56 protein-coding genes and 1 tRNA gene (1 of these 57 running past the window's edge) are annotated in these 55607 nt (G+C 64.5%); 28 read left to right on the top strand and 29 right to left on the bottom strand.

The features are described from left to right. Both XI03_RS19715 and XI03_RS19710 read left to right on the top strand, forming a co-directional pair. Positions 1 to 988 carry the 3' portion of an autotransporter outer membrane beta-barrel domain-containing protein gene (locus XI03_RS19715; RefSeq protein WP_271592987.1) on the top strand. It extends 1835 nt beyond the left edge of the window, so the window shows 988 of its 2823 coding nt (coding positions 1836–2823); its start codon lies off the left edge, out of view; it ends in the stop codon at positions 986 to 988. Between the two features lie 197 nt (positions 989 to 1185). Beyond that, positions 1186 to 1821: a hypothetical protein gene (locus XI03_RS19710; protein WP_028144198.1), complete on the top strand. Its 636-nt coding sequence runs from the start codon at positions 1186 to 1188 to the stop codon at positions 1819 to 1821. A gap of 38 nt (positions 1822 to 1859) precedes the next feature. Here XI03_RS19710 and XI03_RS19705 read toward each other — a convergent pair whose 3' ends face one another. Both XI03_RS19705 and XI03_RS19700 read right to left on the bottom strand, forming a co-directional pair. Beyond that, the gene (locus XI03_RS19705) at positions 1860 to 2633 is read right to left on the bottom strand and encodes an enoyl-CoA hydratase/isomerase family protein (RefSeq protein WP_271592986.1); all 774 of its coding nucleotides are present in this window, start codon (positions 2631 to 2633) and stop codon (positions 1860 to 1862) included. Between the two features lie 15 nt (positions 2634 to 2648). Then, positions 2649 to 2795, bottom strand: a complete 147-nt coding sequence (locus XI03_RS19700) for a hypothetical protein (protein ID WP_271592985.1) — start codon at positions 2793 to 2795, stop codon at positions 2649 to 2651. Between the two features lie 92 nt (positions 2796 to 2887). On the opposite strand from XI03_RS19700, the gene XI03_RS19695 reads away from it, so the two are divergent. Continuing rightward, on the top strand, positions 2888 to 3271 hold the full coding sequence (locus tag XI03_RS19695) for a bleomycin resistance protein (protein WP_028144200.1): 384 nt from the start codon (positions 2888 to 2890) through the stop codon (positions 3269 to 3271). A 77-nt stretch (positions 3272 to 3348) separates the two neighbouring features. Then, positions 3349 to 3966 carry a hypothetical protein gene (locus tag XI03_RS19690; protein ID WP_271592984.1) on the top strand — a complete coding sequence of 206 codons (618 nt, stop codon included), beginning with the start codon at positions 3349 to 3351 and terminating at the stop codon, positions 3964 to 3966. 11 nt (positions 3967 to 3977) lie between these two features. On the opposite strand, the gene XI03_RS19685 is transcribed toward XI03_RS19690, so the two are convergent. Continuing rightward, positions 3978 to 5057 (bottom strand): Acg family FMN-binding oxidoreductase, encoded by a 1080-nt coding sequence (locus XI03_RS19685; RefSeq protein ID WP_442869724.1) that lies wholly within the window; start codon positions 5055 to 5057, stop codon positions 3978 to 3980. 110 nt (positions 5058 to 5167) lie between these two features. Continuing rightward, entirely contained in the window at positions 5168 to 6079 is a 912-nt protein-coding gene (locus XI03_RS19680; protein WP_271592982.1) for a GntR family transcriptional regulator, read from the bottom strand. A gap of 89 nt (positions 6080 to 6168) precedes the next feature. Between XI03_RS19680 and XI03_RS19675 the strand changes: the two genes are divergently transcribed. Genes XI03_RS19675 through XI03_RS19655 form a run of 5 tightly spaced genes read left to right on the top strand, consistent with a single transcriptional unit; the run spans position 6169 to position 11102 of the window. Next, complete coding sequence (locus XI03_RS19675; protein ID WP_271592981.1) at positions 6169 to 7104, top strand: hydroxymethylglutaryl-CoA lyase; 936 nt, start codon at positions 6169 to 6171, stop codon at positions 7102 to 7104. Beyond that, entirely contained in the window at positions 7101 to 8315 is a 1215-nt protein-coding gene (locus XI03_RS19670) for a CaiB/BaiF CoA transferase family protein (RefSeq protein ID WP_038972678.1), read from the top strand. Before XI03_RS19675 ends, XI03_RS19670 begins: the two co-directional genes overlap by 4 nt. A 41-nt stretch (positions 8316 to 8356) precedes the next feature. Beyond that, the gene (locus tag XI03_RS19665; RefSeq protein WP_271592980.1) at positions 8357 to 9403 is read left to right on the top strand and encodes an ABC transporter substrate-binding protein; all 1047 of its coding nucleotides are present in this window, start codon (positions 8357 to 8359) and stop codon (positions 9401 to 9403) included. Next, a complete protein-coding gene (locus tag XI03_RS19660; protein ID WP_028144207.1) occupies positions 9400 to 10248 on the top strand; it encodes an ABC transporter ATP-binding protein in 849 nt (282 codons plus the stop codon). The genes XI03_RS19665 and XI03_RS19660 overlap by 4 nt, the downstream gene beginning before the upstream one ends. A gap of 2 nt (positions 10249 to 10250) precedes the next feature. Then, positions 10251 to 11102 carry an ABC transporter permease gene (locus tag XI03_RS19655; RefSeq protein WP_028144208.1) on the top strand — a complete coding sequence of 284 codons (852 nt, stop codon included), beginning with the start codon at positions 10251 to 10253 and terminating at the stop codon, positions 11100 to 11102. Between the two features lie 34 nt (positions 11103 to 11136). Here XI03_RS19655 and XI03_RS19650 read toward each other — a convergent pair whose 3' ends face one another. The 8 genes from XI03_RS19650 to XI03_RS19615 all read right to left on the bottom strand — a co-directional run bounded on the left by XI03_RS19650 (position 11137) and on the right by XI03_RS19615 (position 20376). Then, positions 11137 to 12384, bottom strand: a complete 1248-nt coding sequence (locus XI03_RS19650; RefSeq protein ID WP_271592979.1) for a class I SAM-dependent RNA methyltransferase — start codon at positions 12382 to 12384, stop codon at positions 11137 to 11139. Then, positions 12377 to 13111, bottom strand: a complete 735-nt coding sequence (locus tag XI03_RS19645; protein WP_028144210.1) for a TlyA family RNA methyltransferase — start codon at positions 13109 to 13111, stop codon at positions 12377 to 12379. The genes XI03_RS19650 and XI03_RS19645 overlap by 8 nt, the downstream gene beginning before the upstream one ends. Before the next feature lie 27 nt (positions 13112 to 13138). After that, positions 13139 to 13693: a nucleoside 2-deoxyribosyltransferase gene (locus XI03_RS19640; RefSeq protein ID WP_271592978.1), complete on the bottom strand. Its 555-nt coding sequence runs from the start codon at positions 13691 to 13693 to the stop codon at positions 13139 to 13141. A 116-nt stretch (positions 13694 to 13809) separates the two neighbouring features. Next, entirely contained in the window at positions 13810 to 15738 is a 1929-nt protein-coding gene (gene dxs, locus XI03_RS19635; protein WP_028144212.1) for a 1-deoxy-D-xylulose-5-phosphate synthase, read from the bottom strand. Positions 15739 to 16343: 605 nt separating this feature from the next. Beyond that, positions 16344 to 16595, bottom strand: a complete 252-nt coding sequence (locus XI03_RS19630) for an exodeoxyribonuclease VII small subunit (protein WP_008132970.1) — start codon at positions 16593 to 16595, stop codon at positions 16344 to 16346. A 74-nt stretch (positions 16596 to 16669) separates the two neighbouring features. Continuing rightward, a complete protein-coding gene (locus tag XI03_RS19625) occupies positions 16670 to 17599 on the bottom strand; it encodes a histone deacetylase family protein (RefSeq protein WP_028144213.1) in 930 nt (309 codons plus the stop codon). Between the two features lie 133 nt (positions 17600 to 17732). Beyond that, positions 17733 to 19388: a bifunctional metallophosphatase/5'-nucleotidase gene (locus XI03_RS19620; RefSeq protein WP_271592977.1), complete on the bottom strand. Its 1656-nt coding sequence runs from the start codon at positions 19386 to 19388 to the stop codon at positions 17733 to 17735. 229 nt (positions 19389 to 19617) lie between these two features. Then, positions 19618 to 20376, bottom strand: a complete 759-nt coding sequence (locus tag XI03_RS19615) for an enoyl-CoA hydratase-related protein (RefSeq protein WP_038950537.1) — start codon at positions 20374 to 20376, stop codon at positions 19618 to 19620. 206 nt (positions 20377 to 20582) lie between these two features. On the opposite strand from XI03_RS19615, the gene XI03_RS19610 reads away from it, so the two are divergent. After that, entirely contained in the window at positions 20583 to 21821 is a 1239-nt protein-coding gene (locus XI03_RS19610) for an MFS transporter (RefSeq protein ID WP_271592976.1), read from the top strand. Positions 21822 to 21968: 147 nt separating this feature from the next. On the opposite strand, the gene XI03_RS19605 is transcribed toward XI03_RS19610, so the two are convergent. Next, on the bottom strand, positions 21969 to 23747 hold the full coding sequence (locus XI03_RS19605) for an acyl-CoA dehydrogenase (protein WP_028144217.1): 1779 nt from the start codon (positions 23745 to 23747) through the stop codon (positions 21969 to 21971). A gap of 256 nt (positions 23748 to 24003) precedes the next feature. On the opposite strand from XI03_RS19605, the gene XI03_RS19600 reads away from it, so the two are divergent. Further along, positions 24004 to 24078 (top strand) — tRNA-Gln (locus XI03_RS19600). A gap of 189 nt (positions 24079 to 24267) precedes the next feature. On the opposite strand, the gene XI03_RS19595 is transcribed toward XI03_RS19600, so the two are convergent. From XI03_RS19595 to XI03_RS19575, 5 genes are all read right to left on the bottom strand, one after another. Next, entirely contained in the window at positions 24268 to 24675 is a 408-nt protein-coding gene (locus XI03_RS19595; protein ID WP_271592975.1) for an acyl-CoA dehydrogenase family protein, read from the bottom strand. After that, positions 24564 to 25418, bottom strand: a complete 855-nt coding sequence (locus XI03_RS19590) for an acyl-CoA dehydrogenase family protein (protein WP_271592974.1) — start codon at positions 25416 to 25418, stop codon at positions 24564 to 24566. Before XI03_RS19590 ends, XI03_RS19595 begins: the two co-directional genes overlap by 112 nt. Before the next feature lie 85 nt (positions 25419 to 25503). Then, positions 25504 to 26715, bottom strand: a complete 1212-nt coding sequence (locus XI03_RS19585) for an ABC transporter substrate-binding protein (protein ID WP_271592973.1) — start codon at positions 26713 to 26715, stop codon at positions 25504 to 25506. Between the two features lie 35 nt (positions 26716 to 26750). Next, the gene (locus XI03_RS19580) at positions 26751 to 28277 is read right to left on the bottom strand and encodes an acyl-CoA synthetase (protein ID WP_271592972.1); all 1527 of its coding nucleotides are present in this window, start codon (positions 28275 to 28277) and stop codon (positions 26751 to 26753) included. 129 nt (positions 28278 to 28406) lie between these two features. Next, a complete protein-coding gene (locus XI03_RS19575) occupies positions 28407 to 29465 on the bottom strand; it encodes an AraC family transcriptional regulator (RefSeq protein WP_271592971.1) in 1059 nt (352 codons plus the stop codon). 145 nt (positions 29466 to 29610) lie between these two features. Between XI03_RS19575 and XI03_RS19570 the strand changes: the two genes are divergently transcribed. The 3 genes from XI03_RS19570 to XI03_RS19560 all read left to right on the top strand — a co-directional run bounded on the left by XI03_RS19570 (position 29611) and on the right by XI03_RS19560 (position 32863). After that, entirely contained in the window at positions 29611 to 30600 is a 990-nt protein-coding gene (locus XI03_RS19570) for an NADPH:quinone oxidoreductase family protein (protein ID WP_271592970.1), read from the top strand. 117 nt (positions 30601 to 30717) lie between these two features. After that, the gene (locus tag XI03_RS19565) at positions 30718 to 32334 is read left to right on the top strand and encodes a linalool dehydratase/isomerase domain-containing protein (RefSeq protein WP_271592969.1); all 1617 of its coding nucleotides are present in this window, start codon (positions 30718 to 30720) and stop codon (positions 32332 to 32334) included. Further along, on the top strand, positions 32315 to 32863 hold the full coding sequence (locus XI03_RS19560) for an SCO family protein (RefSeq protein WP_271592968.1): 549 nt from the start codon (positions 32315 to 32317) through the stop codon (positions 32861 to 32863). Before XI03_RS19565 ends, XI03_RS19560 begins: the two co-directional genes overlap by 20 nt. Positions 32864 to 33239: 376 nt before the next feature. Here XI03_RS19560 and XI03_RS19555 read toward each other — a convergent pair whose 3' ends face one another. Next, complete coding sequence (locus tag XI03_RS19555; RefSeq protein WP_038946913.1) at positions 33240 to 33557, bottom strand: hypothetical protein; 318 nt, start codon at positions 33555 to 33557, stop codon at positions 33240 to 33242. A gap of 103 nt (positions 33558 to 33660) precedes the next feature. Further along, positions 33661 to 34116 carry an Hsp20 family protein gene (locus XI03_RS19550; protein WP_028143164.1) on the bottom strand — a complete coding sequence of 152 codons (456 nt, stop codon included), beginning with the start codon at positions 34114 to 34116 and terminating at the stop codon, positions 33661 to 33663. A gap of 327 nt (positions 34117 to 34443) precedes the next feature. On the opposite strand from XI03_RS19550, the gene XI03_RS19545 reads away from it, so the two are divergent. Together XI03_RS19545 and XI03_RS19540 are read left to right on the top strand one after the other, a co-directional pair. Beyond that, positions 34444 to 34668, top strand: a complete 225-nt coding sequence (locus tag XI03_RS19545; RefSeq protein ID WP_271592967.1) for a hypothetical protein — start codon at positions 34444 to 34446, stop codon at positions 34666 to 34668. Continuing rightward, on the top strand, positions 34665 to 34844 hold the full coding sequence (locus XI03_RS19540) for a hypothetical protein (RefSeq protein WP_028143162.1): 180 nt from the start codon (positions 34665 to 34667) through the stop codon (positions 34842 to 34844). Before XI03_RS19545 ends, XI03_RS19540 begins: the two co-directional genes overlap by 4 nt. Positions 34845 to 34876: 32 nt before the next feature. Here XI03_RS19540 and XI03_RS19535 read toward each other — a convergent pair whose 3' ends face one another. Next, positions 34877 to 35788, bottom strand: coding sequence for a LysR family transcriptional regulator (locus tag XI03_RS19535; RefSeq protein ID WP_271592966.1), 912 nt, complete (start codon positions 35786 to 35788; stop codon positions 34877 to 34879). Between the two features lie 113 nt (positions 35789 to 35901). On the opposite strand from XI03_RS19535, the gene XI03_RS19530 reads away from it, so the two are divergent. Both XI03_RS19530 and XI03_RS19525 read left to right on the top strand, forming a co-directional pair. Next, entirely contained in the window at positions 35902 to 36534 is a 633-nt protein-coding gene (locus tag XI03_RS19530) for a DsbA family protein (protein WP_271592965.1), read from the top strand. 43 nt (positions 36535 to 36577) lie between these two features. Then, positions 36578 to 37477, top strand: coding sequence for an MBL fold metallo-hydrolase (locus XI03_RS19525; protein ID WP_271592964.1), 900 nt, complete (start codon positions 36578 to 36580; stop codon positions 37475 to 37477). A 10-nt stretch (positions 37478 to 37487) separates the two neighbouring features. Here the strand turns inward: XI03_RS19525 and XI03_RS19520 are convergent, their stop codons facing one another. Then, positions 37488 to 37976 carry a MarR family winged helix-turn-helix transcriptional regulator gene (locus XI03_RS19520; RefSeq protein WP_038946918.1) on the bottom strand — a complete coding sequence of 163 codons (489 nt, stop codon included), beginning with the start codon at positions 37974 to 37976 and terminating at the stop codon, positions 37488 to 37490. A 123-nt stretch (positions 37977 to 38099) separates the two neighbouring features. Here XI03_RS19520 and XI03_RS19515 point away from each other — a divergent pair, with 123 nt between their 5' ends. From XI03_RS19515 to XI03_RS19495, 5 genes are all read left to right on the top strand, one after another. Then, positions 38100 to 38642 (top strand): VOC family protein, encoded by a 543-nt coding sequence (locus XI03_RS19515; RefSeq protein WP_028143158.1) that lies wholly within the window; start codon positions 38100 to 38102, stop codon positions 38640 to 38642. Positions 38643 to 38670: 28 nt separating this feature from the next. Beyond that, positions 38671 to 40308, top strand: a complete 1638-nt coding sequence (locus XI03_RS19510; protein WP_271592963.1) for an FAD-dependent oxidoreductase — start codon at positions 38671 to 38673, stop codon at positions 40306 to 40308. Further along, the gene (locus tag XI03_RS19505) at positions 40305 to 40499 is read left to right on the top strand and encodes a DUF2783 domain-containing protein (RefSeq protein ID WP_028143156.1); all 195 of its coding nucleotides are present in this window, start codon (positions 40305 to 40307) and stop codon (positions 40497 to 40499) included. Before XI03_RS19510 ends, XI03_RS19505 begins: the two co-directional genes overlap by 4 nt. Positions 40500 to 40719: 220 nt before the next feature. Beyond that, entirely contained in the window at positions 40720 to 41169 is a 450-nt protein-coding gene (locus XI03_RS19500; RefSeq protein WP_271592962.1) for an EF-hand domain-containing protein, read from the top strand. A 33-nt stretch (positions 41170 to 41202) separates the two neighbouring features. Further along, the gene (locus XI03_RS19495; protein ID WP_271592961.1) at positions 41203 to 43488 is read left to right on the top strand and encodes a heavy metal translocating P-type ATPase; all 2286 of its coding nucleotides are present in this window, start codon (positions 41203 to 41205) and stop codon (positions 43486 to 43488) included. A gap of 19 nt (positions 43489 to 43507) precedes the next feature. On the opposite strand, the gene XI03_RS19490 is transcribed toward XI03_RS19495, so the two are convergent. Beyond that, entirely contained in the window at positions 43508 to 43984 is a 477-nt protein-coding gene (locus XI03_RS19490) for a hypothetical protein (RefSeq protein WP_271592960.1), read from the bottom strand. Between the two features lie 282 nt (positions 43985 to 44266). Between XI03_RS19490 and XI03_RS19485 the strand changes: the two genes are divergently transcribed. Together XI03_RS19485 and XI03_RS19480 are read left to right on the top strand one after the other, a co-directional pair. Next, the gene (locus tag XI03_RS19485; protein WP_028143152.1) at positions 44267 to 45619 is read left to right on the top strand and encodes a ferredoxin reductase family protein; all 1353 of its coding nucleotides are present in this window, start codon (positions 44267 to 44269) and stop codon (positions 45617 to 45619) included. Positions 45620 to 45716: 97 nt separating this feature from the next. Next, positions 45717 to 46904 carry a CaiB/BaiF CoA transferase family protein gene (locus XI03_RS19480; RefSeq protein WP_271592959.1) on the top strand — a complete coding sequence of 396 codons (1188 nt, stop codon included), beginning with the start codon at positions 45717 to 45719 and terminating at the stop codon, positions 46902 to 46904. Here the strand turns inward: XI03_RS19480 and XI03_RS19475 are convergent. From XI03_RS19475 to XI03_RS19455, 5 genes are all read right to left on the bottom strand, one after another. Continuing rightward, positions 46901 to 47623: a DUF72 domain-containing protein gene (locus tag XI03_RS19475; protein WP_271592958.1), complete on the bottom strand. Its 723-nt coding sequence runs from the start codon at positions 47621 to 47623 to the stop codon at positions 46901 to 46903. The two genes, XI03_RS19480 and XI03_RS19475, sit on opposite strands and share 4 nt — an antisense overlap. A 95-nt stretch (positions 47624 to 47718) precedes the next feature. Continuing rightward, entirely contained in the window at positions 47719 to 48867 is a 1149-nt protein-coding gene (locus XI03_RS19470; RefSeq protein WP_271592957.1) for an amidohydrolase, read from the bottom strand. A 139-nt stretch (positions 48868 to 49006) separates the two neighbouring features. Next, positions 49007 to 50095: a mandelate racemase/muconate lactonizing enzyme family protein gene (locus XI03_RS19465; RefSeq protein WP_271592956.1), complete on the bottom strand. Its 1089-nt coding sequence runs from the start codon at positions 50093 to 50095 to the stop codon at positions 49007 to 49009. Between the two features lie 124 nt (positions 50096 to 50219). Further along, positions 50220 to 51425 carry a M20/M25/M40 family metallo-hydrolase gene (locus XI03_RS19460; protein WP_271592955.1) on the bottom strand — a complete coding sequence of 402 codons (1206 nt, stop codon included), beginning with the start codon at positions 51423 to 51425 and terminating at the stop codon, positions 50220 to 50222. A 33-nt stretch (positions 51426 to 51458) separates the two neighbouring features. After that, positions 51459 to 52700 (bottom strand): MFS transporter, encoded by a 1242-nt coding sequence (locus tag XI03_RS19455; protein ID WP_271592954.1) that lies wholly within the window; start codon positions 52698 to 52700, stop codon positions 51459 to 51461. 271 nt (positions 52701 to 52971) lie between these two features. Between XI03_RS19455 and XI03_RS19450 the strand changes: the two genes are divergently transcribed. From XI03_RS19450 to XI03_RS19440, 3 genes are all read left to right on the top strand, one after another. Next, positions 52972 to 54390: a TAXI family TRAP transporter solute-binding subunit gene (locus XI03_RS19450; RefSeq protein ID WP_271592953.1), complete on the top strand. Its 1419-nt coding sequence runs from the start codon at positions 52972 to 52974 to the stop codon at positions 54388 to 54390. A 252-nt stretch (positions 54391 to 54642) separates the two neighbouring features. After that, entirely contained in the window at positions 54643 to 54882 is a 240-nt protein-coding gene (locus XI03_RS19445; protein WP_049801728.1) for a DUF3606 domain-containing protein, read from the top strand. A gap of 178 nt (positions 54883 to 55060) precedes the next feature. Further along, positions 55061 to 55243 (top strand): hypothetical protein, encoded by a 183-nt coding sequence (locus tag XI03_RS19440; protein ID WP_038971801.1) that lies wholly within the window; start codon positions 55061 to 55063, stop codon positions 55241 to 55243. A gap of 156 nt (positions 55244 to 55399) precedes the next feature. On the opposite strand, the gene XI03_RS19435 is transcribed toward XI03_RS19440, so the two are convergent. Next, on the bottom strand, positions 55400 to 55607 hold a 208-nt coding region (locus XI03_RS19435; protein WP_271592952.1), incomplete at its 5' end, for an HGGxSTG domain-containing protein.

The raw sequence follows: 55607 nt of genomic DNA, 5'->3' as shown, positions 1-55607 counted from the left end.
GCTGCCGCTGGCGGAGCCGCCTCCGCCCGCTGCGAGACCGGCGATGAGCTACGCCACGGCGGTCAGACCGGCGCAGGGCGCGCGCGAGGCCTTCGCCGCGGTGATGACGCCGCAGGGGCCGACGGCCGTCTATGGCGGCGGAGTGAGCATGTGGGCGCGCGGCTTCGCCGGCGAGCGAGATCAATCGGCAACAGGCCCGCTGCTCCACACCGTCAATCGCTTCCAGGGCGGTTTCATCGGCGGAGACTGGCAGGCCAATCCGTTCTTTCGTCTCGGCGCGTTCGTCGGCGCGGGCGCCATGCGGAGCACGGAGGATCTCAATCTCAACGGCGTCAGCTCGGATGTCGCGTTCGGCGGCGCCTTCGCCCGCGGCACGTTCGGCGACACCTTCCTCGACATGATGATCCAGCTCGGCCGCTTGTCAGGACATAGCTCCCGCGTGGTCAGCAACAATCTGGCGCCGACCGGGATCGAGACTGCCCTGGGCGACTACGCCGGCTTGTACGCGATCCCCGAACTCGGTCTCGGGCGTCACATCGAGCTGGGCGAGATGGGCGGCACGACGTGGCGGCTGACCCCGGTGGGACGCATCCGCTATCTCGCCGGCAACCTCGGCGGCTACAACGAGAGCGCTTCGACGGCGAGTCTGACGGTGGGCGGACGCCGGCTGTCGGAGCTCGAGGAGCGCGCTGAGCTGAAATTATCGGGAACGATCCGTAGCGCCGACTTTGCGGTGATCACCGGGAGCCTCCGCGTTGGCGTGCTCGGCGCGCAACGGATAGGCGGTGCGGCGGTGAACGCCACGCTGCTCGGCCAGGCCATTCCGTTCGCAACGCCGGGCGCCGACACGATCTGGGGTGTTCTGGGCGGAGGCGGCTTCGAGCTCAGCCGAGGCGCGGCCAGCTTCTTCGTCTCTGGCGACTACCTGAAGGCGTCGGACTCGAGTGTGGTTTATGGCGGGCGCGGCGGGTTGAGGCTCGCCTTCTAGAACTCGGGTTGTCCGGACGATGCCCGCGCCTACCGAAGATGAGATCATTTGCCCCACCGCACCCGGCAGTTGAAATTAATCGATCGTTAACCGGCGCGTGTCCCTAATCGCGTGGTTTCTGTCCGTTTCCAGCCGGCATCCTGACATTGCTGGGGCTAACGAAAGCGGGTTTGTCAGACCTGTCTCCGAGCAGTCCAATGGCCACCGTTACATCGAGCACCAACCAGATTTCGCCCGCCAACGAGCGGCTGTATCACCAGAGTGCTCTGGTCGGCGACTGGAAGGGCAATTGGGTGGGCAACAACCAGCCCGTCGGCTTCAAGGTCGTGAACATCCGCGGCGCCCGGGCCCAGGTCGAGTACACCCATAACGGGCACACCGAGCGCGGCTTTGCCGAGGTTCAGGGCACACTTATCACTTTTGGCGGGGTCACGGTCGGCACCAAGGACGGCAAGAACATGGTGATGCTGTTCTCCTTCGGGGGCGCCGGCAAGCAGACCGCGAATCTCGAGAAGCAGGCCCCGCCGGCTTCCGACAGCCGCCTCATGGGAAGCTGGGGCGGCTATTCCAGCGCCAACGGCAAGAGCGCGAGCTTCAAGGTGCTCGCGGTCAATGGCAAGGAAGCGCAGGTCAGCGTCACCACCGACGGCGTCACGCGCCAGGGCACCGGCTACGTCTACAAGAACGTCATCATGTTCGGGCAGACGCAGATCGCGACCGATGACGGGCAGAACGGCAAGGTCATCTACCAGGTCGGCACGAAATCCTTCATGGTGCCGGTGACGAAATATCCGCCGGCCGACACGTCGTCCTCCGTCGACAGGACCGCCTGAACGCGAGGCGCCCCGAACACGCGCCGGGCCTGCTGTCCTCACCATTTCGGCGTCCGCTTCTCCACGAACGCCCTCAAGCCCTCCTGCGCCTCATCCGACGTCGCGACGATGCAGAAATCGTCCACGGCGCTTGCAATGCTGCGGCGATAGTCGAGATCGATCTGGCGCATGAAGGCCGCGCGGCCCATGCGCAGCACCGCGGCTGATTTGCCGGTGAACTGCGCAGCGAGCTTCGCGACCTCGGCCTCGAGCTCCGCATCCGCGATGACGCGATTCACCACGCCGAACTCGCGTGCTTCCATGGCGCCGAAGACCCGGCCGGTGAACAGCAGCTCGAAGGCGCGGTGTCGTCCGACGATGCGCGGCAGATGCGCGTAGTGGATCGCGGGAATGACGCCGACGTCGATCTCGGGATAGCCGAACGTCGCGCTCTCGGCTGCCAGCACCACGTCGCAGGACACCGCCATGGTCATGCCGCCGCCCCGCGCCGCACCGCCGACCGCGGCGATCGAGGGCTTTCCGAGCCCGTACTGGGCATCGTAAAGGTCGATATAGAGCGCCTGGAGGAATTCCCGGATCTCGGCGCCGGATCTGCCAAGCAGGATGTCGAGGTCGAGGCCCGCCGAAAAACGTTTTGCAATTGCGCTCGCCAGCACGACCACGCGTGCGCCGTCGTCGTCCGCAGCGCGGCGGAAGGCGGCAACAACTGCGCGGATCATCTCGAGGCTCAGCGCATTGACGGGCGAGCGGCGCAGCGTGATGCGGGCGATGTTGCCAACGCATTCGTACGCGACGGGATTGTCAGAGGTCACCGAGTTCTCCATGCTTCATTGGGGCAGCGCCTTCAACTGCCGCTCGATCTTGCGCAAGACTTCGCGGGCGGCCGCAAGGGCGCCATCGCCGATCAGCCGCCAGACATCGTCAGTCCGTTCCGTCAGATGCGGGATCGTCAGCGGCAAGAGGGCCCGCTTCATGACCAGCTTACGTTGCGGCGCGACCCGTGCAAGACCTCGAGCGCGCATGCTAGGCTGCGTGCGGGAGATTGCTCGCGACTTGGAGAGGACAGATGACCGACGAACATCCCATGATGGCCGGCTCCGCCACCGTTTTCGTCGTCTCCGACATCGCCGCGAGCCTCGCCTATTACCGCGACGTACTCGGGTTCGAGGTCACCTTCGAATATGGTGCGCCCTTGTCCTATGCCTGCCTCTGCCGCGACGTTGTCGCTCTGCATCTGCTTGCAGCGGCCAGGACGAAACGATTGCCCGGGCAGGGCGGCCTCTGCATTTTCGTCCGCGACGTCGACCAGCTCTATGCCGAATTGTCCGGCCGTGGCGCCAGGCCCATCAACCAGCCGGAGGATCGCGATTACGGCATGCGCGATTTCGACATCGTTGATGCTGATGGCAATCAGCTCACCTTCGGCATGGGTATCCCGGAACCCGGCTGAGGCGATGCCGGCGCAGGCTCGCTGGCATTCCTCATCGCCGGAGGGTATGATTTGCGAGGTTTTCGAAGGTTACTTGAATGTCCCGCCTTGCAACTTCATGCGGTCTTGCAGCCATCTTCGCCGTGCTCTGGCTCGGCGGCACCTCCGTTGATGCGCAAGTTGCACCGCTGAGGTATGTCATACCGGGCGGACCGTTTGGCTTTGGCGGCAGCGATGGCCAGAGCTCGGATCCTTACGGCAATTTTCCAAGCTTCAATGCCGGTGACGCAGGCGGGCGCACTAATTTTGCGAATGGCTTCTTCGTCGGCAACCAGCGCGGCAACCTCAATTGGAGCGGGCTCAGTCAGACCGGGCTTAGTCAGAGCGGACTTGCCGGCAATTTCAGCGCGCTCTCCTATGACAGCACGCAGTTCGGCTACACCACCAAGACAGCTGGCGGCTTGCCCGTGACGTTCTTTGCCGGCTTCGAGACGTTGAAATATGGCAATGGCATCGGCAGCTCGGTGGCGCCGCTGACGTCGGGCGCGGTACCCGGCACCAGCGCATTTGCGGGCGTCGAGTTCAAACCGACCTCCAACCTCAGTCTGTCGTTCGGCGCCGGTTTCATCCAGCAGGACTCGGGTCGCATGGACAGCGATATCAGATCGAACATGCTGCCCGGCGAGTCGCCGGTCCTGGGCGGCCTTCGGCGTTAGGATCGCAGGCGTTAGGATTGCATCACCAGCTCCGGCGGACGCCGCTGCGATTTCGGCAGGTTTGGGCCGTACCCGAAACGCATCACGATATCGGGACGCCGAGCGCCCAGTCCGATTGAGGCCGCGAATTGCGGCCTAAGCGCCGCCACCTCGACCGGCTGGTTGACGAAGGAATATTTGAGCCCGAGCGCGGTTGCCTGCAAGCCGAAGCGCTGGCAGGCGCGGCCGACCGCAATCCAGTGCGATGTGTCGCTGCGATCGGCCGCGAGCACGACGACGCCCGCAGAGCTGGCGAGCTGTTCCCGGTACTTCTTGTTTTCGCCGCGCTCCGTGAAGAAGAACTTCAGCAGCGGCCGTGCCAGCCATGACGGCAGAGACGGGTTTCCCGAGGCGGGCGAGAACAACCCGTCCATGGTCGCGAGCGCCTCCGTCTCGTTGAAGCGAATCCAGCTCACGAGCTCGCGCATGAAGGCCTTGTCGCGCATTTGCACGGAGTTGCCTTCGAGCACATAGTCGGTGACCCCGGCGATCGCGACACGCTCGGTCATCAGGATGGCCGCGACATCAGGTTCGCGGCAGGCGCTTTCGAGCTGGCGCAAGGTCTCGGTTGCGGCCGGCCTGCCGTCGAACGTCGCGCGGGTGCATTGCCTGACCGGAATCGCGGCCGCCAACGCTGATGCGGCGGGCGGCGCTTCTTCGAGCGCGATGACGATCCGGTCGCCCTCAATGACGGGATCGGCGCGCCAGCCCAGCGTGGATGCGGCGAGGATGAGGTTTTCGGCGGCGCAGCCGAGACTGACGAAGAGGTGATGATCGTCCGGATCGACGGCCGGGCAGCGGCGCGTGAAGTCCGGTGCAATCGCGATCTCGTTGCCGCGAGCGGAGAAGATCCACGGCTGGGTGTTGTGGCTGTTGGCGGCGAGGGTGGCAAAGCGCACGAGCTCGCGATCCCTCGGCACGGCCTGCAGCGGAGCCCGAGACGTCGTCACTGCCTCGTCATAGGTCATCGTTGCCCCTGCGGCAGGGAAGCCGCCGATCGCAGCCGCGGGCAACCCGAGCGCGGCCCCGATGAACTGTCGCCGGTCAACCACAAACGTCCGCTCCATGCCCTTGCACAGCACGCCTCTAGCACCAACGGGCGCCAGAACGATTGAGCGGAATCAAGATCGGATGGCGGGTCCAGGGAATCCTGGCTTGAGCATCACGACAAGCCCGCCACCAGCGGCCGTTGCAGGTGCTTGGCCATCAGTTCCGCCGCTTCGGCATAACGCCCGGTTTCCAGAATGTCGAGCAGGCGCAGATGCTCGCGCACGTGACGCCGCATGCCGTCGCGGTCGGCAAAGCTGCGATAGGCGAACAGGCGTCTGATCGAGTTCAGGCGCCTGAGCGCTTCGAGAAAAAAGGGATTGCCGGCGCCGCGGATGATGTCTTCGTGGAATTCGCAGCCGGAGTGAAAGATCTCGCCGATCGTCATCTTCTCGAGCTCGCCTTCGAAGACGCGCTGCTGGCGCTCGCGCAGACGTACGATCACTTCCTGCGGCAGGGCAAAACCCGGCTGCGCGATTGCCGCCGGCTCGATCACCGCACGAAACGCCTTGGCCTGTGCTTGAGATTCGGGACTCGAGACCGTCTCTGCGAAACGCCAGCCATAGCCCGGCAGGCGTGCGATCCAGCCCTCGGCAGCGATCCGGTCCAGCAGCCGCTGCAGCTCGGCCCGCGTGACGTCATAGCGGCGCATCAGCTCCGCCTCGGTAACGTCGGTCGGCAGCCGGCTCGCGAGCACGTCGCCTGCGACGGACGCATAAACCTGCTCGTTGCGCCTGACAGCGGCGAGCGCCGGTTGGGCTGCGCCGCTGGTGGGATTCTTGGCCAGCACAAAGCCGCGATGCGGCTCGCCGCGCGCCAACCCCGCGGCCTCCAGAGCCTTGAGGCCGAGCCGGATCGGCGCGCGTGAAAGGTCCAGCGCGTCGGCAAGCCTTTGTTCGATCAAGCGGTCGCCGGCCTTCATGCCTTCGCGCCGGGCGAACGCCATGATGAGGCCGGCGAGGTGCTCGGCGCGTTCGGAACCGTCGGTTCGGGTGCCGCGCTGTCGGGAACTGTCGGATGCAGTCATTGCAGTGCACGCAAAGTTTAGGGCTTGACAGACTGTCCCATGGATTGTTCTTTTATGCAACAATATACAATCGACCGAGGGAGAGCCCGATGGCACGCGCGCCGGATGTCCATATTTGCGAGGTCGCTCCCCGCGATGGTCTGCAGAATCTCGACATCTTCGTTCCGACCGAAGCCAAATGCGCCTTGATCGACACGATCGCTGCTGCCGGCGTGCGCGAGATCGATGCCGGCTCGTTCGTGCCGCCAAAGGTCGTGCCGCAATTCGCCGATGTCGATACGGTGATGGCGCACGCGCTCACGCACAGGTCGGCAACCATCGGTGCTCTGGTGCCGAACGTGAAGGGCGCCGAGCGTGCCATCGCCGCCGGTGTCGACGCCATCTATTTCGTCATCTCGGCGAGCGAGACGCACAACCAGGCCAATGTGCGCCGGACTGTCGATGAGCAGATCGAGGGATTTCGCGCGGTTCGCGCCGCGATCGACGCCCGGCCCGTGGGGCAGCGTCTGCAACTGATGGGCGCGATATCCACCTCCTTCGGCTGCTCGCTCGAAGGCGAGGTCAGTGAAGCGGCGGTGTGCCGGGTGGCGCGCGCCTTTGCCGAGGCCCGTGCCGACGAGATCGGGCTTGCCGACACCGTTGGTTACGCCACCCCAAAGCTGATCGGCCAGATCGTTGCAGCCGTACGACGCGAGGTCGGGCCGCAAATGACGTTGCGGCTGCATCTGCACGATACGCTCGGCGCCGGCCTTGCCAACGCCGTGGCCGGTCTCGAAGCCGGCATTCGCCGCTTCGACGCCGCCGTGTCAGGCCTCGGTGGCTGCCCCTTTGCCCCCGGTGCGCGCGGCAACATCGTCACCGAGGACCTCGTGTTCATGCTGGAGCGCATGGGCCTCTCCACTGGCATCGACCTCGACCGTCTGATGCAGACGCGCGAGATTCTCGCCCGCCATATCCCGGCAAAACACTTGACGGGGCATCTGCACGAGGCCGGCATTCCCAAAGTCCTGCGGAGCGCGGCATGACGCCGGTTGCGCGTGAGACGGCATCGGAGCTTCGCCCGCTCGCCGGCATTCGTGTCATCGAGTTCAGTCAGATGGTGATGGGGCCGAGCTGCGGCTTGATCCTCGCCGATCTCGGTGCCGACGTGATCAAGGTCGAGCCGCCCAAGGGCGACCGCACCCGCACTTTCAAGGGCCCAGCCGCCGGTTTCTTCGCCACCTACAGCCGCAACAAGCGCAGCATCGCGCTGGATACGTCGACCGCGGAAGGCCAGGACGTCGCACGCAGGCTGATCGAGAGCAGCGACGTCATGATCGAAAATTTCAGGCCGGGCTTGTTGAAGCGGATCGGCCTCGACTACGAGAGCGTCGCGGCCTTCGCGCCGCGCCTGATCTATTGCTCGCTCAAGGGGTATCTGCCTGGACCCTATGAGAACCGCCTCGCGCTCGACGAGGTGGTGCAGATGATGGGGGGCCTTGCCTACATGACCGGCCTGCCCGACCGCCCGATGCGTGCCGGGGCCTCGGTCAACGATGTCATGGGCGGCATGTTCGGCGTGATCGCGATCCAGGCTGCGCTGGCCGAGCGGCAGCGGACCGGCCGGGGGCGCTACATCCAGAGCGCGCTGTACGAGAACAACGTGTTCCTGATGGCGCAGGCCATGATGTGCGAAGTGGTCAGCGGCCAGCCGTCGATCCCGTATTCGATCAAGGACAGCCCATGGCCGGTCTACGATCTCTTCGACACCAGGGACGGCTCGAAGCTGTTCGTCACCATCGTCGGTGAAGAGCAATGGGAGGCGTTCTGCCGCGCCTTCGATCGTGAAGCCTGGCTCGTTGATCCGCGCTTTGCAACGAGCAACGACCGCGTCGATCATCGCGGCTGGCTGATCCCCGAGATCGCGAAGATCTTCAAGCAGTGGGACAAGGCCGATCTTGCCGCGCGCCTCGAGCAGCTCGATCTTCCCTATGCGCCGGTCAACAAGCCCGGCGATCTCTTCGATGATCCGCATCTCAACCAGTCCGGCGGCCTGACCGCCATTCGGCTGCCCGACGGTAACGAGGCCAAGACGCCGTTGTTGCCGATTTCCATGGACGGAAGGCGGCTGCCCAACCGCTATGATCCCCCTGGGATCGGCGAGCATAGCAGCGAGATACTGAGCGAGATCGGCATGTCTCCGGACGAGATCGACACGCTGCGACAGGCAGGGACGATCAAGGTCGCGCCGTCCTGACCGATCGGCGTATCGGACAAGAAACAAGGGAGGAGGAGCATATGAGCATTACCAGGCGCCAGGCGCTGATCGCGGGCTCCGCATTGGGCGGAGCATCGCTGTTGCCGGGACGATTGCTTGCGCAAAGCAAGCAGGTCTCGCTCGCCTTCGGACCGGTGTCGCCTGTCTACGCCATCGGCATGATTGCGGAGCTGAAGGGGTACTTCAAGGACGAGGGGCTCGATTCAAAGCTCGTCACCGGCAATGCCGGGACGTTCGGACGCCAGACGCTGGCGGCGGGGCAGGCACTGTTCGCGCACGGCGATGCCAGCCACCCGCTCCAGCTCGGCGCCCGCGGTAAGCCCTGCAAGATCCTGCTCGCCACCGAGATGGTGTGCTCCTACGCCAACATCATGGTCCGGCAGGACCTCTACGACAGCGGGATCAATTCGGTCGAGAAGCTTGCCGACTACAAGCGGCCTGACGGTGCCAAGCCGATCGTTGCCGCCACCGCCATCGGCTCCGGCACCTGGGTGTTCGGCACCTATGTGTTCGAGGCGCGCGGGCTCGGTGATAGGATGAACTGGGTCGCGGGCGGGGGACCCAACACGATGTTCCCCTCGCTCCAGACCAAGCAGTTCGACGCCATCATGGCGCCGCCGAGCTGGATCGTCGAGGTCGAAAAGAAGGGCTTTGGCAGGACGATCTACGACACGTCCAAGCCGGGCGTGTTCGAGAAGGATTTCGGCGGCGCGCTGCCCGTGCTCGTGATCTACACGCTCCAGGACACGGTCGAGCAGGACAAGGCGTTGGTGCAGGCCTATGTCAATGCGATCTACCGCGCCATGGCCTTCGTGAAAGCTGCGCCGCTCGCGGAGGTGCAGGCGCTGGTCACGCCGAAGTATTTCTCGGGCATCGACCCCGATGCGGTCAGCGCCGAGCTCGGTTTCGACAAGTCGACCTGGGCCTATGACGGTGTCATCGACAAGCCCGCGTTCGAACGCGGCGCCAAGCCCTGGTACCGCAAGGGCACGGATATTCCCGAGACCAAATACGAGGATGTCGTCGACATGAGCTTCCTCCAGGCAGCCAGGGCGAAGTACAAATGATCGCCGCGCCGGGCCAGGGTCTTGCGCTCGCGCGCGACGAGGATGAAGCGACAGCGGCACGCACCCGCATCGCCGTGCAGGGACTTGCCAAGCGCTTCAACGCGTCCGGCCACGAGTTCGTGGCAGTGGATGACGTCTCCTTCGAGGTCAAGCAGGGCGAGTTCGTCGCGCTGCTCGGCCCGTCCGGCTGCGGCAAGAGCACCATTCTCAACATGGTGGCGGGGCTGTTGCCGCGCTCGGGCGGACGTATCCTGATCGATCAGGACACCGTCGAGACCGGCAAGGTCAACCCCAGGGTCGGTTATGTCTTCCAGCGCGATACTCTGTTTCCCTGGCGAACCGTGGAGCAGAACATCGGCTATGGGCTGGAGATCGCGGGATTGCCGAAGGCCGAGCGCGCCGGGCGCGTCGCTGCGGCGGTCGAGAAGGCGGGGCTCTCGGGCTTTGCGCAGAGCTTTCCACGCATGCTGTCCGGCGGCATGCGCCAGCGCGTCGCCTTGATGCGCACGCTGATTTTGGAGCCTGAGATCCTGCTGATGGACGAGCCGTTCGGCGCGCTCGACACCCACACCAAGCTGGAGATGCACAAGACGCTGCTGGAGATCTGGGAGCGCGAGCGGCAGACCGTGCTGTTCGTCACGCACGATCTCGGCGAGGCCTTGACGCTGGCGAGCCGCATCATCCTGCTTTCGGCGCGGCCCGGGCGTCTCAAGGAAGACTTCGACGTCGCCATCCCGCGGCCGCGCGATCCCGTTTCCGTGCGCGAGAGCGCCGAATTCGGCCGTCTCTATTCTCACATCTGGCACTCCCTCGGCGAAGAATTCCGCCGCACCAGGGCCGATTGACCATGTCCAACAGCCGCACCGTAATCCTGTTCTGGCAATTGGCCATTCTCGCAGCCGTGCTCGTCATCTGGCAGTGGGGCTTTGAATGGAGCAAGGCGCTGCTGCCGAGGGCTTACGTGCCCAAAATCCTCGATCCCTATTTCGTCGCCAAGCCGTCGCTGATCTGGCAGAGCTTTCTGCGGCTCGGCTGCTTCTCTGACGCCGGCGGCTTTGCCGCCTGCATCAGGGGCAACGACAACAATCTGTGGCTCGCCACGCTCGTCACGCTGAAGAATACCTGGTGGGGCTTTCTGTTCGGCTCAGCGAGCGGCATCGCGGCCGGCCTGATTCTCGGACGTTCGGATTTCCTTGCCCGCGTGTTCGGGCCCTACATCGTGGCGCTCAACTCGATACCGCGCATTGCGCTGGTGCCGCTCGTCATCCTGATCTTCGGCCTCGGCGACCTCTCCAAGATCGCGACCGCCTGGCTCGTCGTGTTCTTCGTGGTGTTCTTCAACACGTTCGAGGGAACGCGGGCGGTCGACCGCGACCAGATCGCGGCCGCCCGTCTGCTCGGCGCCAGCGAATTCACCGTGCTGCGTACCGTCGTGATCCCGTCCGCGCTTGCCTGGGTGTTCGCTTCGCTTTTGCCGGCGGTGTCCTTCGCGCTGATCGGTGTCATCGTCGGCGAGTTCATCGGCGCCGAGCGCGGCCTCGGCAAGCTCATCATCGAAGCGGAGGCGCGCGCCAATGCCAGCGAGATGATGGTCGCGATCTTCGTCATGATGTTCGTCGGCATCCTGCTGGCGATCGCGGTGCGCTCGCTGCAGTCCTATTTGTTGCGATGGCAGCCGCAATTCGAGCCGTCAGCATAGCGGCCCGGACGAGGGTGAGCGGGCGCGTGCAACGTCACCGGCTAAACCGCGCCACCAGCTCCACATGTGGCGTGTGCCGGAACTGATCGACCGGCACTACGGCGTCGATCTTGTAACCGCCGTCGATCAGCAGCCGCGCGTCGCGGGCAAAGGTTGCGACGTTGCAGGACACCGCGACCACGACGGGTACCTTGCTCGCGGCGAGCTTCAGCGCCTGCGCCTGCGCGCCCTGGCGCGGCGGGTCGAATACCACGGCGTCGAAGTCGCGCAGCTCCGGCGGCACCAGGGGGCGGCGGAACAGATCGCGCGGCTCGGCCTTGATCGGCTTCAGGCCCGGCGTGCGCGCGGCTTTTGCCAGCGCTGCGACAGCGCCGGCGTCGTTGTCATAGGCGGTGACGCGCGCTTTTTCGGCGAGCCGCAAGGCGAACGGCCCGACGCCGCAGAAGAGGTCGAGAACCTCCTTGGCCTTGCCGATGCGTTCCGCGACGAGCGCTGCCAGCGTCTCTTCGCCCGCGACGGTCGCCTGCAGGAACGAGCCCGGCGGCAGCGTCACCTCTGCGCGGCCCATCTTTATTGTCGGCGCCAGGCGTTGCAGCACCAATTCGCCATGCCGCGTCAGCCGCGCCAGGCGGTGCTGCTCGGCGACGCGCGACAGCGCGGTGACGAGCGGCGTCGGCAGCGGGCCGGAGCCACGCACGTCGACATCGAGGCCGTTGGCGGTGGCGGTGATCTGGATGTCGAGCGGCTTGGTCACCGGCATTTTGGACGTCAGCGGCTCCGCCAGCGCCCAGGCGGCGTCGAGCGCGCCGTCGAGTGCGGGATCGAGGATCGGGCAGCGATGGATCGGGATGACGTCGTGTGAGCTCGTCGCGGAGAAACCGACCTTGAGGATGTCATGCGTGCCGAACCGGCCGTGCAGCGTGACGCGCCGGCGGCCGGCGCCATGAGCATCGATCAGCGGCGCCACCTCGCAATCGATGCCGGCCTGCGCCAGCGTCTCCACCACGATGCCGCGCTTCCAGGCGTGGTATGGCTCGGTCGACCAGTGCTGGATGGCGCAGCCGCCGCAAACGCCGAAATGCGGACAGAACGGCTCGATGCGCTCCCGGCTTGCGACGTCGACCGCGAGCAGCTTGCGGCGGTCGGGATGGTTGCCTACGACGTGATCGACCTCAACGGTCTCGCCGCCCAGCGTGTAGGGCACGTAGATCGCTTCGCCGGCGTCGAGGCAGACGCCGTCGCCGCGATGGCCGACATGGTCGATGGTGAGACGCTCAACCACGGCGCGCGCCCAGGAAGAATTCGATATTGCCGTCGCCGCCCGTGATCGGCGAGGGGAAGATCTCGATGTCGGTGCAGCCGAGCGAAGCGGCAAAGGCGGCGATGTCGTCGCAGATCTCCCGGTGCACGGCGGCGTCGCGGACGATGCCCTTCTTGTTGTGCTTCCTGTCAGCCTCGAATTGCGGCTTGATCAGCGCCAGCAGGCTCATCGGCGCTGCCGCCAGCGACAGCGCCACGGGCAGCACGGTCTTCAGGGAGATGAAGCTGACGTCGATGACGACGACATCGGGCCGTGCCGGCAGCCGTTTGCCGTCATAGCTGCGGATGTCGGTCGCCTCCATCGACACGATCTTGGGATGGTCGCGCAGCGAGGCATGCAGCTGGCTGGTGCCGACGTCAATGGCGAACACCAGGCTCGCGCCGTTCGCCAGCAGCACCTCGGTGAAGCCGCCGGTGGAGGCGCCGACGTCGAGGCAGACATGATCCTCGATCTCGATGGGATACCGCTCCAGCGCGCCGGCGAGCTTGACGCCGCCGCGGGAGACGTAGGGGTGCGCGGGCTCGGCCTGGATCACGGCGTCCTCGGCAATCGTCTCCGACGGTTTGGCGACCGGCTTGTCGTCGGCGGTGACGAGGCCCGCCTCGATCGCCGCGCGCGCCCGCGCCCGGCTCTCGAACAGGCCGCGCTCGACCAGCAATACATCTGCGCGCTTGCGGGCAGGGGACAATCGACTCTCCAGGACAGGGCTTGTCGCTTATGTAGCGATCAATCGCGCGGCCGCCATCCGGACGCAAGTCTCGAACGCGGCCAGATCGTGCCAGACGTCGATTGGCATCGCGGCCGGCGTCACCAGCGGCCAGCCGTGCAGCTCCAGGGCATGGATCATCATGAGATTGTCGACGAGGCCGAAATCCTCGACCGTCAGCCCCTGCGCATCGACCAGCCGCCCGTCCTCGGAGGTGACCTCCATGAAGCGACTGAGGCGGTCGGCATAGGCGGCGCCGTCGTTGGAATAGGCCAGGCACAATTTGCGGCGGCCGGCCATGTAGCCGAGCTCGTAGACGGTGCCGGGATCGGCGCCTGCGCCGCGGAACGGGGTGAGATTGGCGATGATGGCGTCGGCCGCATCCATCATCGCCTCGTTGCCGCAAAAGATCTGCCGCGCGGCATCGGGCGCGGTGAGGTCGATGGCGTTGTCCAGCGGATAGAGGCCGGTGAGCCCGTAGCGACCGCAGATCGCGACCTTCTGCCGTCCGATCTCGATTGCATCCGGCAGGAACACGTCGGGGCCTGCCAGATAGATTTTCATGACTGACTGCTTAGGAGAAATTCAGGCAAGCTTCGAATCGCGGCGAAACTGCGCTTCCCGACCCGCGCCTTTGGCGCGACCTCTCCCGCAAGCGGGAGAGGTGAAGAAAGCCACGATCAAGCCAGCTTGACCGTCTCGGCCTTGACGTCCTTGCCGAGCGCCTCGAACACCTTGGCGACGATGCCCTTGGCGTCGAGACCGGCGCGGCCGTACATCGCGGCCGGCGTGTCGTGGTCCTGGAACACGTCGGGCAGCACCATCGAGCGGAACTTGACCATGCCGGTGTCGAGCACACCCTGATCGGTCAGGTACTGCGCGACATGCGAGCCGAAGCCGCCGACCGAGCCTTCCTCGATCGTGATCAGGATCTCATGGTCGCGGGCAAGCTTGAGCACCAGCTCGGTATCCAGCGGCTTCATGAAGCGCGCGTCGGCGATCGTGGTCGACAGGCCGTGGGCTGCGAGCTCATCGGCCGCCTTCTCGCATTCGGCGAGGCGCGTGCCGAAGGAGAGCAGGGCGATCTTGCTGCCCTGGCGAATCACGCGGCCCTTGCCGACCTCGAGCGGAATGCCGACCTCGGGCATCTCGATGCCGCGGCCTTCGCCGCGCGGATAGCGCAGCGAGCTCGGACGGTCGTCGATCGCGACCTGGGTCGCCACCATGTGCACGAGCTCGGCTTCGTCGGCCGCCGCCATGATCACCATGTTCGGCAGGCAGCCGAGATAGGCGTTGTCGAACGAGCCGGCATGCGTGGCGCCGTCGGCGCCGACGAGGCCGGCACGGTCGATGGCGAAGCGGACGGGCAGGTTCTGGATCGCGACGTCATGCACGATCTGGTCGTAGCCGCGCTGCAGGAAGGTCGAGTAGATCGCGCAGAACGGCTTGTAGCCTTCGCTGGCAAGACCGGCGGCGAAGGTCACCGCGTGCTGCTCGGCGATGCCGACGTCGAAGGTGCGGTCGGGGAAGGCCTTGTTGAAGATGTCGACACCGGTGCCCGACGGCATCGCCGCGGTGATGGCGACGATCTTGTCGTCCTTCTGCGCTTCCTTGACGAGGCTCTGGCCGAACACGTTCTGGTAGGCCGGCGCATTCGGCTTGGCCTTGGCCTGGGTGCCGGTCGCGACGTCGAACTTGACGACGGCATGGTACTTGTCGGCGGAGGCTTCAGCCGGGCCGTAGCCCTTGCCCTTCTGCGTCACGACGTGGACCAGGATCGGGCCGGTCTCCATGTCGCGGACGTTCTTCAGGACGGGCAGCAGATGGTCGAGATTGTGGCCGTCGATCGGGCCGACATAGTAGAAGCCGAGCTCCTCGAACAGCGTGCCGCCGTCCATCATGAAGCCGCGGGAATATTCCTCGACGCGGTTGGCGCGGTTGGCGATGATCTTGGGCAGGCGCTTGTTGATCTGCTTGGCCGCATCGCGCAGCGTGCGATAGGTCTTGCCGGAGTAGAGCCGCGACAGATAGGCGCTCATGGCGCCGACCGGCGGCGCAATCGACATGTCGTTGTCGTTGAGGATCACGATCAGGCGCGAGTTCATCGCACCCGCGTTGTTCATGGCCTCATAGGCCATGCCGGCCGACATCGCGCCGTCACCGATCACGGCGATAACGTTGTTCTTGCCGCCGGAGAGGTCGCGCGCCACCGCCATGCCGAGGCCGGCGGAGATCGAGGTCGAGGAATGCGCCGCGCCGAACGGATCGTAATCGCTCTCGCTGCGCTTGGTGAAGCCGGACAGGCCGCCGCCGGTGCGCAGCGTGCGGATGCGGTCGCGCCGGCCGGTGAGGATCTTGTGCGGATAGGCCTGATGGCCGACGTCCCAGATCAGCCGGTCGCGCGGCGTGTCGAAGACGTAATGAATCGCGGTGGTGAGCTCGACCACGCCGAGGCCCGCGCCGAAGTGACCGCCGGTCACCGAGACGGCATCGATGGTCTCCTGCCGCAGCTCGTCGGCGACTTGGCGAACCTGCTCGATCTTGAGCTTGCGCAGGTCGTCCGGCGTCCGGATGGTGTCGAGAAGCGGCGTTTTACTGTATGCGTTCACGGCGATTTCCAATTTGTCAGCGCCGGAAGGTCATTCCGGTGCGCGATGGGTTTGCACAATATCGGCGCAGCGCGAGTCCTCAAACCGTCGGAGCCACCTGCATGGGGCAAGGCCCCGTCTTCAAGCTTAGGTAAGCTTAAGTGCGCTCCGGTTCAGTCTCTGTGATCCCTGTCACTTAGATCGGCTTCGTCCGTCCCAGCCAATTTCATTAGCAGTTTGAAGCGCTTGTCGTCGGAATTCTCTGCCCACGCAAGGCTTGCAAAAAGCCACACTCCGCGCAGCTTTACACCAAAGCTTGGGCCAAAGCCAACCCGCAGGACCGATTGGGGGTATGCAGATGCAACCGGCGGGCCAGAGTGGTTAACCGTGGCCCGGGACAATGGGTTCCAGCCTTGCCGGGTCCCCTGGCAGGCTTTTTCGCCTGAATGAGATCTTTTTTTGGTCCTGAAGGGCCGATTTCCGGAAGGGGCGGCATCCGATCCGCCTGCACGGAACCGCGGCGCTCAGCGGGATAGCGCCGTGCGATCGTGAAATCGATGCGGGCGGCCACGTGATGACGTTTCGGGGCTGCCATCAGAAGACTGAGCGGGCAAGTCTCGGCTTTCCTACTGCACGTCCAGCGGCGCGGTGCCGGTGGCCTGGCCGCTGGCATCGGTGGTGATCTTGTCGACGCGCGCCTCGGCTTGGCGCAGCAATTCCTCGCAGCGGCGCTTCAGCGCCTCGCCGCGCTCGTAGATCGTCACGGATTCTTCGAGCGGCACCTTGCCGTCCTCGAGCCGCTTCACGATCGTTTCGAGTTCCTCGATCGCGCGCTCGAAGGTAAGCCTGGAGACGTCGACTTGAGTATTTTCGGCCATATCCGTTTCCGATTGCCCGATTCGCTTTCCTTGCAGTGAAGGCGGGTTTTGCGGGCTTAATGTGGCGGGCGTAGTCAGGCGCCCATCAGGGCGCCGACATGCGCCGTAACAGATTCTTTCAGTCCTTGCAGGTCATAGCCGCCCTCGAGCACCGAAACAACGCGCCCCCCTGCGGACTTGTCGGCGAGATCCATCAGCTTGCGCGTCACCCAGGCATAATCCTCCGCGCGCAAATTCAGCGAAGCCAGCGGATCGCGATAATGCGCGTCGAAGCCGGCGGAGATGACGACAAGCTCGGGGCTGAATTTTTCGAGCTGCGGCAGAATCAAATTCTCGAACGCGGAGCGGAATTCCGGCCCGCCGTCCTCGGAGGCGAGCGGTGCGTTGACGATGGTGTCGTGGTCGCCGCGCTCGCCCGTGGCGCCGGTGCCCGGAAACAGCGGCATCTGGTGCGTCGAGCAGTACATCACGGTCGGGTCCGACCAGAAGATGTCCTGCGTGCCGTTGCCGTGATGCACGTCGAAATCGACGATGGCCGCGCGCTTGATGCCGTATTTGCGCTGCGCGTGGCGCGCGGCGATGGCGACGTTGTCGAAGAAGCAGAAGCCCATCGGCTTGCCGATCTCGGCGTGATGGCCGGGCGGGCGCACCGCGACGAAGGCGTTGCGATGCTCGCCCGCCATCACCGCTTCGGTCGCCGCCACCGCGCCGCCGACGCCGCGCATCACCGCTTCCCACGTGCCAGGGGACATCGAGGTGTCGCCGTCGATATAGACCTGCCCGCTGCTCGGTGCGATGTGGCGCAGCTCGGTGACGTAGTGCTCGTTATGGCACAGCGTGACGAGATCGAGATCGCCCTCCGGCGCCTGGTCGCGCACAAGGAACTGGAAGCGCTCATGCGACAGCGCTTCCTCCACCGCACGCAGGCGATCCGGCCTTTCAGGGTGTCCCGGCGGCGTGACATGGTCGAGGCAGGCCTTGTGGGAAAGGAGAAGCGTGCTCATCAGGTCGGCCTCATGGATGCGGGCTTTCGACGTCGCTTGGCGCATCCGGCGCCAAAACGCAATGCAAATCCCAATCTATGCGTTTGAACGGGAATGGCAAAGGGTCGTCCCATTCTGGCCGGTTTGATCCGGATCAATTCACCCGCAGGATGCGGCTCAGCGGCAGCGGGCCGATCGGTCCGTGCGCCCGGAAGAACGCGAACAGCGCGTCCGCGTCGTAGCCGCCATATTGCGGCGCCGTGCCTTGTTTGGCGACGGTAAAACCATCGCCGCCGACTGCGAGGTAATCGTTGAGGGTGACGCGGTAGCCGCTGGCCTGCTCGATCGGCTTGCCGTTGAGCATCATCTTGTCGGCGATCACGCGCTCGCCGAATGGCTTCGACGCATCCCAGGCATAGCTGAACCCGTTCGACACCTGGAGAATCCGCGGCCGCTTCGGGTCCAGCCATTGCTGCTCGAGCATGTCCTTGAGCTGGTTGCCGGTCAGGGTCATCGTGACGAGGCGGTTGCGGAATGGCTGGCTGGCGAAAACATCGCCGAAGGAGATCGCGCCGTTCTCCTTCGGGACGATGTCGGTGCGGATGCCGCCCGGATTGGTGAGCGCGATGACAGCGCTGCCATCCTGGGCGTCCCTGGTCGCGGCAAGCTGCGCGTCCGCGATGACGTTGCCGAGCGCGCTTTCACCGGCCTCGTTCGGCACGCGTGACAACGTCTGCGTCACCGATCCGGCCGGCCGGTTGGCGATCGGCGCCGAGAGCCTGTCATAGGCCTCGATCAGCGCGGTCTGCTCCGCGTCCTTCGCCAGCGAGGCGTTGGCGACGATGACGTTCTCGGCTTTGGCATTGACGATGTCGCGGGTTACGGGATCGAGCTTGAGATCGATCGCGGTGACCAGCGTGCCGTATTTGTCGCCGCTGGTGACGAGCCGCCCGTCGATGTCGCAGACATAGGCGCGGTGGGTGTGGCCGCTGACGACGACGTCGACGGCGCGGTCGAATTTTTTGACGATGTCGACGATCGGCCCGGTAATGGCAGGGCATTCATTGTAGTCGCCGGCGGGCTCGCCGCCCTGGTGGATCAGCACCACGATCGCCTCGACGCCGCGCGCCCTCAGCTGCGGCACCAGCGCATTCACCGTCGCGGCTTCGTCGCGGAATTCGAGCCCGGCGATGCCGGACGGCGAGACGATGCCCGCGGTCTCCTTCAAGGTCAGCCCGATGAAGGCGATCGGGATGCCCTCGAATTCCCGGATATCGTAGGGCGGCAGCACGCTGTTGCCCGTCGCGGTCTCGATGGTGGACGCGGCGAGATAGCGGAATTTGGCGCCCGTGAACGGATGCGGCCCCTGGCAGCCGTCGACCGGATGGCAGCCGCCGTTCTGCATCCTGAGCAGCTCGGTCTTGCCCTCGTCGAACTCGTGATTGCCGACCGAGCTGATCGCTAGACCCATCAGCGAAAGCGCCTCGACCGAAGGCTCGTCGTGAAACATCGCCGACAGGAACGGGCTCGCACCGATCAGGTCGCCGGCGGCGACGAAGATCGTGTTCTTGTGCCCCTCGCGCAGCTGCTTCACCAGCGTCGCCATGTATTCGGCGCCGCCGGCCGCCACCATCACCTTCCTGGCTCCGTCCTCGGGATCGGCGATGCGGATGCCGCCCGGCGGCGGCCGCAGATTGCCGTGAAAATCGTTGATCGCGAGCACGCGCAGCTCGACCGGCGCGGCGGTCTGGGCCGAGGCGGGGAGGGCGAAGGCGAGAGTGAGGGCGGCGAGGATGGATCGGTATCGCATGGAACAAGATTAGTCGGTCCGCGCGAAGATTTCACGAAGGATTGTCGTGAACGTGCAGGTCTTCTTCCCGACCTCAGTATCGTAGGGTGGGCAAAGCGAAGCGTGCCCACGCCTCTCGTGCACTTCAGGATTGATGGTGGGCACGGCGCAAGTGCGCCTTTGCCCACCCTACGGTGCCGAACTCGCGGAGACAGACCATCGCCCGTCTCGCACAAGGGGAAGAGCGCCGCTACTTCTTCTTCCGGTTCGCAAACGCATTGAACGCCGCCACCGCTTCCTCCGACTTGAGCCGCTCGCCGAACAGATGGCCTTCCTGGTCGATGCGGCGGGTGAGCTCTTCGGCCGGCGCGCGCAGCAATTTGCGGGAGGTTGCGACCGCCTCGGCCGGTAGCCGGCAGATTTCGCGCGCCACCTTGCGCGCCTCGACCTCGGTATGTCCCGGCGACACCACGGTGTTGACGAAGCCTGCCGCGTGAGCCTCCGCGGCGGAAAAAGTCCGCCCCATCACCAGCATCGCGAAGGCGCGCTGATATCCCATCGTGTTCGGCATCAAGAGGCTGGCGGCACCGACCGGCACCAGGCCGAGATGGATGTAGGGCGCGGAGAAGGTCGCAGCGTTCGAGGCCAGCACGTAGTCGCAGTGAAACAGCATCACGGTGCCCATGCCGATCGAGGCGCCGTCGACGGCGGCGATGATCGGCTTGACGTTGAGGGCGAGCGAATAGAGAAACTTGGCGCCTTCCGACAACGTCTCGGGGCGCGCGGTGTCGGCGCGCATGAAATCGTCGATATCATCGCCTGCGGTGAACACGCCTGAGCCGCCGGTGATGATCATGCAGCGGATGTCGGGGTTGTTCTGCGCGGTGTCGATCGCGTGGCTCATCTCCCGGTACATGTCCTGGGTGATCGCGTTCTTCTTGCCCGGGCGGCGCAGGGTGATGACACGCGTTCCGCGCTCTTCGGTGACGACGATATTGCCATTCGGCATGAGAGCCCCCTGCGCGCGCCGCGATGCTCGCCGCTTCGCGAGTCTCGCCGAGCATCAGCCTACATGATCCCGCAGGCGTGCCAATGCGCTGAGTCAACCTTTTCGGCGCCAACGCGCCGCAACAATTGGCTACAATGTTTCATTTGAAAAACCGGTGGTTGTGGTGCACGATCCCGCGCGGTTCCATGTGACCGATTGCCCGATTGATGATTGCCACAACCCGCGTCGACGAATCCTCGCTGCACTACCGCGGCTGGCGCGTCGTGCTGGCCTGCTTCCTGATGGCCTTCTTCATGTTCGGCTTCGGCCTGTATGGCCAGGGCGTCTATCTCGCCGAGCTGCAGCGCGCCCATGGCTGGCCGGGCACGCTGGTCTCCGCGGCCAGCACCTTCTCGTTTCTCCTGACCTCCGTCCTCGTCATCTTCACCGACGATCTGCTCGCCCGCATCGGCTTGCGGTCGCTGATCCTGTGCGGCCTGGCGGCGCTCGGCGCCTCGACGGTGCTGCTGGCGCTGATGCAGACGCCCTGGCAGCTGTATCTCGCCTATGCGCTGATGTCGGTCGGCTGGACCGGCATGGGCACCGTGGTGATCGCGACCGTGTTGAATTCCTGGTTCGAACGCCGGCGCGGGCTCGCGCTCAGCCTCGCGTTCAACGGCGCGACCTGCGGCGGCATCATCCTCGTTCCGCTGCTGCTGTCGTTGACCGGCAGCATCGGATTTCGCTCCGCCATGCTGGCGGCCACGCTCGCGATGATGGTGCTGGTGCTGCCGGTGGTCGTGACCTTCATCGGCTGGCCTGCCGGGACCTCGCCGGCTTCGGGCGGACGCCCTTCCGGCGAGAGCGCGGCCGCGCCAAGCCATTCCCGCAAAGCGCTGCTCGCCAACGCGGCGTTCTGGACCATGGTGCTGCCGATCGCGATCGCACTGCTGGCGCAGATGGGATTCATCATCCATCAGGTGAGTTTTCTCGAGCCGCTGATCGGCCGCCCGGCCGCGGGCGGCGCGGTCACCATCATGGCGGCGATGGCGGTGGTCGGCCGCCTGTCGCTCGGCCTGTTCGTCGACCGGCTCGATCCCAGGCTCGCCTGCGCGGCGTCGATGACGAGCCAGGCGGCGGCGCTGTTCGTTCTCGTGCAGAGCACGAGCCCGACCGTGCTGCTGGTGTGCTGCGCCGTCTACGGCTTCTCGATCGGCAACATGATCACGTTTCCGCCCTTGATCATCCAGCGCGAGATCGGCGCCGCCGCCTTCGCCGCCGCAATGGGATTGGGCACCTCGATCAGCGGCGTCGTCAGCGCCTTCGGTCCGGGCATCGTCGGCCTCGTGCGCAGCTTGACGGGCAACTACACGATGGCGTTTGCGATGTGCGTCGTGCTGGATCTCGTGGCGGCGGGCATCGTGTTGTGGCGGCCGGGGCAGGGCAGGAAGACGGTCGCTTCGTAACCCGGAGTTCGTAGGGTGGATCAGCCCTGCAGATGCGCAAAGCGCATCTGCAGGGCTAATCCACCTCTTCTGTTCACGCAGCGGCACAAGCGGTGGGTTACGCCTACGGCTAACCCACCCTACGCATCCGTGTGCCCGGTAAGCAGCTTACCCCAGCAGCACCGCATCCGCCGCCGCGACCGATTCCGCGCTCTCGGTCACGGTGCGCTCGAGCGCGCCGGCCTGCACACTGATGTTCTCGGCGAAGAAGCGTGCCAGCGAGACGTAGCGCGCAGCGTCCGTGTTGCCGTCGGCCTTGGCGGCGAGCGCCTCGGAGGCGAGCAAGCAGCCACCGAGCGTTGAGCCGAACTGCTGCAGATAGGGTGTCGCGCCGGCAAGCGCCTCGTTCGGCGCGGACGTCACGCGCTCCAGCAGCCATTTGCTGGTGCGCGTCAAGGCCTCCAGCGCTTCGCGCAGCTTGACGCCCGTGGTGCCAAAAGCCGGATCGTTCGACGCTTCGACTTTCTTGACCGTCGCTGCGAGCTCGTCGAGCAGCGCCCAGACGGCAGCGCCGCCATTGGCCGCGAGCTTGCGCGTGACGAGGTCGATCGCCTGAATGCCGTTGGTGCCTTCGTAGATCGCGGTGATGCGGGCATCGCGATAATGCTGGGCCGCACCGGTCTCCTCGATGAAGCCCATGCCGCCATGCACCTGCACGCCGAGATAGGCGACCTCGTTGCCGATGTCGGTGGAATAGCCCTTGGCCATCGGCGTCAGCAGCGCCGCGCGCGCGGCGGCATCTGCACGCACCTTTGGGTCCCTGGCGCGCGTCGAGACGTCGATCGCGACCGCGGTCGCGTAGCAGATGGTGCGCGCGGCGGCGGTCTGCGCCCGCATCCGCATCAGCATGCGCTTGACGTCGGGATGCACGAAGATCGCGTCCGAGCCGTCGCTCTTGCTGCCGACGGCGCGGCCCTGCTTGCGCTCCTGCGCATAGGACAAAGCCTGCTGATAGGCGCGATCGGCGACGCCGACGCCCTCCAGGCCGACGCCAAGGCGCGCCTGATTCATCATCGTGAACATGCAGCGCATGCCCTGGTTCTCTTCGCCGATGAGGAAGCCGATGGCGCCACCATGATCGCCCATGGTCATGGTGCAGGTGGGGGAGGCATGCATGCCGAGCTTGTGCTCGACGCCGCTCGCATAGATGTCGTTGCGCTGCCCCAGCGAGCCGTCTGCATTGACCATGAACTTGGGCACGAGGAACAGCGAGATGCCTTTGGTGCCGGCGGGCGCATCGGGCAGACGCGCCAGCACGAAATGCACGATGTTGTCGGTCATGTCGTGCTCGCCATAGGTGATGAAGATCTTCGTCCCCTTGATGCGATAGGTGCCGTCGGCTTGCTTCTCGGCGCGGGTGCGCAGCGCGCCGACGTCGGAGCCGGCCTGCGGCTCGGTGAGCTGCATCGTGCCGGTCCATTCGCCGGAGACGAGCTTTTCGAGATAGATCTTCTTCAGCTCACTGCTGCCATGCGCGTCCAGCGCCTCCATCGCCGACGCCGTCAGCAGCGGGCAGAGGCCGAAGGCGAGGTTCGAGGCGCTCCAGATCTCGGTACAGGCAGCATTGATCGCGATCGGCAGGCCCTGGCCGCCGAAATCCTCCGGGCCGGACACCGCGTTCCAGCCGCCCTCGGTCCAGCGCTTGTAGGCGTCCGGCCAGCCCGGCGCGGTCGTCACCTTGCCGTCGCTGAGCTTGATGCCGTGCTCGTCGCCGACCTTGTTGAGCGGGGCCAGGACGTCGGTTGCGAACTTGCCGGCTTCCTCCAGCACGGCCGCGGCGATGTCGGCGTCGAAATCGCCGTAATGACCGGCCTCCACCGCAGCCTTGAGGCCGGCGCCGTGATTGAGCGACAGCAGCATGTCAGAAATCGGCGCGCGGTAGGTCATGGCTCACTCCCGTGGACAGGTCTTGGCGCCCTATTCCCATGAAATGGGGGAGGTCTCAATGGGGCGGGAGGGGCCGGACGGTGGCGGTCAGAACGGGGCCGTCGCGGGCCCATAAAGAGAGTGTAGCGCGGCCGATCCCGGGGCTGTGGTATTTTGCCCCTCCAGGCGGTTGAAATGCTGCGCCGCTCCCTATAGACCGGCTGCGACCCAAGGGAATCTGCGGTAGCCAGTTCTTCCGCCGCCCCAGGTCGCCTGTTGGGGCGTAGCCAAGCGGTAAGGCAGCGGATTTTGATTCCGCCATTCGGAGGTTCGATCCCTCCCGCCCCAGCCAGCGCTTAAGCTGCTGAGTTCACTATATAAACAGGACTACTTCCACGAAAATTCTTGGACGCGTTTGGAAACAGAGCTTGTGAAGCTCGGTCGAGAATCGAACTTAACGTCGTTGCGCGTCATGCAGACCATAGAGTAGCCGCGCACTGCTCGTATCACAGCAGCGCAGCACTTCCGGCTAGCCCGTTATCTATTTACCTAGGATCTCACGCGCCATCACGATCTTCATGATCTCCGTCGACCCTTCCATCTGCTTGCACATGCGCAATTGGTTGTAGAAGTCGCTGAACGGGTAATCGTCGATCGCAAGCCCCCGCCCGCCAAGGATTTGCATCGATCGGTCCACGACGCGCAATCCGGCATCGATGCAGTAGCCCTTGACCATTGAGGATTGGAGCCTCGCGGCCGAGTAGCCACCCCGGTCGACAAGCCATGCTGCATAATAGGTGTTCCACCGGATCGTTTCGATGTCGAATTGCGAGTCCGTCAGCATCCATTGGATCGCCTGATTGTCACCCAGCTTCCCGCCAAAGACCTCACGCGTCTTCGCCCATTCGACCGCGAGCTCCTGACTGCGCTCGGACATCCCGAGTGCCACGCCCCCGAGGCGAAGGCGAAAGCGGTTGAACTGATGCTGGGCAATCGCGAAGCCCGCACCTTCTCCTCCCAGCAGATCTCTGCCGGAACCATCACGTTCTCGAGCTTCACTTCCTGCTCGATACCCCATTGACGTGACATCACGGGGATATCGCGCACCTTCTCGAAACCGGGCGTGTCGTTGTCGACCAGGAAGATGCTGATGCCGCGGTGTCCCTTCTTGGGATCGGTCACCGCTGCGACGGCGGTATAGGACGCCTCGTGGTGACCGGTCCTCCACATCTTCCTTCCATTGATGACGTAGTGGTCGCCGTTCCTAACGGCCGTGGTTCTGATGCGGGCGAGGTCGGAGCCCGCTTCGGGTTCGGTGAAGCACATCGACCAGGATGTCCGTCCCTCCAGGACAGGATAGAGATACTTGCTCTTGATCTCATCACTCGCCTCGTAGAGCGCTGGCCACGGAGCAAAGTGACCGCCAGGCACGCGTCTTGGCGATTTCGCGAATTCGGTCAGAACGATCACATCCTCCGTTGCCCCGAGCCCCTGGCCACCATAGGCCTTCGGCACGATAAGCTTGGTAAGCCCAAAGTCGTGAAGCTTCCTTTTCAGATGCGAGGTCAATTCCGGACTGTACTCAGGGACCGTGATTGGCCAGGAGCGGTAGAACGGCAAGACTTCGGTATTGATGAAGGCACGCGCCCGCTGCTGCAGATCGAGCTGTTCGCTGGTGAGTTCAAAATCCACGGCCTTGTCTCCTGTCTGGCGTATTGCATGTTCACGATGAAATTCGGCCCGCCGAGAATGACGTCAGAGGTCGAAATCTCGCGTCTCATTTCTCCGCGTCGATCACCTCTCCGATCGGCTTCCAATTCACGCCGTCAAACTGCATCAACTGCTCCTCGCTCATCGGGGTGTACCGCGTCGCGCTTGTATTGAACTTGATGCCAGGAAGCATGATCGGGAGCTCAAGGTCCTTGATGCTGGTCGCCTGCTTCATCAGATTTTCGCGAGTGAGATCGTTGCCGCAGTTCTTCAGAACGTGAACAAACGTCTGCGCCGTTGCGTAACCGAATACGTGATAGGTTTCCGACGGATTGGCTTCCGGCATGTATTGCTTCATGAAGCCGAGATATTCCTTCATGCCAGGATCATCCGCCCATGCCGCGTCGTTGGGATCCTTGCGGAAGGCGACCGTGATGATGCCTTTCGAGTTCTCGAGCCCGGCCGGCACCAGTGTGCTTGAGAGCGAGCCAGCGGCATCGCTGAGAAGGTGCAGGGCATCCCACTTCGTTTCCGCCATCTTCTTGATGGCCTGCGCCGCGAATTTCGGCGTCGAGATGTTGACCAATACATCGGCGCCGGTGGCTTTCAGGACCAGGATCTGGGAATCGATGGTGGGCTCGGCGACCTCGTAGCTGAGCTCTTTGACGATCATCGTGGCCGCCTTGTCGCCGAGGCCATCGCGAAGACCCTTGACATAGTCGCGTCCAAAATCGTCGTTCTGGAAAAGCACGGCGATCTTCGCGTTGGGCCGCTCCTTCTGAAGATACTTGCCGTAGATCACGCCCTTGGCATGGTTGTTCGGCTGCCAGCCCATCGACCAGGGATAGGCTGCGGGCTCAGATACACGATTGGCGCCGGTCCCCAGGAACAGGCTCGGCACCTTCTTGGCATTGAGGTATTTTTGTGTCGCGAAGTTCGTCGGCGAGCCGAAGGTCCCCACGATCGCCAGCACTTCTTCGCTTTCGACCAGTCGGCGCGCCTGCTCGACAGCCTTCGGCGGGCTGTAGCCGTCGTCGAGTGAGATCAGGTTGATCTTGCGCCCATTGACGCCGCCTTCTGAATTCACCTTCTGGAAATAGGCGCTCATAGCGCGGCCGATCGCGGCGAAGCTTGACGCGGGGCCGCTATAGGGCATGGTCTGACCGATCTTCACTTCGGTATCAGTCACGCCCGGCCCGTAATTCTTCTCCTGGCTGAACGCGGGAAACGACAAACCCGCGCACGCGATCGCGCAGGTCGCTACCATGAGCTTTTTCATGCTCGTTTTCCTGTCTTTGCTGTTGAGGATCTGGATCAGGTCGACTGCAAATAGCGCTGCTTCAGCACATGCTTGAACAATTTGCCGTTCTCCTGCCGCGGCAACTCGGTCTCGAAATCGACAGATCGTGGGCACTTGACGTGCGACATCCCGTCTCGACAGAACGCGATCAGTTCGGTCGCGAGCGCAGGCGAGGCCTTCGAGGGGTCCTTGAGCTGCACCACCGCCTTGATCTCCTCGCCATATTCTGGATTTGGGATTCCGAACACGGCGACGTCAGCGATGTCAGGGTGCAGCGCCAAGCGGTTCTCGATCTCGGCGGGATAGATATTGACGCCGCCGGAAATGATCATGTGCGAGCGACGATCGGTCAGGTACAGATAACCGTCCTCGTGGAGGTAGCCGACGTCGCCGATGGTGGACCAGCCTTTTGCGTTTCGCGAGCGCGCCGTCTTCTCGGGATCGTTGTGGTAGACGAATTGCGGGCCGTCGAAATAGACGTCGCCGATCTCACCGGGGCCAAGCTCATCCTGCGCTTCGTCCAGAATGTGGATCGTGCCGACGCAGGCGCGCCCGACCGAGCCGCGGTGGGTCAACCATTCTGCCGTCGAGATGCAGGTCGCGCCATTGCGTTCCGAGCCTGCGTAATATTCCCAGATGATCGGACCCCACCACTCGATCATCTGCTCCTTGAGCTGGGGCGGACATGGCGCGGCGGCGTGAATCGCGCAGCGATGGGATGACAGGTCGTGACGGCTGCGCACATCGTCCGGCAGCGCCAGCAGGCGAAAGAACATCGTCGGCACCCATTGGCTGTGGGTGACGCGGTAGCGTTCGATCGCGGCCAGCGCGGGCTCCGCAGCGAACTTCCTCATGATCACGACGGTGCCGCCGCTCTCCAGCGTGCGCATGGTAAAGCGCAGCGGCGCGCCATGGTAAAGCGGCGCCGGGGAGAGGTAGGTTGTATCCTCGGCGAAGCCGAAATTGTCGCGAACCCAGTCGCCGGCGGCGTGCGCCTGGCTGATATTGGCGAAGAGCGGCTGCTTGATCCCCTTTGGCTTTCCAGTCGTGCCCGAGGAATAGAAGAAGTCCTTGCCGACGGGTCCGTCGGGGATCTCGATCAAGCGGTCGAAACGGGCGAGTTCCACGGCATAGTCAGTGCTGTTATCCAAAGCGCCACCCAGCGCGTAGACCGCGCAATGATGAGGGTTGTCGGCAAGGAGCGCCTGAACCGTTTCGGCGAAACGCGAGGCGACGAAGAATATCTTGGAACCGCTGTCGCGGACGATGTAGGCCGCTTCCTCGGGCCTCAGATGCGTGCTGACTGGCGTGTAGTAGATGCCCTGGCGACGTGCGCCCCAGATGATCTCGAAATAGGTGGGGTCGTTGTCGAGCATGATCGCGATGCCGTCGCCGACGGTGAGGCCCATCCACATCAAGAGCTGGGTCACGGCGTTGGCGCGGCGGTCGAGCTCGCCATAGGTCAGGCTCTCTCCCGAAAACGCGACCAGGACGGCGGTCTTGTTGGGGTGGCGCTCGGCCCATTGGCGCAGGACTGGCATTTCTTCCCCTTGATTGAAGACGACATCTTCATTGCCGAATGAAGTACGGCTTTCGGGAAAGTATCCATTCGGCCGCCCGATCACTGAATGACCGCGGCTACCAATCGAATTGACAAAATCCGACTGGCCTTATTTTGCCCGCGAGCGGCGGCTCTCGCGAAACTCGCCGGGCGCGAGGCCAGTCCAGCGTCTGAACGCTCGATGGAAGGCGCTGAGCTCGGAGAAACCTAGCGAGAGCCCGATCTCCTCGAGCGACAACCGGGATTTTTGCAGCAGATGAACGGCGACGTCGTGCCGGACCCGGTCCTTGATTTCCTGGAAGCCGCAGTTCTCTTCTTCAAGCAGGCGGCGGCGCAGGGTCTGCGGCGAGACCGCGAGCATGCCTGCGATGTCCTCGAGTGACAGAGGCCGCTTCAGATTGCGGCGCAGAATGCCACGCACCCGCTCGACCATGCTGCTGTCGTCGCGGTAGCGAACAAGAAGCGCGCTGGGCATCGACGCCAGGAAGCGCCGCAGGCGCCCCTCGTCGGGCATGATCGGCAGATCCAGCAGCTCGGGATCGAAGCGGATTTCCGTGCGCGGCTGGTCGAACAGCATCGGCGCCCGGTAGATCGGCTCGAGTTCCGAGCTGAACGGCTCCTCCGGAAAGACATAGTGGACGGTGGTCAGCGGCAGTCGGCGGCCGACAAGCCAGCACATCAGCCCGTACGCGAACAGCAGGATCGCGCCATTGACCATGCGCCGGCGGTTTGGCTGGACAATTGTGTCAGTGACGTAGAGCGAAGCGTCATCGGGACCTTCCGCGAGACGCACGACGAAGTCGTCCGCGACCAGATGATAGAATTGGCAGCCGACCCGGATGGCTTCTCGTAAGTTGGTGCACCGGATCAGCAGGCGACACATCATGCGGAAGGTGCCCGGCTTGATGGGGCGGTTGCAAAGTAGCCAGAGTTCGTCGCGCGTCTCCCGCGTGAGGACCGCGATGAGCCGGGCAAACTGTTCCTGCGGAAGCCGGGCGCCCGGCTTGTCGAACTGCTCGGGGGCGATGCCGGCGCGCGCCAGCAGCCGATCGATGTCGAGCCCCGCCTCGCGGACACCGCTCAGCACCAGCCCGACATACCCGGAATCGATCGCTGAACGCGACGGCGCAGCGTGTGACGTTCCAAATGCGGCAGGGGCTCCCGGCATGGCCCCTTCATGTTAGCCCCCGGACCGGGCTGTCGCCACCATTCCCTGTGGCAGGTAAGGTCAACGCAACTGGTTGTTTTCGTCATTGCGGACCGAGAGCTTCCTCGCATTCTCGCAACCGAGACGGCGGAGGGAGGAAACCTGGATGCGCGCGTTGATAAGTAGCGAGCCGGGTGGCCCCGAGACTCTTCGGCTGGTCGACGTGCCGGTGCCGGTCGCCGGCCCAGGACAGATCCTGCTCGAGGTCAAGGCTTGCGGCGTAAACTACCCGGACCTTCTCACCATCCAGGATCGATACCAGGTCAAGACGCCCCGTCCGTTTGCTCCCGGAGCTGAGGTGGCCGGAACAGTCGCCGCGGTGGGACCCGGCGTGACCGAGTTTCGGGTTGGGGAGCGAATCGCTGCCCGTATCGGGACTGGCGGCATGGCTGAGTTTGTCGCTGCCGATGCCGGACGCTGCAGCCGGATTCCGGAAGGCATGTCCTTTGCCGATGCCGCCGTCATGCAGTTTACGTTCGAGACCGCATACTATGCGCTCCAGACCCGCGCCCGTCTGCAGGCCGGCGACACGGTGCTGGTGCTCGGCGCCGCCGGCGGCGTCGGCATCGCGGCCGTGCAGGTCGCGCGTAATCTCGGCGCCCGCGTCGTCGCCGCAGCGTCGTCTGAGGCGAAGATCGCCTTCGCTCGCCGCTATGGCGCAGGCGAAGGTGTCCTTTATCCCGCAGTGATCCCCGAAGATCGGCGAGAAGTGACAACTCTCTTGAAGGGCTCGGTTGGCCCCCGAGGTGCTGACGTCGTGGTCGATCCGGTAGGCGGCTGGCTGACGGAAGCCGCCATCCGCTGTCTGGCGGAGGGCGGCAGATACCTTGTGCTCGGCTTTACGGCCGGCATTCCATCGCTGCCGCTCAATCTTCCGCTCCTGAAGAACTGCGACGTGCTCGGGATCAATTGGCGGACTTTCACCTTGCAGCAGGATCCGCAAAACGAGGCCAATCGACGAGAACTTCAACGCTGGTACAGGGAGGGCATGTTGTCTCCCGGGATCAGCGCTGAATTCCCCCTGCACGAGGGAGGCAAGGCCATCCAACTCCTTGCCGACCGGAGCGCCGTCGGGAAGATCGTCGTGACGATCTGATGATTCTGCGATGGTTCTGCCGTCAACCGGGCATGGCCGGCGCGTACAGAGAGAAGACGTAGAGCGAGCATATCCAGGAATCTGAATAGAGCTCGCCGCGATCCCAGGGAGGATAGAATGACCGCTTTGAAGCTCGGAAAGATCGGCCGTCCGTCGCCCGATGTATCGCGGTTTCCCGCTCTCGATCCGCTGCAACTCGGCCATTTGCGCCATATCGAAAATCTTGCCGCCCAGCCTGATGGCGAATGGTCGAAGATGGGCATTCCGGATCCAGGGCAGGAATGGCTGGACTCCTACCGCTATCAGCTGGCGCAGATGGCCTATGCGCTCGGTCTTGCGCATTACCACCGATTGCCGGCGGCGCCGGCCGTCTTTCGCAGGACGTTCGACAATCTGATCCGCAAGATGCTGCGCCGCGAGGTGTGGGGATATTGGAAGGACACCAGTCAGTCGGGCTTGTACGTCAATCCAGACATCAAGGAGCTGCGCAAGGGCTGGACCGATCCGGTGGTGCGCGAGAACATCATGTATAGCGGACATCTCTCCGCAATGGTCGGCATGTACAGCATGCTGTTCGACGACGACGGCTATGACCGGCCTGGTGCGCTGACATTCGTGCACAATCCGATCTTCTGGGGCATGGGTCCCGAGAAACTCGAGTACAGCCGCAGCTCGCTCAACGAGGTGATCTACTGGCAGATGGTCGAGAACGGCTGGCTCGGCGTCGCCTGCGAGCCGAACTGCGTCTTCATCGTCTGCAACCAGTTTCCGATGCTTGGCTTCCGCTTTGCGGATTGGCGCAAGGGCACCGCTGTCGCCGACGAGGCGACACGGAGCTATCGCGCGGCCTGGGAAAAGAAGGGCATCTTCTCGGACGAAGGCTGGTTCCACGGTTGGTGGCGGGTCGAGCAGGATGAGTTTGTGCCGCCAAAAAGCGTCGGTTGGACCGCCTGGGGCGGGGCGGTGATGAACACGTGGAATCGCGATTTCGTGCACGGCATCTATCGCGACCAGTTGCGTGGCGTCCTGAAATATGGCCGCGACGGCCTGGTCTCGCTTTACCCGAATTCCGTCGTGCCGAGGGTGCGCGAGGCCCTTGCCAGCGGTCGTTCGACCGACGGCATCGAGGATCGCGCCTATCCCTGGCCGATGCCGGATTTCGGCTACGTCGCCATGCTGCTATCCGAGATGGGCGACGCGGACCTTAATGGGATGTTCGCGCATGCCGACCGTTACATGTCGCCGACCTGGAGCGAGGCCGGTCTTTACTATCCACGCAGCGATCAGGCCTATGACGGGGAAGGCAATCTGGTCCGGATGGACCGACTGACCGGCAACGCGATGCTGGCCTACGCCCGGCTCAACGTGCCCGACGGGCTCTGGGCCTTGTACAACAAGCCTTGGGAGGCCGATCATTTTGCCAGTCCCGCGTTGCAGAAGGTCACGCCGGGCGTCGATGTAACGCGCGCGGTCTACGATCCGGAAGCGAGCCTCCTGGTTCTGACGCTCCAGCCGCGCGATGGCCGCCCGCAGGACGTTGGCGTCGAAATAGGACCTGTCGCGGCTGACACGACTTGGGTTCTCTTCATCGATGGCGTGGCGACGGCCACCTGTCGCGGCGGCGCCCTGGCGGACACCGGTGCGGTGCATGTCGCCGCACGCGACCAGGTCATCACGGTAGACCTGCGACTGGAAAAGCCGACAACGCTTATTGTTGAGTACGACGATGTCTGACTGTTGTGGTGGGAACTCCGGCGGCGAGCGGGCGGTCGCGCTCGGCGGCACTTTCGAGCTGGTTGATCATCATGGCCAGTCCGTCACCGACCGCAGCTATCGTGGGCAATTCATGCTGCTGTTTTTCGGCTTCACTCATTGCCGCGCTGTTTGCCCCGCTGCTCTGGCCCGCCTCTCGCGTGTGATCGACCGTCTCGGCCCCTTGGCTTCGCGCCTGCAGCCGCTCTACGTCACGGTTGATCCCGAGCGTGATACTCCAGAGGTCATGAAGGCGTTCCTGGAAGGAAAATATCCGCGCTTCACGGGCTTGAGCGGGGCGCGTGAGAACATCGAGCGCGTCAAAGCGCTGTACAGGGTCTTCGCCAAACGTACGGCTGCCCCGGATGATGCGACCGGATATCAGATGCCGCACACAGCCTTCACGTACCTGATCGGACCTGACGGCCGCTACGTCGCTCACTTCACCGATGCCGCAGAAGAGGACGAATTGGTCGAGCGGCTTGGCAGGTACCTCGGCCTGAACTGCTGACCTGTTGAGACAGCCCTAATCTCGCGAGGGAAGGTTGTCAGCGGATCGTTGCTGATCTTGTCCGTCAGTTTCGTCCGAGATGCTCCAGCACGGGAATGAGATCCCGCTTGGGAAGACGATCCGGGATCAAACTTCCGCCGTATGGTGTTTTGCGGATTGCCCACGCTGACTCATTATTTGGAAATGGCTGCCGGCTATTGAATTTGCTAGCGGCAGTATTTCGCAATTTTTCCGAATGCGCCTTGAAATCATTCGACAATCAGACGGATTTTGATTCCGCCATTCGGAGGTTCGATCCCTCCCGCCCCAGCCAGAAGCTCCGCTTCCCTGAAATTTGGCGAAGCCGGCCTTGTACAGATCCTTTGGCTGGTCTCGATTACGGCGTTGCGGCGGCCCAGGGCCGTCGCAGCCGCATCGGGACGCCGCCGCCGGGCGGCGGGTCGTCGTCGTCATCGAGCTTGCGCAGCGCGGTGAGGATGTCCGCAAGCCGGATCGGCCGATCCATGCCGGGAATCTCGCGCAGCGCGGGATGGGATTCGACGGCGTACATGTCCGAAGCCCACGACGACAATATGATCCGCTTCTCCGCCGTCGAGAGCTTGCCATCGTCGAGGACGGCGCTCGGCGAAGCATAATGCGCAGCGGGATGGAACAGCGCGCCGACACCGCCGGTGGTCGCATTGGCATTGGTCATCACTTGTCTCCCTCTACACTCCTTTCGAAGGGATGGTCCGATCGGCGGATGGCGATCGGTCGCCATCCGCCATGGTCGTCGCAGTCGAACGCGTTCGACCGGCCTAAGCCGCTTTCTTCTGCTCGATCTGCGGTGACGCAGCACCCGCGATCTGGATCCGGCGCGGCTTCATGGCCTCCGGAATCTCGCGCAGGAGATCGATGACCAGGAGACCGTCCTGGAAAGCGGCCTGCTTGACCTGGACGTAGTCGGCGAGATTGAACACGCGGCGGAACGGACGCGCGGCGATACCCTGATAGAGATATTCGCGCGCGGCGCTGTCCGGCTTCCGGCCCTCGATGGTGAGCGCGTTCTGTTCGGCGGTCACGCTGATGTCGTTGACGCCAAAGCCCGCCACGGCCAGCGTGATCCGGTATTGGTCTTCGCCGGAGCGCTCGATGTTGTAGGGGGGATAATTGTCCTCGCCCGCCTGGCGCAGCGTGCTGTCGACGAGGTCGGCCAGATGATCGAAGCCGATGGTGGAGCGCCACAGCGGCGCGAAGTCAAAGGTGGTCCTCATACCAAGTCCTCCAAAGAGCAAGATGGATACGAAGGAGCGCCAGTCAGGAATCGGGAACGGATCCGAAGAAGCCCGACCCGGCGCCCGCGCCGGACCCGATCGGGCATCCGGCACACCGCTCTCGCGGCGAAAAACGACTTAGAGCGCCGCAAGGACCTTGCAAGAGGGACGCGCAAAATTTTTTTCGGGGACCCCGGCGGCGTCAAGGAAGCGGCGAAAGAGGATCTTGACAGCAAAACAAGCCTGAATATTTTTTGCGCCGGAAGATGCTTCTTCCGACACCGCTAATTCGAAAAGGACCGTGAAAGACCGTCAGGAGTGACGACGATGCTCGATCAGGATTTCGCCCGCATCCGCGCGCACCGCAACAACCTCTCTCGTTATCGACGTTTGCTCAAGACTGAGCTGTCGGACCTTGAGCGCCAGTTTATCGAACGACGCCTCGCCGAGGAGCAGACCGCGCTCGAGGCTCTCGCCGCCGATGCCTTCCCGGCCGCATTCACCGTTCCAAACGCGCCATCGGCGATTGCCACGACCGGAGTGGAACGATGAGTGACGTCCGCAACCTCCTCATCAGCGGCAGCGAGAAGGTGATCGGGCACTATCGCGTGTTGCTGGCCGGTGCCAGAAGCGAGAGCGAACGCGAGCTCTATCGCGCCCGGATCGAGCGCGAGCAGCGCCTGCTCGACGCTCTGCGGGGCGGCCTGCCGGATCGATCGGCGGCGTGAACAGGCGCGCATGTGTCATTCCGGAAATTTTTTCATTCCGGAAATTTGCTAGCGAGCACGCGGCCTTCCTGCACCAGCATGGCCACGAACGCCGTGATCTTCGGCGGCCGGAACCGGGCCGCGGGATACACGGCATGGATGCCCCCGGCCGGCAAGCTCCAGGACGGCAGGACATGGACCAGCCGACGGGACTTCAAATGCTCCGCGACCAGGTAGTCGGGCAGCACGCAGAGTCCACCGCCGGCGAGGGCTGCGCCCAGCACCGCAGGCGTCGTGTTGATCGAGATCGACTGCCGCATGCGGATCGTGCGGCTGTCGATATCGCGTCTGGTGAAGCGCCAGACCAGCGGCTCGTCGAGCGCGCCGTTGGCAATGAACGGCAGAGCCGCAAGCTCGTCGGGCGTCTTGCTCCGGAACGCCGCTGCTACGTCCGGTGCGGCCACCAGCAATTGCCGAAACGATCCGATCCGCCTGGCCTGCTGACTTGAATCGTTCAGCCAGCCGACCCGGATCGACAGGTCGATCTGGTTGGCGAGGAGGTCCGTTCGCGTGTCCGACAGGATCAGCTCGACACTGCAAGCGGGATATTTTCGCGCAAACTTCGCCGCCAGCGGCGCGATCATCGTTGCGCCATAGTCGTTCGGCGCGGCGATCCGCAGCATGCCCATCGGCTCGGCATTGGTCTGCGCGAGCTCGTCGACGGCATCTTCCGCCGTGCGCAGGATCATGACGCAACGGGCATGCAGCAACCGGCCGGCTTCGGTCGGCTCGACCCTCCTGGTGGTCCGCAGCAGCAAAGCCGTTTTCAATTCTGCTTCGAGCCGTGCCACCTGCTGGCTGACGACGGTCTTGGTGATGCCGAGGCGCTCGGCAGCGCGTGTGAACGAGCCGGCATCGACCACGGCTGCGAAATAAGCGAGGCGGTTGAGGTTGATCGCTTCCATGCGGTCGTCGCCATTGTTAGCTAATAACAAACAATATGTACCATTATCTGATATTTATCAAATAATGATCGGCCGCTAGGTTTCTCTGCATCGAACATTGGCGGCCCGAAATCATGCAAATCACCTATCTCTTCGACCCTCTCTGCGGCTGGTGCTACGGCGCCTCGCCGGTGCTGGAGCAGCTTGCCGCGCACGGCGATGCCACCCTGGTGCTGGCACCGACCGGCCTGTTTGCGGGCCCTGCGGCGCGGACCATGGACCAGCATTTTGCCGCTTATGCCTGGCAGAACGACCAGCGCATCGCACGCTTGACCGGCCAGCCGTTCAGTGAGGCCTATCGCACCGGAATTCTCGGCAATACCGGCAGCCTGTTCGACTCGGCGGCAGCGACCCTTGGCGTCGTCGCCGTGGGCCTGGGTGATCCGGCCCGTGAGCTCGAGGCGCTCAAGCTCTTGCAGCGCGCCCGCTACGTCGATGGCCGCGACAATTCCAGCCTTCAAGTCGTCGCGGACGTGCTCGAGGGCGCGCAACTGGCCGATGCGGCACGCCGCGTGCGGGCGCCTGACGATGCATTGATCGCGGCTTACCAGACGCGGATCGCGGCCGCGCGCGCCGACATGACGCGATTTGGGGCCGGTGGCGTGCCGGCTCTGGTGGTCGGCGAGGGCGCCGGGCGGAGGCTGCTCGACGGCAGCATGCTGTTCGGGCGGTTCGATCTGCTGGCCGCACAACTTCGTGCCGCCTGATCGCCCAAACCGATTTTCCCTGCAGAGTTCAATGGAGAGAGCCATGTTGTCGAGGAGACGGATCATGAAGACCAGCCTTGCCGCGGGTGCCGCCGCATTGTTCGCGGCCGCCGACGTCGGCCATGCAGCGGAGGCCAAGCTGAGCTGGAAACATTTTCCCGCAGGCCCCAATGGATTTTTTCGTGCGCCCGTCCTGCTTTCCGGTCCGACCGAGGCGGTACTGATCGACGGCGGCTTCTCCTATCCGGACGGACGCGCGCTCGTCGAGGCGATCAAGGCGAGTGGCAAGAAGCTCACCACCATCTATATCAGCCAATCCGATCCCGACTATTATTTCAGCCTGAAGCCGGTTCGCGAGGCCTTCCCGAATGCCAAGGTGCTGGCGGCGTCCGCGACGCTCGCGGCCATCAAGGCGAATGTGGAGAAGAAGCTCGCCGTCTGGGGACCGCAGCTCAAGGAGAACGGTCCGCAGACGCTCGCCGATGTCGTTCTGCCGGAAGCGTTCGATGGGGCTTCTCTTGCGGTTGACGGCGAGGCGATCGAAATCGTCAACGCCGAAGGTCTCGCCAACCGCCGCTATCTCTTCGTTCCGTCCTTGAATGCCGTGTTCGGCGGCGTGATGATCTTCTCCGGCGTGCATGTCTGGACCGCCGATACGCCGACCAAGGAGCAGCGCGCAGCCTGGGTCGCCAACCTCGACAAGATCGCGGCCCGCAAGCCGTCCCTGGTCGTGCCGGGTCACATGGCATCGGGCGTCGCCGTCGATCTTTCCGCTGTCGAGCACACCAGGACGTATCTGCTCGCGTTCGACGAAGAGCTGGCGAAGGCGGCTGACAGCGCTGCGCTGAAGGCTGCCATGAAAGCCCGCTTCCCGAATCTCGGCATGGGCGTCGCGCTCGATATCGGCTCCAAGGTTGCCAAGGGCGAGATGAAGTGGGGCTGAGCGGGAGAAGCTACGCCAGCGCGGCCGACAATTTGCGCATCACCCGGTCGAGCACCGCCACTTCTTCGGCGGTCAGCTCCCCAAGCAGCTTCGTCTCCCGCGCCAGCGCGTAAGGCACGATCTTGCGATAAAGCGCGCGACCGGCTGGGGTCAGCGAGACTATCAGCTCGCGCCGATCGTCGGGATGGTGCTTGCGGCCGGCGATGCCGCGCGCCTCCAGGCCCTGCACGGCGCGGCTGACCTGCATCTTGTCGAGCGTCGTCAGCGGGCCGATCTCCTTGGTCGCAATCTCCGGGCGCATGCCGAGGATGGCGAGCACGCGCCATTCCTGCCGTGTCAACGCAAAGCGCTCGGAATAGACCTCGGCAACCGCCAGAGACACCTGCTCGGCGAGGCGTGCCAGCCGGTACGGAAAATATCGCTGCAGGTCCAGCTCGACGCCATCCTGCGCCGCTGCGACTTTGGCCGCTTCCCCGCGTGCCACGCTCGAACGTCCCATCACGCGATTCCCGTCCGCCGATCCATCCGAAAAATTCCTCGAGTGGATTGATCCAGATCAAATTCAGGAAATAGTAACATCTGATACTAATTTCGCAACCGCAAGTCCAGGGAGCGAAACGCCATGAAAATCGAGAAGATCCATCACGTCGCCTATCGCTGCGTCGACGCCAAGGCCACTGTCGAGTTCTACAAGACCGTCATGAACATGGATCTTCTCGGCGCCATTGCCGAGGATCGGGTGCCTTCGACCAAGGCGCCCGATCCCTACATGCACATCTTTCTCGATGCCGGGAACGGCAACATCCTCGCTTTCTTCGAGCTGCCGAATTCGCCGCCGATGGGCCGCGATCCCAACACGCCGGAGTGGACCCAGCACATCGCCTTCCAGGTCAAGGACCTCGCCGAGCTGGAAGAGGCCAAGGCGCGCGCGGAGGCCGCCGGCCTCGACGTCGTCGGCGTCACCGACCACACCATCTTCAAGTCGATCTATTTCCGTGACCCGAGCGGCCATCGCCTGGAAATCGCGGCCTGGACCGCTACGCCCGAGCAGATCGACCGCATGAAGTCGGTCGCGCACGAGATGGTCGAGGAATGGTCGCGCACCAAGCGCCCGCCGCGCCACACCGCCTGGATGCACGAGAAGGAATTCGCGGACGCGCATTGATCCCAGGCACGCGCATCAGGAAGCGAACATGGCGAGCTACATCTATCCGAAGTTCGGTTACCGGCGCTCTCTGGAGCAGGCCGAGGGGATCGTGAAGCGGCATCCGATCGTGGTGATCGGCGCGGGTCCCATCGGCCTGACGGCGGCGCTCGACTGCGCCGCGCGCGGCCAGCCGGTCGTGGTGCTCGACGACAACGACACCGTCTCGATCGGCTCGCGCGCGGTCTGCTACGCCAAGCGTCCGCTCGAGATCTGGGACCGCCTCGACTGCGCGGCGCCCATGGTCGACCGCGGGGTGAGCTGGAATGTCGGGAGGGTCTTCTTCCAGGACCAGCTGTCCTACGAGTTCGATCTGTTGCCCGAGGCCGACCACCAATGGCCGGCCATGATCAATTTGCAGCAATATCATCTGGAGGAGATCCTGGTCGCCAAATGCAGGGCCAATCCGCTGATCGAGCTGCGCTGGAAGCACCGGCTGATCAGCCTGAAGCAGGCCGCCGACCATGCGACGCTGGCGGTGGAAACGCCCGACGGCATCTTCACCATGGAGGCGCAATGGCTGATCGCCTGCGACGGGGCCAATTCCGACGTGCGCAAGATGGTCGGCGCCGAGTTCGCGGGACAGTTCTTCCAGGACCGCTTCCTGATCGCCGACGTCGCCATGAAGGCGGATTTCCCGACTGAGCGCTGGTTCTGGTTCGATCCGCCGTTCCACCGCGGCCAGTCCGTGCTGCTGCACCGGCAGGCGGACAAGATCTGGCGCATCGACTTCCAGCTCGGCTGGGACGCCGATCCCGATGAGGAAAAGAGGCGGGAGCGGGTGATCCCGCGCATCCGCGCCATGCTCGGCGAGGAGACCGAGTTCGCGCTCGAATGGGTCTCGATCTATCAGTTCGCCTGCCGGCGCATCGACAATTTCCGCCAGGGCCGGGTGCTGTTCGCCGGCGACGCCGCGCATCAGGTCTCGCCGTTCGGCGCGCGCGGCGCCAACACCGGCGTCCAGGACATCGACAATCTCGCCTGGAAGCTCGCGATGGTGCTGCGCGGCGAAGCCTCGGAAGCGCTGCTCGACAGCTATCACGAAGAGCGCGCCTATGCCGCCGACGACAACATCCTGAACTCGACGCGCGCCACCGACTTCATCACGCCGAAGACGAGAGTGAGCCGCTATTTCCGTGACGCTGTGCTGGAGCTCGCCCGCCATCACGGCTTTGCGCGCCCGCTGGTCAACAGCGGCCGGCTCTCGACGCCGACGCCCTATGCGACGTCGGCGCTCAATACGCCTGACGACAACGCGATGATGGGCGGCGTGCGGCCCGGCACCAATGCGGCCGATGCGCCGATCACGGTGGATGGCAAGCCCTCCTGGTTCCTCCATTGTCTCGGCGATGGCTTCACGGTCGTGGCCTTTGGCAAGGAGACCGACAAGACCGAGATCGCGGTGGGGCCGCTCAAAGCGAAGTTCATTGTCGTCGGCCGCGACATCGCCGATCCCTCCGGCCTGCTTGCCGCGCGCTACGGCGCTTCGCCCGGAACCACCTACCTGTTCCGCCCCGATCAATACGTCGCGGCACGCTGGACCGGATTCGACGAGGCAAGCATCGCGGATGCGATGTTGCGGGCCTCCGGGCACGACACCACCGGACGGAAGGAGCTGGCAGCATGACGCTCAATTTGTCACCCAACATCGCCGATCCCGACGACTTCTACGCCGAACTGATCAACAGTCAGCGCGACCTCGACGAGGAGCAGGCGCTGCGGATGAACGCACGGCTGATCCTGCTGCTCGCCAATCACATCGGCGACCGCAAGGTCCTGACGGAGGCGATTGGCTGCGCCCGCAGGGGCGGCAGCTAGGCCGCGGGAACTCCGCCTCGGGATCGGGAGATCGCAGAAAGCAGCCGGCAGAACCGGCGGCAGGTTCCGTTTTGGGCGATCTCGCCGGGTGAATGCGGCACCGAGGTCAGTCGCGCCGAAAAGCCATCTGGGCAGAAGCCGCTTTCTTGACTTGGCTCAAGGTAAAATCGGTGAAGTTCGACACTTTCTTAGGCCCCACACCAAGGCCGGAGGAAGCACCATGCTAGGTCGAACCATTGCTGCAGCGTTGCTGTTCGTCACCTTGGGCCAGCCGGCGTTGGCTCAATCGCCGGCGGACCATCAAGGTCATCATCCCGGACAGGAGCAGACGCCTGCGTCGCCGCAATCGAGCTCTCCTGCCAGCCCGTCCGCCGAGCGGCAGAGTCCGATGCGCGGTGGAGATATGATGGGAATGATGGGGCGCGGAATGATGGGACAAGGAATGAAGGGGCATGGCACGGGCGGTGACGCCATGGAGCCGCCGGTCGTCTTCCGCATCATCTTCGCGCTGATGGATGCCGATGGTGACGGGACCCTCTCGTTGCCCGAGTTTCAAGTCGCTCACGAACGGATCTTCAAGGCAATGGATCGCGACAAGGACGGGAAGCTCACTTTCGAAGAGATGATGACGTTCATGCACAGGAGCAAGAGCTCCGTCCCGCAGCAATAGCGAGCGGATACCGGAGGGCGGGTGCGCCAAGCCATGTCGTTTGATCGGGTCTTGCGATGGGCTTTGGTTGCAATCGCAATCGCAGGGTTGACCGCGGGTATTCTCGCGCGAGCCGCGGGCCGACCTGATCTGGCCGATCTCGCCTGGGCGCTCGGCACGGCGCCCGTGATTGCAGGATTGGCGGCCTCGATCGTCCAGGACCTGCTGAGAGGCCGCGTCGGAGTGGACGCGATCGCGCTGCTGTCGATGAGTGCGGCGTTGGCGCTCGGACAGCCGCTCGCAGGCGCCGTGGTCGCGCTGATGTATTCCGGCGGCAATGTCCTGGAGGAGATCGCGATCGCACGGGCGGAGCATGATCTGAGATCCCTGGTTGATCGGGCGCCGCGGCAGGTCCATCGCAAGTCCGGCGAGCGGATCGAGGACGTTCCGATCGAGGACGTCGCGGTCGGCGAAGAGCTTCTGGTTAAAGCCGGCGAGATCGTGCCGGTCGATGGTGTCGTTGCGTCGGCCTTCGCTGCGATCGACGAGTCCGCGGTGACTGGCGAGCCGATTCCGATAGAGAAGACCCGCGGAAGCGCCGTTCTTTCCGGCTCTCTGAATGCGGGCGAGACCTTCCAATTGACCGTGACCGCGGCGGCCAGCGAGAGTACCTATGCGGGCATCGTGCGCATGGTGACTGTGGCGCAAACAGCGAGAGCTCCCTTTGTGCGGTTGGCCGACCGGTATGCGCTGATCTTCCTGCCGGTGACACTCGTCATGTCCTTCGTGGCATGGCACATCTCCGGCGACGTAACCCGCAGCCTTGCCGTGTTGGTGGCGGCGACGCCGTGTCCCTTGATTCTGGCCGCACCTGTCGCCTTCATCGCCGGGGTGGCGCAAGCGGCCCGCCGCGGCATCCTGGTCAAGGGCGGGAAGGCGCTGGAGGCGTTGGCCCATGCGCACACCGTGCTCTTCGACAAGACCGGTACCCTGACGGTGGGCGGAGCGCGGTTGCTGTCCGTAGAAGTCGCGCCGGGCGAGGATCCGGATGAGGTCCTCACGCTCGGGGCGTCGCTCGAGCAAGCTTCGCATCACGTGCTTGCGAAGGCCGTCGTCGCTGCGGCCCTCGCCAAGGGGCTCAAGCTGAAGCCGCCGGAACATGTCAAGGAGACCATGGGTTCCGGCCTCAGCGGCCAGATCGACGGACGCCAAGTCGTGGCGGGCTCGCGAGAGATGCTTCTCTCGCGTGCCGAGCTGTCACCATGGGCGTTGCGGGCGATTCGACGTGCCTCGTGGCGCTCGGCGCTGATCGTCCTCGTCGCGGTGGACGGCCGCCTGATCGGCGCGCTGCTGCTGGCCGACGAATTGCGGGCCGACACGCCACGAGCGATCCGGCTGTTGCGCGACGCCGGCATCGCGCGGATGGTGATGGTCACGGGTGATCGCGCCGCGGCGGCGCAGGCCATCGGAGCGGCGCTCGATCTCGATGCCGTGCTGGCCGATCGCGTTCCCTCGGACAAGGTCGAAGCGGTGCGTAGCGAACAGCGGCTGCATCCGACCATCATGGTCGGCGATGGCATCAATGACGCACCGGCGCTGGCCGTGGCTGACACGGGGATCGCGCTCGGTGCACGCGGTGCAAGCGCTTCCTCCGAGGCGGCAGATGTGGTGATTCTCACGGATCGGCTCGATCGGGTCGGCGAAGCGATCATCATCGCCCAGCGCGCGCGGCACATTGCCCTGCAAAGCATCTTCGTCGGGATGGGGTTGTCATTGGTAGCCATGGTCGCGGCCAGCCTTGGCTGGCTCGATCCCGTCCCCGCCGCGATCGTTCAGGAGGTGATCGATGTTGCCGTCATCCTGAACGCGCTGCGGGCGCTCAATCCGCCCCTCGTCAGGAGCGGTCCGCGCCTCACCGCGGAGCAGGGGCTGACGTTGCATCACGATCATCAGGCCCTGCTTAGGGATCTCGACCGCCTGCGGCAGATCGTCGATGCGCTGGACGATGCGGTGCCCGAATCCGCCGCGACTTTGATTGGCGAGGCCCACCGACTGGTCCAGGGCAGCGTCGTGATGCACGAACGCGAGGATGAAGACAGCGTCTATCCGAAGCTCAACGAGGTGCTGCGCGACCGCCACGGACTCTCTGCCATGAGCCGTGCGCATCGCGAGATACTGCATCTCGCGCGGCTGCTCGCCCGGATCGCGGAGGATCTGCCGTCAGAGAAGATCGACCGCTACCTCATTCGCGACGCTCAGCGCGTGATCGAGGCGATCGAAACGCTGGTGCGCATGCACACGGCCCAGGAGGAGGACATCTACGAGGCCGTGGCCGCATAGGCGGCAGCGGCAATCGACCTCAATGCTCCAGCGGTTGCCAGCCGGCATGGTCAAAATACTTGCCGTACTGAGCGAGCGCCCGCACGATCTTATTGGCTCCTTGATCGCGGCTGGTCCCGGCTTTCATCTTGGCCGCGCCGTCGATGATCTGCTCGAGGACGAGGTGAAGTTGCTGGTCGGCCTGCTCGGGCAGCTTGCAGTTTCCTACGACGTCATCGACCTGCGCCCGGATTCGCTTCGCCAGAGCCTCGTACTGCGCAGGCGTAAACACTTTGCCGTGAATGGGTGCCAGCGATTGCCTCATGGCAAGGCTGATGTCGTCCATGCCGCGGCGCAAGACGTCATCGGTCGGCCACTTCTTGCCGTGGTCGAGCACCGGCCCGGCGGTCGTGGTTGGTCCTTCATGCGTGTGTGGTCCGGCGGCGAGAGCAGACTGCCCCAGGACGAGACAGAGCGCGAGGGCTGCGGGTATGAGCGATTTGGTTGAGATGATCACGGGATTTCCTCCGAAGAGCTTCTTTGCTCTCAGGTGGGAGATTGCGGCATTCAGGAGTTTGCGCTGGAGCAAAGTCTTGAACGGAATGAGCTGCGGCCCCGCGACGCAGGATGCGTCGCGGGGCCGTTTCAGGCGGTCGTCAGGCGACGAGCTGAAAGAGAATCCTTCACGCTCAGCCTCGACCAGGTCCTGCAGCTCATCACGATCCGGCTTGAGTCAGCTCAATGCAACGCGGCGCGATCAGGTCAAGCTGGCGCCGTAACGTTGTGAGGCAACGACGGCATGGAGAAGCTCAAACGGGTATTTTGGGGCGGTCTGGCGGTTCTCGTCCTCCTGTGGCTGATTGCGGAGCCCCAGCCATTTGGGCCGGGCCCCTTCTTCCCACTTCGCGAGAGGATGGTGCAGCTGAGCGGCGTCCTGGCAATCGTTTGCATGAGCATGGCGATGATCCTCGCGCTGCGACCACGTTGGCCGGAGGCGTGGCTGGGCGGCCTCGACAAGATGTACCGCTTGCACAAATGGCTCGGTATCGCTGCCCTCGTGACTGCCATTATCCATTGGCTCTGGGCCAATGCCCCGAAATGGGCGGTCGGTTGGGGTTTGCTGACCCGACCGCAGCGTGGGGAAAGACCCGCCATCGAAAATCCGATTGAGGCCTTCTTTGCGGGCCTGCATGGACCGGCGGAGGGGCTGGGCGAGTGGGCCTTCTACGGCGCCGTCGTGCTGATTGCCTTGGCGCTCATTCAAATGTTCCCCTATCGGCTCTTCTACAAGACGCATCGGCTCCTCGCCGTCGCGTATCTGGTATTGGTGTTTCACGCCGTCACGCTGATGAAGTTCAGCTACTGGATGTCGCCGCTCGGCTGGATCGTGGGGGCGCTGCTTGCGTTCGGGACATGGGCGGCGGCTGTCGCGCTGTTGCGGCGCATTGGCGCCCGTCGCCAGGTCCAGGGCAGGATCACCGCGCTCAAATATTATCCCGGCGTCAGGGCAATCGAGACCGAGATCGAGGTGCCCCATGGCTGGCCGGGGCATAGGCCGGGCCAGTTCGCCTTCGCCACGTCCGATGTCTCCGAGGGCGCGCATCCCTACACGATCGCATCGTGCTGGAATGCTGCAGAGCCCAGGATCATCTTCATCACTAAGGAACTCGGGGACCACACCAGCCGGCTGCGGGAGAAGCTCCGTGTCGGGCAGAAGGTGAAGGTGGAAGGGCCCTATGGCTGCTTCACCTTCGATGACGATTGCTCGCACCAGATCTGGATCGGCGGTGGTATCGGCATCACGCCCTTCGTTGCCCGCATGAAACAGATGGCCATGCCGAAGGATATTCCAGGTTGCTCCGTCGCGCAGGCGGTTGACCTCTTTCACACCACCACTGATGTGGATGAGGAAGCCCTCGGCAAGCTCGCAGCAGATGCGCGCTCGGCGAATGTTCGTCTCCACGTCCTCATCGACGCCCGTCACGGACGACTGACCGGCGAACGCATTCGCGAAACCGTGCCGCAATGGCGCGAGGCGAGCATCTGGTTCTGTGGTCCGGCGGGTTTCGGGGAAGCGCTCAGACGAGACCTTAGCGCGCACGGCTTCCCCGTCGAACAGCGGTTTCATCAGGAGCTGTTCGCGATGCGATGATGAAAGCCGCACGTCCATCTCGCTTCCCAACTTGCCCTCGCAGCCAGTCCCTGTAATCTGCGGAAAACAACGGGCAAGCGGCGCAGGGAAGGGATCGATGGGAGGAGTCTTGGAGGGCGTGCGGGTGCTCGATTTCGGGCGCTATATCGCCGGGCCCTATTGCGCGACCTTGCTGGCCGAATTCGGCGCCGAGGTCATTCGCGTCGAGAAGCGCGAAGGCAGCGAGGATCGCTTCGTCGCGCCGGTCGGCGAAGGCGGCGAGGGCGCGCTGTTCCTCCAGGTCAACCGCAACAAGAAGTGCATCACGCTTGATCCGATGAAGCCGGAGGGGCAGGCGGTGATGCGGCGCCTGGTCGCGACCGCGGATGTCGTCGTCGCCAATCTGCCGCCGCAGACCCTGCGCGCGATGAAGCTCGACTACGAGTCCTTGAAGGGGATCAAGCCCGACATCATCCTGACGACGGCAACCGCGTTCGGCGGGCCGGGGCCGTGGTCCGACCGGGTCGGCTTCGACGGCGTCGGGCAGGTCATGTCGGGATCGGTCTACATGACGGGCGCCGGCGACCCGCCATATCGGGCCGCGGTGAACTGGGTCGATTTCGGCACCGCGCTGCACTGCGCGTTCGGTACGCTCGCAGCGCTGATCGAACGCGGCAAATCCGGCCGTGGGCAGGTCGTCGAGGGCGCGCTGCTCGCAACCGCGCTGTCCTTCACCAACGCGACGCTGATCGAGCAGGCGGTGATCAACGTCAATCGCGTTCCGACGGGGAATCTCGGCCAGACCGCGGCGCCCGCCGACATCTACCGCACGCGGGACGGCTGGGTGCTGTGTCAGGTCACGGGACATCCCCTGTTCAAGCGCTGGGCGAGGCTGATGGGCGAGGAGGAATTGTGGCTGAACGATCCGCGCTTTGCCGACGACATCAGCCGCGGCAACAACGGTCCCGTCATCAGCGAGCGGATGGCGCGCTGGTGCGCCGGGCGCACCACGCAGGAGGCCGTCGATGCGCTGGGAGGTGCGATGATCCCGACCGGGCCTGTCCTCTCACCGCAACAGGCGCTGGACCATCCGCACGTCCGCGCCGCCGGCTTCATGCAGGACGTCGATTATCCCGGCCTGCCGAAGCCCGCCCCGGTGACGCGCGCCGCGGTCCGGCTGTCGGAAACGCCGGGCGAGATTTCGAGCCGACCGCCGACGCTCGGGGAACATACCGATCGAGTCCTCGCTGAACTCGGCTATGACGAAGCCGAGATTGCGGCGCTTCGGCAGAGCGGTGTCATCTAGAGCAATTGCTTCAACGCCTTGGCGTCCGCGGGTGCCGCGCTCTTTTGGTCGTTGTCGAAATAGACATAGACGTCGCAGCCCTGCCGCTTCCAGGACTTGATGCGCCTTGCCCATTGCGCCAGCGCGGCCTTCGTATAGTGCCCGTGATAGCGCCCGCCCGGCCCGTGACCGCGCACATAGACGAAATCCGCCGTGCGCTTCCACGGCGCCGGCGCGTCGTGATGGTCGGATAGGCACAGCGAGATGTTCTCATCCGCGAGCATGCGCAGGATGCGCGGCTGGTACCAGCTCGGATGACGGAATTCGAAGCTGTAACGCCGTTTCCGCGACAACAGCTTGAAGAAGGACGCGAGGCGGTCTGCGTCCGCCTGGAATTGCGGCGGCAGCTGGAACAGGATCGGGCCGGCCTTGCCGCCGAGCCGTGAGATGCGGTCCTCCAGCAGCTCGAGGCTGTTGACCGAGCGGTCCGACAGGCGTTTCCAGTGCGTGATGAATTTCGACGCTTTCCAGGCGAAGACGAAATCGCGGCCGGTCTGCTCGCGCCAGCCTTTCACCGCGTCGGGCGTCGGCGTGCGGTAGAACACGCCGTTCAGCTCCGTGGTGTCGAATTGTCCGGCGTAATAGCTGAGCTGCTGCTTCAACGTCACGCCTTCAGGAAAGAACGGACCGCGCCAGGATTTGTAGTGCCAGCCGGAAGTTCCGATCAGAACGCGCGCCATTTTTCACGTGCCATCCGTTGGGCGCGGCGGGAGCTGCCGCGCTTTGCAGGAGGAAACGTCGATGCGGGCGATATGTTGCTGTCGGCGCGCGGTCGCTAATTCGACGCCAGCGCCGTCTTGGCCACCTCCGCCATCCAGCTCGATGCCACCGGCAGGATCGCGTCGTTGAAATCGTAGCGCGGGCCGTGCAGCTCGGCGCCGTCGCGGAGCTCGCCATTGCCGATCCAGACGAACGCGCCCGGCCGCTGCTGGAGATAATGGGCAAAATCCTCGCCGGCCATGCTGGGCGCGAGGTCGCGCCGCAGCTCGGCCTGCACCTTCTCGGCGGCGATCCGCGCAAGGCCCGCTTCATCAGGCGTGTTGACCACGACGCCGACGCCCCAGACGATCTCGGGCGTGACCTTGACGCCGAAGCTCGTCGCGATCCCGGCGCAGGTCCGTTCGATGCCGCCGAGGATGACGTCCTTGACCGCCTCGCGATGGTACCGCAGCGTGCCGCGGATGGTGACGCGTCCGGCGATCTGGTTCGGCGCGGTGCCGCCTTCGATGGTGCAGAGCGAGAGCACGGCGGTGTCGAGCGGATCGACGCTGCGCGCGGTGATCGATTGCAGCGCCACGATCAGATGGCCGGCCGCCACAACGGGATCGCGCGTCAGATGCGGCATGCCGGCGTGGCCGGCATGGCCCTCGATGGTGATGGTGATGCGGCCGCCGGAGGCCATGACGACGCCGTCGTGCACGGCGATGGTGCCGGCGGCAAGGCCCGGCCAATTGTGGAAGCCGAACACGCGTTCCATCGGAAAGCGGTCGAACAGCCCGTCCGCGACCATCGCGCGCGAGCCGCCAAAGCCTTCCTCGGCCGGCTGGAAGATGAAATCGACCGTGCCGCTCCAGGTGCCGTCGGCAGCGAGCAGCGCGGCGGCACCGAGCAGCGAAGCGGTGTGTCCGTCATGGCCGCAGGCATGCATCACGCCCGATGTCCTGGACGCGTAGGGCAGGCCGGTGTCCTCGGTGATCGGCAGCGCATCCATGTCGGCGCGCAGCCCGACCCGCCTTTGCGCATGGCCGCGCGTCAAGGTCGCGACGACGCCATGGCCGCCGATGCCGGCCTCGAAGGGAATGCCAAGCTCGGTGAGCTTCTCCTGTACGAAGGCAGCGGTCTCCTTCTCCTGCAGCGACAGCTCCGGATGCGCATGAAGGTGCCGGCGCCATTCGGTCAATTTCTGGTGCAACTCGGGGGACAAGATAGGAGCTTTCGTCAGGAGGAACGGCTATCGCCAGCATAACCGAATATTGAGTCGGCGCATCAAGGGCCAGCGAATGCCTCGTGTGCAGCAGCACCGTCATGGCCGGGCTTGACCCGGCCATCCACGTCTTGAAAGCCTACTCAGCCAGCTTCGCCAGCCCTTCCCAGTCGAAGCTGATGCCGTGCCCCGGCCGATCGGGCGCGAGCGCCTTGCCGTCCTGAAGCACCAGCGGGTCCTCGATGTACTTGTCCAGCCCGAAGCCGTGCGCCTCCAGATAGGAGCGGTTCGGGCAGGCCGCGAGCAGATGCACGGTGATGTCGTGCGCGCCGTGGCTGGTCACGGGCAGGTTGAACGCTTCCGCCAGCCGCGCGACCTTCATGAAGGCGCCGACACCGCCGCAATTGGTGACGTCAGGCTCCGGATACGACACCGCGCCCGCCGCGATGTAGTTCTTGAACTCCCACAGCGAGCGCAAATTCTCGCCAGCCGCGATCGGCACGCCACCTTCCTGCATGATGCGGACGTGGCCGACGACATCGTCGGGGATGATCGGCTCCTCGAGCCAGGTGAGGTCGTAGGGAACAAAGGCGCGCGCCGCGCGAATCGCCTCTTCGACCGTCCATTTCATGTTGGCGTCCACCATCAGCGGAAAGCCGTCGCCGAGGTGCTGCCGCATCGCGGCGACCTTGGCGACGTCGGATTTCAGGTCGGGTCGGCCGACCTTCATCTTGATGGCGCGAAAGCCCTTGGCGAGATTGCCGTCGGTCTGCGCGAGCAGTTCATCGACAGAAAGATCGAGGTCGATGCCGCCGGCATAGCATGGCACGCGCGCATCGAAGCCGCCGAGCAATTGGTACAGCGGCAGCTTGGCGCGCCGCGCCTTCAGGTCCCACAGCGCGATGTCGAGCGCGGAGAGCGCCAGCACCACCGGCCCGCCGCGCCCGCCATAATGCAGCGCCCACCAGACATGATGCCAGATCGCTTCGGTATCGTCGGCCTCGCGGCCCTCGATCAGCGGCGGGATCTCCCGCTTGAGGATATCCGCCGTCGCCCCGCCATTGCGTCCCACCGTATAGGTGTAGCCCACACCTTCCGCGCCGTCGGCGTCGCGGATGCGGCAGGTGATCAGCTCGAACGCCGCGATCTCGCCATGCGTGGAGTCGGAGAGCGTGACGGGGAGGGGGATTCGATAGAGGGCGGATTCGATCTTTGCGATGCGTGGCATGTGGCCTCCCTGTTTTTCTTTTTGCTTCGTAGGTGGGGTAGCGAAGCGTAACCCACCACGTCTCTCGCCTCGGATACCAATGAGGTGGGTTACGCTTTCAGCTAACCCACCCTACGAGCCTGCCTCAACGCATCGTTGCAATCTGCACGGCCAGCGCGCAGGCGCGGTCGTATTCATCGAGATTGATCCACTCGTCGATCGTGTGGGCCTCGTTCTGTCCTGCCCCGAACGTCACGGTCGGAATGCCGTGACGGACCATCCAGTTGGCGTCGAGGCCGCCATTGGCGGTGCGCACGTTGGGCGTACCGCCGACCGCGGACACGGCTTCGACCGCGCGCTTGATCACTGGCTGGCTGTCCTTCATGCGGAAAGGAAAATAGTCTGTCTCGGCCTTGAACTTGACCTTGCCGGACTTGCCTTGCGCGTTGGTCACTTTCTTGGCGGCCTTCTCGAACGCGGCCTTGTAGGCCTTGGTGATCTCCTTGAAGAACTTGCCGTCGTGGCTGCGGCTCTCGCCGCGCACATGGACGTAGTCGGTGACGACGTTGGTGGCATCGCCCGCGGGGCGGCCTTCGCCGCCGGTGACCGGGCCGACATTGCTGGTGCCCATCCGCTCGCTCGCGCCCTTGCCCTTCACCACCTTGCCGAACCAGCCGCCGGCCTGCACGTCGGCGAGCGCGAGCGACATGATCATGGTCGAGGAGATGCCGCGCTCGGGCGCGACGCCGGCATGCGAGGCGCGGCCGAAGATCTCGACGCTCCAGCGGTCGGCGCCGACCGCGCCGATCACGACGTTGGAGGCCGCGCCGCCGTCATAGTTGAAGGCCATCACCGGCGATCCGAGCTCGTCGAGCTTGACGTGGCGCGCGCCATAGAGCCCGCTCTCCTCGCGCACGCAGAACAGCAGCGTGATCGGGGGATGGTCGAGCTTCTGCTTTTCGAGCTCGGCCGCCAGCGTCACCAGCACGCCGCAGCCGCAGCGATTGTCGCCGCCCAGCGCGGTCCTGGCCTCGTTGACGATCTTGCGGCCCGATTTCTTCGGTTTGGCGCCGGCGCAGAGCGGCACGGTGTCCATGTGGGTCATGAACATGATGCGCGGCTGGTTGTGCAGCGCGCCGCGGCCGGGCAGGTCGACGATGAGGTTTCCGGTCTCGGTCGGAACGGGAATGCGCGTGTTGGCGTCGTCGAGCCGGATCGCCTTGGCCGGCACGCCGCTCTCCTTCAGCGCGGCCGTGAGCTCACGCCCGATCGCCGCCTCCTGTCCGGTCACGCCCTCGACGGCGAGGAAGCGCATGAGACGGTCGGTGGCGGCTTTGGTATCGACAGGCATGATTGTTTCCTTTGGCGAGCGGAGCGCGTCATCCTATGGGCTTGACGAGGTGTAAGCCAAGAAGATCAGCACGCCCGATGCCAGCATGGCAGCCATGAACAGCAGCACGGCCGGCAACCCGGCAAGCGCCGCCACCGCTCCCGTCACCGATTGCATCAGCGCCGCGCCGAGGAAGAAGGCGAGGTTGACCGCCGCGAGCGCCTTGCCCGCCATTTGCGCGTCGACCACTTGCCGGGACATGCCGAACAGCAGCGGCTGGGCGGAGGTCGCAAGGCCGATCAGCACGAACAGCACGAGGTCATATTGCGGCGGCATCACGGGCACCCCCGATAGCACGGATACCGCATGATGCGGCGCCCCGAGCGCCATCAGTGCCAGCAGCAGCGCCCCGACCATATGCGAGCCCGCCACCAGCGCGCGGCGGCGACCCAACCTGCGGTCGATCATGCCGATGCACAGTGGCCCCGCGATCATCGCCAGCGTGAAGGCGCCGAGCTGGTTGCCCGCCTCGACCCGCGACAAGCCCTTCACGTCCATCAGCCACGGGCCGCCCCACAGGCCGCGTAGCACCAATGATGTCGCCAGCGACACCAGCGCAAGCGCGATCAATCCGCGCAACGGGCGCGAGAGACCGAGCCTGAGCACCTCGATCATCTGCGACAAAGGCGAAGACTCGTCCTTGTGTTCAGCCTGCTGGTGAGGAACCAGAACGAATACTGCAAGCGCGACCGCGACCCCGCCGATCGCAGACATCCAGAACCCGGCGCGCCAGCCATAGGCGTCCACGACGAACGCGAGCGGGCTCGACGACAACAGCATGCCGATATTGCCGATCGAGAGGATCGCGCCCGACCACAGGCCGAAGCGCGCCGCCGACAATTGCTTGGCCGCCAGCGTCATCGGGCACATCAGCATGCCCGACGTGGCAACGCCCAGCATGAACTGCCCGACCGCAAAGCTCGCAGCCCCCGTGGCAAAGCCCGACGCCATCGCGCCGAATACGGTCCCCGCGAGCAGGCTCAGCGAGACCGGCCGCACGCCAAACCGGTCCATCGCCGCCCCGACCGGGATCTGAGCCGCGGCAAAGGCAAAGGGATAGATCGAGGTGAGGCTCGCCAGCGCCTGCGGCTCGATATGGAAATCGGCCGCCATGAGGTCGAGGCTGACCGCCGGAATGGTGCGCAGCAAGGTGGAGAGCATGTGGCCGCAGGCGAGGGCGAGCAGCGCGAAGATCAGCGCGCGGGTGGCGTTGCCCGCGTCGTCGTTGGTGGCCATGGGCGTCCCGTCCCGAGGGGGTTTCGGGTGGGGATACATGATGGCGGGGCGGGCGCCAATGGCGGCAGCGCGCCCCCCTCATTCCGGATTGTGGCTTCAGCCGGCAATCAGCACGGCGTTTGCCGCCTGTCTGCGGGCCGACACGACGACGCGACTGATCGTATTGCCGGCCTCAGGCGGCGGTTATGAACCAGGACGGCCGCCAGACGTTGTCCTTGGGGAAACGTGGCGTCCTGCCAGGACGCGCCTTCACCTGCGGCCAGCGGCGGCAATGTCTTCATCCGAGAGTACAAGTCAAACGGCCAGCGAGGCGGCCCGCCGAGAGCGGAGGAGGAGCAATTCCTTGCTCTTGGTTCTCGCCGTGGGATTCCTTGTCTTTGGCGCCGCGGCGGGCGCTCTCTATTATACGTTGCGGCCGGACACCCTCCGCATTGCCGTTGGACCACCAGGCAGCGACGACTACAAAGTCATTCAGGCGATGGCCGATGCGTTCGGCGACGAAAGTCGGACGATCAGGCTGCTTCCGATCGAGACCAACGGAGCGGTGGAGGCTCTCGCGCTGCTTGGGGCTGGCAAGACCGACCTCGCCGTCGGCCGGGGCGACCTGGACATGCCTGCCGAGGCGCAGACCGTCGCCGTCGTGCGCAAGAACTTCGTCGTGCTGTGGGCTCCGTCTGGATCTGCGGGCAAGGGCTCGAAGAGAAAGCTCGCGCCGAGAATCAAGGAGGTCGCCGATCTCGCAGGGCGCCGCGTCGGCGTGATCGGCCGGACCCCGGTGAACGCCGCGTTGCTACGCGTCATCCTGAGCGCCTCCGGAGTCGAAGCGGACAAGGTCATCGTGACACACGTCGGCACGGACCAGACTGAGGAGCTGGCACGCGATCTTACCATCGATGCATTCATGGCGGTCGGGCCGCTCGACAGCAAAGTCACGTCCGATGCCGTGGCTGCAACGGCGCGCCTGCGCGGCGAGCCGAAATTTCTCGCCATCGAGACGTCGGAAGCGATCGCCCTGAAGCATCCACGGTATGAATCGGAGGAAATTCCGCCCAGCGTCTTCAATGCGGATCCGGCCTGGCCGGGCGACAAGGTTGAAACGGTCAGCGTCAGCCACCTCATCGTCGCGAGAAAGTCTCTGCCTGAAACGACAGTCGCTGCCTTTTTCCGTCAGCTCTTTGCCGTTCGCCAGGCGATTGCAAGGCAGGTCCCGGGCGCTGCGCACATCACCAAGCCTGATGTCGACAAGGACACGGAGCTGCCGGTGCATCGGGGAGCGGCGGCTGTCATCGATGGAAACGAACGTACTTTCCTCGACCGATACGGCGATTACTTCTGGTTCGGGCTCCTGCTTCTCTCCGGGATCGGCTCGGCCGCTGCCTGGTTGCGTCGCTATTTGAATCGCGACGAAAGAGAGGAGACCACCGACCACCGTAAGAGAATCCTGGCCATGGTGTCCAGCGCGCGAACCGCGGGATCGAGCCAGGAGCTTCTGGTTCTGCAGCGCGAGGCCGACGCCATCATAGCTGAAACGCTCGAATGCTACGACGACGGCGCTATCGAGGAAGAAGAGCTCGCAGCATTCGGTCTGGTGCTCGGCCTGTTGAGCAACGCCATCGCGGAGAGACGAGCCGCGCTGCAGCCCGCCAACTTCGAAACCGTTCGAGGCGGGGCGAGCGCGCCGCGAGGTTGAGACGACCGGCGCTGCGACGCAATTAGTCTACAATGCCAAGGCGGGACCGAGGTCGTAGCCGGGAAGATCAACTTACGCTTGTGAGACCCGCTGTCGACGCGGTCGAAGTTCTCTGCGCCGACACGCATCCCTTGTCTATCGCGCCTCCTATCGTCGTCGTCTCGTCTATTCCGTCATTCAGTACGCGTGGTCTGATGAAGATTCGGAACAAAAGAGACGTCACCGCTCTTACCTTGGTCAGGAGACCTGCTCATGCTGTGCTCAAGGCCGCCACGGGTCATTCGCACGACGCTTGATCTTGCGAACGCAAAGCAGGTCAAGTCCGTTCGAAAGCGCCTCAAGATCTCCGATGCCGATCTGGTCAGGATCGTCGAAAAGATCGGCAACTCCCTGACGGCCATAGAGAAGGAAGTTCAGCTCGAAAAGCTCGAGCTCGTGGAGCAGAGCAGCGCCAAGGATGGACTCAAGGGTGGACTCACGTCCCCCGGATAGATTCGGTTACCCCATCGAAAAGGAGAACTCCGATGAACGGCCTGATTTACCTCATAGGATTAGTCGTCGTGATCGCAGCCATTCTGTCGTTCTTTGGTCTGCGTTGACCGCTCTTCCTGTGCGTTCGCGATGCGCCACCTCTTCCGGGTGAATCCGTTCGCAACTTCGCGTGCATCAAATGGATGATTTGCACCAGGTGAATACCATCATCGCCACGACCATTTGCGCGTTCTTCAAGGGACACCCCGACACGCAGATCGGGACCGAAGAGGCCAAGCTGCTGGCGAAGCAGATTGCCCAGGCGCTGGATGAGGCAGGGCTGCAGATTTCCGCTGTCGATCCGGCGAACGCGCCGCGCTAGCTTTTCGGCTGGCACCCGGTGATGTGGCCCGGCGCTGCAGCACTTCGCGCGGGCGAATGCGTCCTGGAATTGTCGTGGGCAAGGGGCGCGGCGGTGTCGCTCATGTCCTTCTGAACGATCTGTCGCCTCGACGCTTCCGATCTACCTGCTTTCCTTTTAGTCCGGATCCAGCTCCCCCAGCAGCTTCCCCGCCTCGTCCAACAGCTCCCGGATCGCCCTTCGTTCCGCGATCCGCTCCTGCGTGAAGGCGCCATGCTTCTGGGCATTGCGGTTTCCCCATGGCGCGCCCGATCCGGGCGCGCCGCCGTGCATGCGGCAGCGGAGCTTGCCGCGCACCGCCGGCGCGCGGCAGGCGAGGCCGCCG

This window comes from Bradyrhizobium sp. CCBAU 65884 (assembly GCF_028128835.1).
GTDB lineage: Bacteria > Pseudomonadota > Alphaproteobacteria > Rhizobiales > Xanthobacteraceae > Bradyrhizobium > Bradyrhizobium ottawaense.
Note: the sequence above shows the minus strand (reverse complement) of the source record. Positions and strands in the feature narration are given on the sequence as shown.

Bases quoted from the DNA above. Each gene is read 5' to 3' on its own strand.
- XI03_RS19695 (WP_028144200.1), top strand. From the start codon at position 2,888: ATGACCGACGAACATCCCATGATGGCCGGCTCCGCCACCGTTTTCGTC.
- XI03_RS19670 (WP_038972678.1), top strand. From the start codon at position 7,101: ATGACGCCGGTTGCGCGTGAGACGGCATCGGAGCTTCGCCCGCTCGCC.
- XI03_RS19460 (WP_271592955.1), bottom strand. From the start codon at position 51,425: ATGCCTGTCGATACCAAAGCCGCCACCGACCGTCTCATGCGCTTCCTC.
- XI03_RS19615 (WP_038950537.1), bottom strand. From the start codon at position 20,376: ATGCCGAATGGCAATATCGTCGTCACCGAAGAGCGCGGAACGCGTGTC.
- XI03_RS19440 (WP_038971801.1), top strand. From the start codon at position 55,061: ATGGATGATTTGCACCAGGTGAATACCATCATCGCCACGACCATTTGC.
- XI03_RS19665 (WP_271592980.1), top strand. From the start codon at position 8,357: ATGAGCATTACCAGGCGCCAGGCGCTGATCGCGGGCTCCGCATTGGGC.
- XI03_RS19675 (WP_271592981.1), top strand. From the start codon at position 6,169: ATGGCACGCGCGCCGGATGTCCATATTTGCGAGGTCGCTCCCCGCGAT.
- XI03_RS19680 (WP_271592982.1), bottom strand. From the start codon at position 6,079: ATGACTGCATCCGACAGTTCCCGACAGCGCGGCACCCGAACCGACGGT.
- XI03_RS19565 (WP_271592969.1), top strand. From the start codon at position 30,718: ATGACCGCTTTGAAGCTCGGAAAGATCGGCCGTCCGTCGCCCGATGTA.
- XI03_RS19710 (WP_028144198.1), top strand. From the start codon at position 1,186: ATGGCCACCGTTACATCGAGCACCAACCAGATTTCGCCCGCCAACGAG.
- XI03_RS19475 (WP_271592958.1), bottom strand. From the start codon at position 47,623: ATGGCGCGCGTTCTGATCGGAACTTCCGGCTGGCACTACAAATCCTGG.
- XI03_RS19605 (WP_028144217.1), bottom strand. From the start codon at position 23,747: ATGACCTACCGCGCGCCGATTTCTGACATGCTGCTGTCGCTCAATCAC.
- XI03_RS19505 (WP_028143156.1), top strand. From the start codon at position 40,305: ATGACGCTCAATTTGTCACCCAACATCGCCGATCCCGACGACTTCTAC.
- XI03_RS19690 (WP_271592984.1), top strand. From the start codon at position 3,349: ATGTCCCGCCTTGCAACTTCATGCGGTCTTGCAGCCATCTTCGCCGTG.
- XI03_RS19515 (WP_028143158.1), top strand. From the start codon at position 38,100: ATGAAAATCGAGAAGATCCATCACGTCGCCTATCGCTGCGTCGACGCC.
- XI03_RS19655 (WP_028144208.1), top strand. From the start codon at position 10,251: ATGTCCAACAGCCGCACCGTAATCCTGTTCTGGCAATTGGCCATTCTC.
- XI03_RS19575 (WP_271592971.1), bottom strand. From the start codon at position 29,465: ATGCCGGGAGCCCCTGCCGCATTTGGAACGTCACACGCTGCGCCGTCG.
- XI03_RS19500 (WP_271592962.1), top strand. From the start codon at position 40,720: ATGCTAGGTCGAACCATTGCTGCAGCGTTGCTGTTCGTCACCTTGGGC.
- XI03_RS19630 (WP_008132970.1), bottom strand. From the start codon at position 16,595: ATGGCCGAAAATACTCAAGTCGACGTCTCCAGGCTTACCTTCGAGCGC.
- XI03_RS19495 (WP_271592961.1), top strand. From the start codon at position 41,203: ATGTCGTTTGATCGGGTCTTGCGATGGGCTTTGGTTGCAATCGCAATC.
- XI03_RS19525 (WP_271592964.1), top strand. From the start codon at position 36,578: ATGTTGTCGAGGAGACGGATCATGAAGACCAGCCTTGCCGCGGGTGCC.
- XI03_RS19485 (WP_028143152.1), top strand. From the start codon at position 44,267: ATGGAGAAGCTCAAACGGGTATTTTGGGGCGGTCTGGCGGTTCTCGTC.
- XI03_RS19585 (WP_271592973.1), bottom strand. From the start codon at position 26,715: ATGAAAAAGCTCATGGTAGCGACCTGCGCGATCGCGTGCGCGGGTTTG.
- XI03_RS19455 (WP_271592954.1), bottom strand. From the start codon at position 52,700: ATGGCCACCAACGACGACGCGGGCAACGCCACCCGCGCGCTGATCTTC.
- XI03_RS19610 (WP_271592976.1), top strand. From the start codon at position 20,583: ATGATTGCCACAACCCGCGTCGACGAATCCTCGCTGCACTACCGCGGC.
- XI03_RS19480 (WP_271592959.1), top strand. From the start codon at position 45,717: ATGGGAGGAGTCTTGGAGGGCGTGCGGGTGCTCGATTTCGGGCGCTAT.
- XI03_RS19555 (WP_038946913.1), bottom strand. From the start codon at position 33,557: ATGACCAATGCCAATGCGACCACCGGCGGTGTCGGCGCGCTGTTCCAT.
- XI03_RS19700 (WP_271592985.1), bottom strand. From the start codon at position 2,795: ATGAAGCGGGCCCTCTTGCCGCTGACGATCCCGCATCTGACGGAACGG.
- XI03_RS19535 (WP_271592966.1), bottom strand. From the start codon at position 35,788: ATGGAAGCGATCAACCTCAACCGCCTCGCTTATTTCGCAGCCGTGGTC.
- XI03_RS19625 (WP_028144213.1), bottom strand. From the start codon at position 17,599: ATGAGCACGCTTCTCCTTTCCCACAAGGCCTGCCTCGACCATGTCACG.
- XI03_RS19465 (WP_271592956.1), bottom strand. From the start codon at position 50,095: ATGCCACGCATCGCAAAGATCGAATCCGCCCTCTATCGAATCCCCCTC.
- XI03_RS19640 (WP_271592978.1), bottom strand. From the start codon at position 13,693: ATGAAAATCTATCTGGCAGGCCCCGACGTGTTCCTGCCGGATGCAATC.
- XI03_RS19520 (WP_038946918.1), bottom strand. From the start codon at position 37,976: ATGGGACGTTCGAGCGTGGCACGCGGGGAAGCGGCCAAAGTCGCAGCG.
- XI03_RS19445 (WP_049801728.1), top strand. From the start codon at position 54,643: ATGCTGTGCTCAAGGCCGCCACGGGTCATTCGCACGACGCTTGATCTT.
- XI03_RS19450 (WP_271592953.1), top strand. From the start codon at position 52,972: ATGTCTTCATCCGAGAGTACAAGTCAAACGGCCAGCGAGGCGGCCCGC.
- XI03_RS19510 (WP_271592963.1), top strand. From the start codon at position 38,671: ATGGCGAGCTACATCTATCCGAAGTTCGGTTACCGGCGCTCTCTGGAG.
- XI03_RS19620 (WP_271592977.1), bottom strand. From the start codon at position 19,388: ATGCGATACCGATCCATCCTCGCCGCCCTCACTCTCGCCTTCGCCCTC.
- XI03_RS19570 (WP_271592970.1), top strand. From the start codon at position 29,611: ATGCGCGCGTTGATAAGTAGCGAGCCGGGTGGCCCCGAGACTCTTCGG.
- XI03_RS19580 (WP_271592972.1), bottom strand. From the start codon at position 28,277: ATGCCAGTCCTGCGCCAATGGGCCGAGCGCCACCCCAACAAGACCGCC.
- XI03_RS19540 (WP_028143162.1), top strand. From the start codon at position 34,665: ATGAGTGACGTCCGCAACCTCCTCATCAGCGGCAGCGAGAAGGTGATC.
- XI03_RS19550 (WP_028143164.1), bottom strand. From the start codon at position 34,116: ATGAGGACCACCTTTGACTTCGCGCCGCTGTGGCGCTCCACCATCGGC.
- XI03_RS19545 (WP_271592967.1), top strand. From the start codon at position 34,444: ATGCTCGATCAGGATTTCGCCCGCATCCGCGCGCACCGCAACAACCTC.
- XI03_RS19530 (WP_271592965.1), top strand. From the start codon at position 35,902: ATGCAAATCACCTATCTCTTCGACCCTCTCTGCGGCTGGTGCTACGGC.
- XI03_RS19660 (WP_028144207.1), top strand. From the start codon at position 9,400: ATGATCGCCGCGCCGGGCCAGGGTCTTGCGCTCGCGCGCGACGAGGAT.